The 57,280-nt window shown below is 43.8% G+C and carries 58 protein-coding genes and 1 tRNA gene (2 of these 59 only partly in view); 24 read left to right on the top strand and 35 right to left on the bottom strand.

Annotation, left to right across the window (positions count from 1 at the left end):
• From dxs to cysS, 4 genes are all read right to left on the bottom strand, one after another.
• Positions 1-1,265: the 5' portion of a 1-deoxy-D-xylulose-5-phosphate synthase gene (gene dxs / locus EWU21_RS03225; RefSeq protein ID WP_130895371.1), read on the bottom strand. The gene continues 688 nt to the left of window position 1, outside the view; the window shows 1,265 of its 1,953 coding nt (coding positions 1-1,265); its start codon is at positions 1,263-1,265; the stop codon falls past the left edge of the window.
• A 62-nt stretch (positions 1,266-1,327) separates the two neighbouring features.
• Positions 1,328-2,182: a rhomboid family intramembrane serine protease gene (locus EWU21_RS03220; RefSeq protein ID WP_130895370.1), complete on the bottom strand. Its 855-nt coding sequence runs from the start codon at positions 2,180-2,182 to the stop codon at positions 1,328-1,330.
• Between the two features lies 1 nt (position 2,183).
• A complete protein-coding gene (locus tag EWU21_RS03215) occupies positions 2,184-2,924 on the bottom strand; it encodes a rhomboid family intramembrane serine protease (protein WP_130895369.1) in 741 nt (246 codons plus the stop codon).
• 3 nt (positions 2,925-2,927) lie between these two features.
• A complete protein-coding gene (cysS, locus tag EWU21_RS03210) occupies positions 2,928-4,418 on the bottom strand; it encodes a cysteine--tRNA ligase (RefSeq protein WP_130895368.1) in 1,491 nt (496 codons plus the stop codon).
• A gap of 128 nt (positions 4,419-4,546) precedes the next feature.
• On the opposite strand from cysS, the gene EWU21_RS03205 reads away from it, so the two are divergent.
• On the top strand, positions 4,547-5,722 hold the full coding sequence (locus EWU21_RS03205; RefSeq protein ID WP_130895367.1) for a hypothetical protein: 1,176 nt from the start codon (positions 4,547-4,549) through the stop codon (positions 5,720-5,722).
• 10 nt (positions 5,723-5,732) lie between these two features.
• Positions 5,733-6,641, top strand: a complete 909-nt coding sequence (locus EWU21_RS03200) for a PfkB family carbohydrate kinase (RefSeq protein WP_130895366.1) — start codon at positions 5,733-5,735, stop codon at positions 6,639-6,641.
• Here EWU21_RS03200 and EWU21_RS03195 read toward each other — a convergent pair whose 3' ends face one another.
• From EWU21_RS03195 to EWU21_RS03145, 11 genes are all read right to left on the bottom strand, one after another.
• On the bottom strand, positions 6,642-7,907 hold the full coding sequence (locus EWU21_RS03195; protein WP_130895365.1) for a M16 family metallopeptidase: 1,266 nt from the start codon (positions 7,905-7,907) through the stop codon (positions 6,642-6,644).
• A 2-nt stretch (positions 7,908-7,909) separates the two neighbouring features.
• Positions 7,910-9,061 carry a type IX secretion system outer membrane channel protein PorV gene (gene porV, locus EWU21_RS03190; protein ID WP_130895364.1) on the bottom strand — a complete coding sequence of 384 codons (1,152 nt, stop codon included), beginning with the start codon at positions 9,059-9,061 and terminating at the stop codon, positions 7,910-7,912.
• 3 nt (positions 9,062-9,064) lie between these two features.
• The gene (gene porU, locus EWU21_RS03185) at positions 9,065-12,205 is read right to left on the bottom strand and encodes a type IX secretion system sortase PorU (protein ID WP_130895363.1); all 3,141 of its coding nucleotides are present in this window, start codon (positions 12,203-12,205) and stop codon (positions 9,065-9,067) included.
• A complete protein-coding gene (locus tag EWU21_RS03180) occupies positions 12,174-12,788 on the bottom strand; it encodes a SprT-like domain-containing protein (RefSeq protein WP_161566466.1) in 615 nt (204 codons plus the stop codon). Before EWU21_RS03180 ends, porU begins: the two co-directional genes overlap by 32 nt.
• 66 nt (positions 12,789-12,854) lie before the next feature.
• Positions 12,855-13,031, bottom strand: coding sequence for a hypothetical protein (locus tag EWU21_RS11235; RefSeq protein ID WP_161566409.1), 177 nt, complete (start codon positions 13,029-13,031; stop codon positions 12,855-12,857).
• Between the two features lie 191 nt (positions 13,032-13,222).
• Entirely contained in the window at positions 13,223-13,717 is a 495-nt protein-coding gene (locus EWU21_RS03170) for a GtrA family protein (RefSeq protein ID WP_130895360.1), read from the bottom strand.
• A 9-nt stretch (positions 13,718-13,726) separates the two neighbouring features.
• Complete coding sequence (locus tag EWU21_RS03165) at positions 13,727-15,124, bottom strand: NADH-quinone oxidoreductase subunit N (protein WP_130895359.1); 1,398 nt, start codon at positions 15,122-15,124, stop codon at positions 13,727-13,729.
• 19 nt (positions 15,125-15,143) lie between these two features.
• A complete protein-coding gene (locus tag EWU21_RS03160) occupies positions 15,144-16,589 on the bottom strand; it encodes a complex I subunit 4 family protein (protein ID WP_130895358.1) in 1,446 nt (481 codons plus the stop codon).
• 18 nt (positions 16,590-16,607) lie between these two features.
• Positions 16,608-18,491, bottom strand: coding sequence for an NADH-quinone oxidoreductase subunit L (gene nuoL / locus EWU21_RS03155; RefSeq protein WP_394364230.1), 1,884 nt, complete (start codon positions 18,489-18,491; stop codon positions 16,608-16,610).
• Between the two features lie 26 nt (positions 18,492-18,517).
• The gene (gene nuoK, locus EWU21_RS03150) at positions 18,518-18,847 is read right to left on the bottom strand and encodes an NADH-quinone oxidoreductase subunit NuoK (protein WP_130895356.1); all 330 of its coding nucleotides are present in this window, start codon (positions 18,845-18,847) and stop codon (positions 18,518-18,520) included.
• 105 nt (positions 18,848-18,952) lie between these two features.
• Positions 18,953-19,762, bottom strand: coding sequence for a 3'-5' exonuclease (locus EWU21_RS03145; protein ID WP_130895355.1), 810 nt, complete (start codon positions 19,760-19,762; stop codon positions 18,953-18,955).
• Positions 19,763-19,815: 53 nt separating this feature from the next.
• Between EWU21_RS03145 and EWU21_RS03140 the strand changes: the two genes are divergently transcribed.
• Entirely contained in the window at positions 19,816-20,499 is a 684-nt protein-coding gene (locus EWU21_RS03140) for a YjjG family noncanonical pyrimidine nucleotidase (protein ID WP_130895354.1), read from the top strand.
• On the opposite strand, the gene EWU21_RS03135 is transcribed toward EWU21_RS03140, so the two are convergent.
• The 4 genes from EWU21_RS03135 to EWU21_RS03120 are packed head-to-tail and all read right to left on the bottom strand — an operon-like array spanning position 20,482 to position 22,537.
• Entirely contained in the window at positions 20,482-21,105 is a 624-nt protein-coding gene (locus EWU21_RS03135; RefSeq protein WP_130895353.1) for a hypothetical protein, read from the bottom strand. The two genes, EWU21_RS03140 and EWU21_RS03135, sit on opposite strands and share 18 nt — an antisense overlap.
• An 8-nt stretch (positions 21,106-21,113) precedes the next feature.
• On the bottom strand, positions 21,114-21,416 hold the full coding sequence (locus EWU21_RS03130; protein ID WP_130895352.1) for a (2Fe-2S) ferredoxin domain-containing protein: 303 nt from the start codon (positions 21,414-21,416) through the stop codon (positions 21,114-21,116).
• Positions 21,417-21,420: 4 nt separating this feature from the next.
• Positions 21,421-22,185, bottom strand: a complete 765-nt coding sequence (locus tag EWU21_RS03125; RefSeq protein WP_130895351.1) for an exodeoxyribonuclease III — start codon at positions 22,183-22,185, stop codon at positions 21,421-21,423.
• A complete protein-coding gene (locus EWU21_RS03120) occupies positions 22,172-22,537 on the bottom strand; it encodes a hypothetical protein (RefSeq protein ID WP_130895350.1) in 366 nt (121 codons plus the stop codon). Before EWU21_RS03120 ends, EWU21_RS03125 begins: the two co-directional genes overlap by 14 nt.
• A 103-nt stretch (positions 22,538-22,640) precedes the next feature.
• Between EWU21_RS03120 and EWU21_RS03115 the strand changes: the two genes are divergently transcribed.
• The gene (locus tag EWU21_RS03115) at positions 22,641-23,942 is read left to right on the top strand and encodes a 4-hydroxy-3-methylbut-2-enyl diphosphate reductase (RefSeq protein ID WP_130895349.1); all 1,302 of its coding nucleotides are present in this window, start codon (positions 22,641-22,643) and stop codon (positions 23,940-23,942) included.
• On the opposite strand, the gene EWU21_RS03110 is transcribed toward EWU21_RS03115, so the two are convergent.
• The 8 genes from EWU21_RS03110 to EWU21_RS03075 form a co-directional block, all read right to left on the bottom strand.
• Positions 23,917-24,804 (bottom strand): fructosamine kinase family protein, encoded by an 888-nt coding sequence (locus tag EWU21_RS03110; RefSeq protein WP_130895348.1) that lies wholly within the window; start codon positions 24,802-24,804, stop codon positions 23,917-23,919. The two genes, EWU21_RS03115 and EWU21_RS03110, sit on opposite strands and share 26 nt — an antisense overlap.
• A 14-nt stretch (positions 24,805-24,818) precedes the next feature.
• Positions 24,819-25,325, bottom strand: coding sequence for a DUF2480 family protein (locus tag EWU21_RS03105; protein WP_130895347.1), 507 nt, complete (start codon positions 25,323-25,325; stop codon positions 24,819-24,821).
• Between the two features lies 1 nt (position 25,326).
• Positions 25,327-26,001, bottom strand: coding sequence for a tRNA (adenosine(37)-N6)-threonylcarbamoyltransferase complex dimerization subunit type 1 TsaB (gene tsaB, locus EWU21_RS03100; RefSeq protein WP_130895346.1), 675 nt, complete (start codon positions 25,999-26,001; stop codon positions 25,327-25,329).
• The gene (locus tag EWU21_RS03095; RefSeq protein ID WP_130895345.1) at positions 25,998-27,575 is read right to left on the bottom strand and encodes a S41 family peptidase; all 1,578 of its coding nucleotides are present in this window, start codon (positions 27,573-27,575) and stop codon (positions 25,998-26,000) included. Before EWU21_RS03095 ends, tsaB begins: the two co-directional genes overlap by 4 nt.
• Positions 27,559-27,963, bottom strand: a complete 405-nt coding sequence (locus EWU21_RS03090; RefSeq protein ID WP_161566410.1) for a ribonuclease P protein component — start codon at positions 27,961-27,963, stop codon at positions 27,559-27,561. The genes EWU21_RS03095 and EWU21_RS03090 overlap by 17 nt, the downstream gene beginning before the upstream one ends.
• Before the next feature lie 62 nt (positions 27,964-28,025).
• Positions 28,026-28,181 (bottom strand): 50S ribosomal protein L34, encoded by a 156-nt coding sequence (gene rpmH / locus EWU21_RS03085; RefSeq protein ID WP_130895343.1) that lies wholly within the window; start codon positions 28,179-28,181, stop codon positions 28,026-28,028.
• Positions 28,182-28,289: 108 nt separating this feature from the next.
• Positions 28,290-28,595 (bottom strand): 30S ribosomal protein S10, encoded by a 306-nt coding sequence (gene rpsJ / locus EWU21_RS03080; protein WP_130895342.1) that lies wholly within the window; start codon positions 28,593-28,595, stop codon positions 28,290-28,292.
• 105 nt (positions 28,596-28,700) lie between these two features.
• Positions 28,701-30,803 carry a tetratricopeptide repeat protein gene (locus tag EWU21_RS03075; protein WP_130895341.1) on the bottom strand — a complete coding sequence of 701 codons (2,103 nt, stop codon included), beginning with the start codon at positions 30,801-30,803 and terminating at the stop codon, positions 28,701-28,703.
• Between the two features lie 207 nt (positions 30,804-31,010).
• Between EWU21_RS03075 and atpD the strand changes: the two genes are divergently transcribed.
• From atpD to EWU21_RS03050, 5 genes are all read left to right on the top strand, one after another.
• Positions 31,011-32,528 (top strand): F0F1 ATP synthase subunit beta, encoded by a 1,518-nt coding sequence (gene atpD, locus EWU21_RS03070; protein ID WP_130895340.1) that lies wholly within the window; start codon positions 31,011-31,013, stop codon positions 32,526-32,528.
• 8 nt (positions 32,529-32,536) lie between these two features.
• The gene (locus EWU21_RS03065; protein WP_130895339.1) at positions 32,537-32,767 is read left to right on the top strand and encodes a F0F1 ATP synthase subunit epsilon; all 231 of its coding nucleotides are present in this window, start codon (positions 32,537-32,539) and stop codon (positions 32,765-32,767) included.
• Between the two features lie 7 nt (positions 32,768-32,774).
• On the top strand, positions 32,775-33,347 hold the full coding sequence (locus tag EWU21_RS03060; protein ID WP_130895338.1) for a hypothetical protein: 573 nt from the start codon (positions 32,775-32,777) through the stop codon (positions 33,345-33,347).
• A gap of 116 nt (positions 33,348-33,463) precedes the next feature.
• On the top strand, positions 33,464-33,910 hold the full coding sequence (locus tag EWU21_RS03055) for a MarR family winged helix-turn-helix transcriptional regulator (protein ID WP_130895337.1): 447 nt from the start codon (positions 33,464-33,466) through the stop codon (positions 33,908-33,910).
• A gap of 75 nt (positions 33,911-33,985) precedes the next feature.
• Complete coding sequence (locus tag EWU21_RS03050; protein ID WP_130895336.1) at positions 33,986-34,885, top strand: OmpA family protein; 900 nt, start codon at positions 33,986-33,988, stop codon at positions 34,883-34,885.
• 62 nt (positions 34,886-34,947) lie between these two features.
• On the opposite strand, the gene EWU21_RS03045 is transcribed toward EWU21_RS03050, so the two are convergent.
• Together EWU21_RS03045 and EWU21_RS03040 are read right to left on the bottom strand one after the other, a co-directional pair.
• On the bottom strand, positions 34,948-35,262 hold the full coding sequence (locus EWU21_RS03045; RefSeq protein WP_130895335.1) for a LytR/AlgR family response regulator transcription factor: 315 nt from the start codon (positions 35,260-35,262) through the stop codon (positions 34,948-34,950).
• A gap of 151 nt (positions 35,263-35,413) precedes the next feature.
• A tRNA-Met gene (locus EWU21_RS03040) sits at positions 35,414-35,486 on the bottom strand.
• A gap of 107 nt (positions 35,487-35,593) precedes the next feature.
• On the opposite strand from EWU21_RS03040, the gene era reads away from it, so the two are divergent.
• Together era and der are read left to right on the top strand one after the other, a co-directional pair.
• Positions 35,594-36,496 (top strand): GTPase Era, encoded by a 903-nt coding sequence (gene era / locus EWU21_RS03035; protein ID WP_130895334.1) that lies wholly within the window; start codon positions 35,594-35,596, stop codon positions 36,494-36,496.
• 11 nt (positions 36,497-36,507) lie between these two features.
• Positions 36,508-37,830 carry a ribosome biogenesis GTPase Der gene (gene der / locus EWU21_RS03030; RefSeq protein WP_130895333.1) on the top strand — a complete coding sequence of 441 codons (1,323 nt, stop codon included), beginning with the start codon at positions 36,508-36,510 and terminating at the stop codon, positions 37,828-37,830.
• On the opposite strand, the gene EWU21_RS03025 is transcribed toward der, so the two are convergent.
• On the bottom strand, positions 37,810-38,847 hold the full coding sequence (locus EWU21_RS03025; protein WP_130895332.1) for a WD40/YVTN/BNR-like repeat-containing protein: 1,038 nt from the start codon (positions 38,845-38,847) through the stop codon (positions 37,810-37,812). The two genes, der and EWU21_RS03025, sit on opposite strands and share 21 nt — an antisense overlap.
• Positions 38,848-38,941: 94 nt before the next feature.
• On the opposite strand from EWU21_RS03025, the gene EWU21_RS03020 reads away from it, so the two are divergent.
• A complete protein-coding gene (locus EWU21_RS03020; protein ID WP_130895331.1) occupies positions 38,942-40,612 on the top strand; it encodes a glutamine--tRNA ligase/YqeY domain fusion protein in 1,671 nt (556 codons plus the stop codon).
• Here EWU21_RS03020 and ftsY read toward each other — a convergent pair whose 3' ends face one another.
• From ftsY to rpmG, 3 genes are all read right to left on the bottom strand, one after another.
• Positions 40,613-41,590 carry a signal recognition particle-docking protein FtsY gene (ftsY, locus tag EWU21_RS03015; RefSeq protein WP_130895330.1) on the bottom strand — a complete coding sequence of 326 codons (978 nt, stop codon included), beginning with the start codon at positions 41,588-41,590 and terminating at the stop codon, positions 40,613-40,615. It abuts the gene before it with no gap.
• 99 nt (positions 41,591-41,689) lie between these two features.
• Complete coding sequence (locus tag EWU21_RS03010) at positions 41,690-41,842, bottom strand: DUF4295 domain-containing protein (RefSeq protein WP_109324168.1); 153 nt, start codon at positions 41,840-41,842, stop codon at positions 41,690-41,692.
• Positions 41,843-41,850: 8 nt separating this feature from the next.
• On the bottom strand, positions 41,851-42,033 hold the full coding sequence (rpmG, locus tag EWU21_RS03005; RefSeq protein WP_130895329.1) for a 50S ribosomal protein L33: 183 nt from the start codon (positions 42,031-42,033) through the stop codon (positions 41,851-41,853).
• 134 nt (positions 42,034-42,167) lie between these two features.
• Here rpmG and EWU21_RS03000 point away from each other — a divergent pair, with 134 nt between their 5' ends.
• The 7 genes from EWU21_RS03000 (at position 42,168) to lon (ending at position 50,604) form a co-directional block, all read left to right on the top strand.
• A complete protein-coding gene (locus EWU21_RS03000; protein ID WP_130895328.1) occupies positions 42,168-43,382 on the top strand; it encodes an NADH-quinone oxidoreductase subunit D in 1,215 nt (404 codons plus the stop codon).
• Between the two features lies 1 nt (position 43,383).
• Positions 43,384-44,361, top strand: coding sequence for a polyprenyl synthetase family protein (locus EWU21_RS02995; protein WP_130895327.1), 978 nt, complete (start codon positions 43,384-43,386; stop codon positions 44,359-44,361).
• A 17-nt stretch (positions 44,362-44,378) separates the two neighbouring features.
• On the top strand, positions 44,379-44,993 hold the full coding sequence (locus EWU21_RS02990) for a rhomboid family intramembrane serine protease (RefSeq protein ID WP_130895326.1): 615 nt from the start codon (positions 44,379-44,381) through the stop codon (positions 44,991-44,993).
• Positions 44,990-46,150, top strand: a complete 1,161-nt coding sequence (locus EWU21_RS02985) for a 1-deoxy-D-xylulose-5-phosphate reductoisomerase (RefSeq protein WP_130895325.1) — start codon at positions 44,990-44,992, stop codon at positions 46,148-46,150. The genes EWU21_RS02990 and EWU21_RS02985 overlap by 4 nt, the downstream gene beginning before the upstream one ends.
• A 6-nt stretch (positions 46,151-46,156) precedes the next feature.
• On the top strand, positions 46,157-47,548 hold the full coding sequence (gene rseP, locus EWU21_RS02980; protein WP_130895324.1) for an RIP metalloprotease RseP: 1,392 nt from the start codon (positions 46,157-46,159) through the stop codon (positions 47,546-47,548).
• The gene (locus EWU21_RS02975; RefSeq protein ID WP_317127214.1) at positions 47,549-48,028 is read left to right on the top strand and encodes a DUF6702 family protein; all 480 of its coding nucleotides are present in this window, start codon (positions 47,549-47,551) and stop codon (positions 48,026-48,028) included. It begins immediately after the preceding gene.
• 80 nt (positions 48,029-48,108) lie between these two features.
• Positions 48,109-50,604 carry an endopeptidase La gene (gene lon, locus EWU21_RS02970; RefSeq protein ID WP_130895322.1) on the top strand — a complete coding sequence of 832 codons (2,496 nt, stop codon included), beginning with the start codon at positions 48,109-48,111 and terminating at the stop codon, positions 50,602-50,604.
• Here lon and EWU21_RS02965 read toward each other — a convergent pair.
• The gene (locus tag EWU21_RS02965; protein WP_130895321.1) at positions 50,565-52,487 is read right to left on the bottom strand and encodes a RecQ family ATP-dependent DNA helicase; all 1,923 of its coding nucleotides are present in this window, start codon (positions 52,485-52,487) and stop codon (positions 50,565-50,567) included. The genes lon and EWU21_RS02965 overlap by 40 nt on opposite strands.
• Before the next feature lie 99 nt (positions 52,488-52,586).
• On the opposite strand from EWU21_RS02965, the gene EWU21_RS02960 reads away from it, so the two are divergent.
• From EWU21_RS02960 to EWU21_RS02940, 5 genes are all read left to right on the top strand, one after another.
• The gene (locus tag EWU21_RS02960) at positions 52,587-54,050 is read left to right on the top strand and encodes a DUF4301 family protein (protein ID WP_130895320.1); all 1,464 of its coding nucleotides are present in this window, start codon (positions 52,587-52,589) and stop codon (positions 54,048-54,050) included.
• Between the two features lie 184 nt (positions 54,051-54,234).
• Entirely contained in the window at positions 54,235-55,425 is a 1,191-nt protein-coding gene (gene uxuA, locus EWU21_RS02955) for a mannonate dehydratase (protein ID WP_130895319.1), read from the top strand.
• A 139-nt stretch (positions 55,426-55,564) separates the two neighbouring features.
• On the top strand, positions 55,565-55,969 hold the full coding sequence (gene rpsL / locus EWU21_RS02950; protein ID WP_127805424.1) for a 30S ribosomal protein S12: 405 nt from the start codon (positions 55,565-55,567) through the stop codon (positions 55,967-55,969).
• Positions 55,970-56,039: 70 nt separating this feature from the next.
• On the top strand, positions 56,040-56,507 hold the full coding sequence (gene rpsG, locus EWU21_RS02945) for a 30S ribosomal protein S7 (protein ID WP_130895318.1): 468 nt from the start codon (positions 56,040-56,042) through the stop codon (positions 56,505-56,507).
• 144 nt (positions 56,508-56,651) lie between these two features.
• Positions 56,652-57,059, top strand: a complete 408-nt coding sequence (locus EWU21_RS02940) for an RrF2 family transcriptional regulator (RefSeq protein WP_130895317.1) — start codon at positions 56,652-56,654, stop codon at positions 57,057-57,059.
• 10 nt (positions 57,060-57,069) lie between these two features.
• On the opposite strand, the gene EWU21_RS02935 is transcribed toward EWU21_RS02940, so the two are convergent.
• Positions 57,070-57,280, bottom strand: partial view of an RluA family pseudouridine synthase gene (locus EWU21_RS02935; RefSeq protein ID WP_130895316.1) — the 3' portion only. The gene runs 515 nt beyond the window's last position; only the last 211 of its 726 coding nucleotides appear in the window; its start codon lies off the right edge, out of view; the stop codon is at positions 57,070-57,072.

Genomic DNA, 57,280 nt, shown 5'->3' with positions numbered 1-57,280 from the left:
ATAACGGGTAATTTTTGCAAGCAAACATCGTGCACGACTTGGTCATAACCACGTTGCATGAACGAGCTATAGATATTACAGAAAACGGTTAATCCCTGTGTCGCTAATCCCGCAGAGAAAGTGACCGCATGTTGTTCTGCGATTCCTACGTCAAAAGCGCGATCTGGCATCGCACGCATCATGATATTCAAGGAAGATCCTGATGGCATCGCTGGGGTGATACCCATGATTTTGCGATTCTTCTCCGCTAATTCTAAAAGGGTATGGCCAAAAACCTCCTGGTATTTAGGAGGCTGAGGGTCATCGTAGGTCTTTTTGTGGATTTCTCCGGTCGTCTTATCGAATTTACCGGGAGCATGCCACAAGGTTTGATCCTTTTCTGCCAGTGAGTATCCTTTGCCTTTAGTCGTAATGCAATGCAATATCTTAGGGCCAGGAATATCTTTTAAGTCGTTTAGAACCGTCGTTAAATTATCGATATCGTGTCCGTCGATAGGGCCAAAATACCGCAAATTCAAGGATTCAAACAGGTTGCTTTGGTTTAATAAGGTCGCTTTCAGCCCATTCTCGATCTTGGAAACGATTTCTTGAGCCGTTTTGCCGAATTTGGACATCTTGCCTAATAGGTTCCACACGTCGTCTTTTACCTTGTTGTAGGTGTGCGATGTCGTGATGTCCGTTAAGTATTCTTTTAAGGCACCCACATTCGGGTCGATCGCCATGCAGTTATCGTTCAGGATAATCAACATGTTATTCGGGATATCACCTGCGTGGTTCATGGCTTCGAAAGCCATTCCCGCCGTCATCGATCCATCGCCGATCACCGCGATGTGTTGTCTGTCTGTTTCTTTTTTGTAACCAGAAGCTACGGCCATCCCCAGCGCTGCTGAGATGGAAGTAGAGGAGTGCCCTACGCCAAACGTGTCAAAAGGACTTTCGGAACGTTTCGGAAAGCCCGAAATACCTCCCATTAAGCGATTCGTATGGAAATTTTCTCTGCGTCCGGTTAGGATTTTATGCCCGTATGCTTGGTGTCCTACATCCCAGACTAACTGGTCATCAGGTGTATTAAACACATAATGCAAGGCCACGGTTAACTCGGTTACGCCTAAGGAAGCCCCAAAGTGACCCCCATTCACCGATACATTATCTATGATAAATTGACGCAATTCGTCACAAACTTGAGGTAAGTCTGATTTCGGCAACTTGCGCAAATCCTCCGGTGTGGTGATTTGGCTAAGTAAAGGACCGGCTTCAAATTGCATAGACGCTTGTGATGATGGATAGTGAGAGATTAACCTTACAAAGGTAAAAATGTTTTTAAGCCTTAGTCATTTTTTTGACTCGCTTTGAATAATCTTTTTTGTTCGAAGTCCGTTAGACTGTCGTAACCGGATTGGGATATTTTATCTAAAATCGCATTCAGCTCCTCCTCAGGTACGGTTTCGAGTTCTTTTCGAGGTTGCACTTTTTGATGTACGGCCTGTGCAAACTCTTTAATTTTTATTTCAAAAATCGCTTGTGGTCGAGAGGCAGCTAAGAAATTTTTAGCAAATACGAAACCTAAAATAGCTCCCCCTAAATGGGCGATGTTGCCTCCCGCGTTCGCCCCAGTTGTTTCGATGAAGGACCAAAGCACGTAAAAAGCGGAAATGTATTTGATTCGAACTTGACCTAATAATAGCAGATGCACCTGGTAATTCGGTCGAATCGTCGCCGCCGCCACCACTACCGCAAAGACACCAGCGGAGGCGCCATTAAGGAAAGTAGGCCCTTTGGCCATGAAAAAACTCACCGTGTTCATCGCTAAAAGAAAGGCTGTCGCACCCGCCAAGCCACCATAAAAATAGAGTTGAACGAGCCGCTTATTCCCGATGAAATCCTGAATAATGATGCCAAACCAGTACAAGAATAGCATATTAAACACCAGGTGGAAAACCTCAATGTGTAAGAAAAAGTAGCTAATTAAGCTCCAGGGTCTTTGAATCAGTAAATCGAGTGAGGAAGGCAGGGAAACTTGCGTAAAAAAGGCATCGAATAATTCCGATTTTCCAGCGATCAGCAGCGTGACACGAGCTAGCATTAAAGCCACAAAAATGGCACCATTAGCTATAATAATCTTCAACAATCCTTGTCCAGGTTGTTGAATGATGTTTTTTATATCGGTCCAAATGCTGCGCATCCTAATAAAAGCTATCGCGTTTTTGTCTCCAAATCAATAATAAAATCACCGCAAAAAGCATTCCCCCTAAATGGGCAAAGTGTGCCACATTATCCCCTTCGGCTGCTGCTTTACCTGCCCATAATTCATAAAAGGCAAAACCCATCACGAGGTATTTCGCTTTCACGGGAATGGGAATAGGGAAGACGAACATCTCTGAGTTCGGGAACAAATACCCATAGGCCATCAAGATGCCGAAAACGCCACCAGAAGCTCCCACAACTGGGTTTTGTGTCGTGTATTCTTTGAAATGATCAATGGCACCTAAGGCATTTAAACGGCCCTCGTTAATCGAGGTGCTACCGTCAAAACGGTTAAAATAATCCATCAGAAAGTCTGAATTTGGATTAGAAAGGGCTAATTCTAAGGCCTTGCGAATGCTCGCGTAGTCATGGAAATACTGAATGGCTTCGTGCAGCAAACCAGCTCCTATGCCACAGAATAAATAGAAAAACAAGAAACGCTGTCCGCCCCATATTTTTTCCAAAATGGATCCGAACATGTAAAGGCCAAACATATTCATCAACAAGTGCATAAAATTCGCGTGCACGAACATATAGCTGATGATTTGGAAATAGTGGAATTTGCTCGATTGGAAAAAGTACAAAGCAAATAACTCATCCGGAATGAAGGCTGATCCTAAGAAGATAGCGACATTCACGAAAATTAAATTCCGTACGGTAGGTGTTAAATTTCTTAGCATATCTTATTCTTCGTAACCCCAGTCAATGGCGTTTTTCATATCTTTAATCAATAATCCGGCAGATTTGAAGGCGCCACGAATTTCATCTACTTTGTCGTATTGTCTACTTTCCTTGAAACCCTTGTAGAGCTGAAGAAGTTCATCCGTCAAGCCATTCATTTCAGCAGGGACCTCTTCTTTGATCCCTAAAACATCTTCTAAAATGCTAGTATAAGAACGCTGTAAATTCGAAAATGTTTCAGCAGAAATGGATTCGAAAGCTAATCCACCCGTGTAGAGTGAATTGATTTTTTTTAACAAGGTAAACAAGTGGGCAATCGCCACCGCCGTGTTTAAATCATCGTTCATCCCGTCATAACAGCCTTGAATGGCGTCACTGATTTCCTTTTCCTGGGCTGCATCTGGATTTGCGATGATATCCGTAGGGTAAACAAGTTTCTTTATGATGCGTAAACCGTTTGCGATCTTCTTGTACCCTTTTTGGGCCGCTTTCAGGGCGTCGTTCGAAAAGTCCAAAGTGCTGCGGTATTGTGACTGCAACATAAAGAAACGCACGGTCATGGGGCTGTAAGCTTGCTCTAAAAGGGCATGGCTGCCTGCGAACAATTCGGATGGAAGGAACGAGTTTCCGAGGGATTTACTCATCTTTTGGCCATTCACCGTTAACATATTCGTGTGCATCCAATAACGGACTGGAGCGCGGTCATAGGCTGCTTTTGCCTGCGCGATTTCACATTCGTGATGCGGGAATTTCAAGTCCATTCCACCGCCGTGAATATCAAAAGTGTTCCCTAAGTATTTGTGACTCATGCAGGTACACTCTAAGTGCCAGCCTGGAAAACCCTCTCCCCAAGGAGATGGCCAGCGCATGATATGTTCTGGAGCGGCTTTTTTCCAAAGGGCAAAATCTAAGGGATTCCGCTTCTCGCCCACCCCGTCTAAGTCCCGGGTTTCAGTTAATAAGTCTTCAATCACGCGGCCGGACAGATGTCCATAATTGCCGCCATTTTTATTGTAAGTCTCGATGTCAAAATACACCGAGCCATTCGATTCGTACGCTAAGCCTTTTTCAATCAATGACTTAGTTGTTTCTATTTGCTCCACGATATGCCCGGTCGCCGTAGGCTCGATGCTTGGTGGTAAGACATTGAATTTTTCTAATACTTGGTGGAAATCTTGGGTAAAGCGATGAACGATCTCCATGGGCTCTAATTTTTCCAATTTGGCCATCTTCCCAATCTTGTCTTCCCCCTCATCGCCGTCGCCTACTAAGTGTCCTACGTCCGTAATGTTACGCACATAACGCACCTTGTAACCGATGTGCAGTAAATAGCGGTTCAAGATGTCAAAAGACGTAAACGTACGTAGATTCCCTAGGTGAACATAATTGTATACCGTGGGTCCGCAGACATAAAGTCCCACGTGATTTTCGTGTATGGGGGTGAAAAGTTCTTTTTCACGACTCAGGGTATTGTATATTTTTAAGGGCTGCATGGTAAGCGGATCGTTTCTGATCGAATGGGGATAATAAGGAATTAAAATTAATTGGATTCTTTTAATTCACCAAACCCAAACGCAATTCATTACCTTTGTATGTTTTTTCGCATTCTAACGTTATTCGCATGTTTTTGAGAGAAGTAGGAGACGACGCTCGACTAAAAAAGACTTTTTTGGAATTCCCGGTTCAGCTCTATGCCAGCGATCCTAATTGGATTCGTCCCTTAGATAACGATATTTCATCGGTGTTCGATCCGCGCAAGAACCCCCATTTTAAACAAGGGGAGGCGATCCGTTGGATTTTATTTTCGGAATCAGGGGAAGCCATCGGTCGCGTGGCCGCTTTCTATGAGCGAAATACAAAAGAGGGCGAAGTTCCCGTAGGTGGAATGGGTTTCTTTGAGTGTATCGAAGACGAAAATGCAGCCTTTATGCTGTTTGATGCCTGCAAAAATTGGCTAGCGGAGCGAGGAATGGAGGGGATGGATGGCCCGATTAATTTTGGAGAGCGTGATAGTTTCTGGGGGTTGATGGTCAAAGGTTGGGAGTTTGAGCCTACCTATAAGATGCCTTGGACAAAGCCCTATTACATTCCGTTCTTCGAAAACTATGGTTTTCAAGACTATTTCCAACAATACGTATTCGTATCACCCATTGCAGGCGCGAATGTGACGCAGGGAATCGAAGAAAAAGCACAACGCATTTTTGAGAATCCTGATTACGTTTTCCAACACATTGAGAAGAGTAATCTCTCGAAATATGCAGAAGATTTTCGCTTTATTTTTAATGCCGCTTGGGCGAAATTCCCTGGTGTTAAGGAGATGAGTAGTGAGTCCGCTCAAAAACTGGTGAAAACCATGAAGCCCATCATCGATGAGCAATTGCTGTGGTTTGCCTATACAACGGATGGAACGCCGGTTGCTTTCTTCATTGTGATCCCCGATTTGAACCAAATCGTGAAACACCTGAATGGTAAATTGAACTGGTGGGGCATGATTAAATTCCTTTTATTGAAATTAAAAGGAACCTTGACTCGTACCTGCGGGGTGATTTTTGGGGTAACTCCAGATCACCAAGGCAAAGGAGTCGAATCTGCGATCGCCCTTCGTTTCCGCGAAGTCGCTCGCACAAATCCATTTTATCCGTATTCCACCATGGACATGAACTGGGTGGGGGACTTTAATCCTAAAATGCTTCGCTTTGTCTCCCAGCTAGGAGCCACGAACGATAAAACTTTTATTACATACCGTATATTTTTCAATCCAAACCAACCCTTTAGTCGCTGTCCTAAAGTAGGTTAAATTATTAATTATGAGCTTATTAACAATTGGAAGCGTTGCGTTCGACGCTTTAGAGACCCCTTACGGAAAGACCGATAAAATCATCGGTGGATCTTGTACGTACATCGCCTTATCTGCTGGCTTCTTTCTACCAAAAGTAAACGTAGTGGCTGTAGTAGGGGATGATTTTCCACAAGAATACATGGACACCTTGAAGTCTCGTGGCATTAATTTGGATGGTTTACAAATCAAGAAAGGGGAGAAATCGTTCTTTTGGGCTGGTAAATACCACAACAACATGAATTCACGTGACACGTTAGTGACGGAATTGAACGTGTTAGCTGATTTCAAGCCGGTGATCCCAGCATCTTACCAAGATTGTGATTATTTGATGTTAGGTAATCTAACACCACAAGTACAAATCGAAGCGATTCAAGGCTTGAACAAACGCCCTAAATTAGTCGTAATGGACACCATGAATTTCTGGATGGATGTGGCGATGGACGATTTGAAGCGTGTGTTGACGATGGTGGATGTGCTTTGCATTAATGATGAGGAGGCTCGTCAATTATCGGATCAATACTCACTTCGCACAGCTGCTAAGCTGATTATGGCGATGGGACCTAAGACCTTGATTATTAAGAAAGGGGAGCACGGTGCCTTGCTATTCCAAGGAGATCGCATGTTCTATTGCCCTGCACTTCCTTTAGAAGACGTTTTCGATCCAACCGGTGCGGGTGATACCTTCGTAGGAGGATTCATCGGTTACCTAGCGAAGACGGATGATATCTCTTTTGAAAACATGCGTCGCGCAATCGTTCATGGATCTGCGATGGCTTCTTTCTGCGTAGAGAAATTCGGTACAGAGCGTTTATTCGAAATCACGGAAGCTGATTTAGCAGGCCGTGTGAATGAATTTAGAGAGCTAGCTTCGTTCTAGTTATCCCACGATTACCTCGTGCATCAAATCCAGGTTCAGGTATTTAGCAGCCATGTCTCTAATATCCTGGGCCTGGATTTCTAGTATTTGGTCCTGGAATTGATCGTAAAAATCAGGCGCTAATCCGTTTAATTGAATTACGCGTACCTTTTCTGCGATATCAAAAGCCTGCGTCAATTCTCCAGTGAAGCTGCCCATCAAGTAGTTTTGGACGATTTCGAGTTCGTCTTGAGGGATTAGCTCCGTTTGAAGGATCGTAATTTCCTTCTTAATTTCTGCCAAAGTCGCGTCCACATTCTCTCCATTCACATCCGTACCCACCACCCAATAGCCACCGCGTGGATAGGGCGCTAAGCTGGACGAAATGCCATAGGTGAAACCTTTATCTTCTCGAATGTTTTTCTGTAATCTCGAGCCGAAATAACCGCCCAAGACGGTATTCATCAGGCTAAATTTAAAATAATCAGGATGCGTTCTGGAAATGGCAGGCAATCCAAATCGGATGGAACACTGCACGGAACCTTCTTTTTCTTCCCGAATTTTTACCGGATTCGAAGCGAATGAAACCGGAGGAATAGATAGTTCTGAGCTAGTATACTTGATTTGACCGAGTGTTTGGTCTAAATAAGCAATCTGCTCTTCGGAGATCTTTCCAGAAAGGAAAATGACTGGTTTTTGGGAAGCCCACGTAGTCGAATACTGTTGCACAAGCGCTGCGCGGTCTAATTTGTCAAAATCCTCTGCCACCGTAAAACGACCATAGGGGTCGTTCGGGAAAACTTGAGCACGGAATTTTTGGCTGGCTGCGTAGGACGTTTTTTCCCAATTCAGTTTCGTTTTTTGGCGCTCAATCTCGATCTCTTTTTCTACTTCCTCTGCCGGGAAGGTAGCTTCTTGTAGTATTTCACAAACAAGCGGAATCAACGAATGAAAGTGCTTTGTTAATCCGTACACCGTAAAGGTGCCGTGATCTAAACTGGCTTGGATATCCCAGAAGGCCCCAAAAAAATCAAATGCCTGATGAATTTCTTGAGCTGATCGTACCGCAGTACCACGCTTCATTAGCGATGCCGTCATGCCAGCTAATCCAGCCACGGGACTATGGATTGCTCCCGCCTTCGTACTTAACTCAAATTTAAAAACCTCTTGTTCTCCTGCTGAAACGACCCACACTTCGATGCCATTAGCTAAAGTGTATTGGGCAGGCGTAGGGAATAAAACTTTTTCCACCGGAAAGGCGGTAGGTGCGACGCGGCGATCTAACATAATTATCTTTCAGACTGATTAATGCCCGCGATGAGCGTTAAACGTAAGGTGTTAGCTAAGGGACTTCCTTGTCCACTCGGAACGAGGTAGGCGAAGTCCAAGCCGTATTTTTGGTCCATCTTAAAGCCTAAACCAAAGGTAAAGTACTTCCGATTTCCCTTCATTTCACTCTCGTGAAAATAACCCGTTCTTAATGCAAAGGCATTGTTGAATAGGTATTCTGCACCCACAGACGTGGTCACCTCTTTGATCTCTTCACTAATGCCATCTGGGGCATCCCCCAAAGAACCGAAAATTCCACCGATCGCCGAAACCGTCGCAGGATCTGTCCCAATCATCTTCCCATTCTCGTAGGCCGGCGGCGTAGGAACCATCAGTTTATTGAAATCAACCGTAAAGGTCAATTTGTTCAGGTCATCGATTTCATGCGTCGCTGCCATTCCGATACGTAAATTCGTAGGAATGAAGTTTTTCTCCGTTCCACCGTAGGTCACTTTACCCGAAATGTTTGAAAGAGTCAAGCCATAGCTGTATTTCCAAGGACCCACCGTTGGTTTAGCATAAAAAACAGAGATGTCTGCGGCTACCGTTTCGGCAGGTTTTAAGGAATTACTCAATCCCCCGCTCCCCTGGTAGCTTCCTAATAAGTTCGAGTTAATGTATTTCAAATTCATGCCTAATGACAAGGCAGGCGATAATTTTCTCGCGTGTGAGATGCCTATGGCAAATTCTTTCGAGTTAAAATTACCTGCGCTAGTTCCATTATCCAAAGTGGCTTGGAACATGCCTTGATCGAAATAATCAACAGAGAACCCGAAAACCAAGTTCTTCTTCGTCACCGTATAGCCCGCCACATTGTAAAGCGCCATATCATTCACCAGGTTGCGTAACCAAGGGGTATACGAAAGGGAAAAACCCATTTTCTTTTCCGTAGTGGCTAATTTCGCTGTATTCCAGTGAATCGCATTCGCGTCCACCGATAACGCTACACCCGCATCGCCCATCGCAGCAGAACGAGCATCTGGCGCAACGTTCAGAAATAAGAGGGTAGGGGTAGGAATACGCCCGGCATTGATTTGGCCTGAAACTAAGGTTGTTTGTGCATAGGATGTGATTCCGATGGTCACTAATAGTAGGGTTAGGACTCTTTTCATGGGTTATTTAATATGTCCAATACGGCCGCTGAAGCTTCTAAACGGAGTTTCGTTGTCGTAGGTTATGTCTAATTGGTAATAGTTGATGAAATCTAATTGGCTTTTCTCTGCTGCACTCCAATCGATCGAGAAAGTCTGATTCACCGAATCGCTTCCCGGAATCACTCCCGTCCTTTCGAGCAATCGTATCCCTAAGTTACTATAAATTTTTAGCTTGTAACGATAGCTCGTCCAGCGTTTCTCTTGTAAAAACGAAAAGCTGGTTCGCTCGGTCATTGGATTCGGATAAATTCGGAGCGAACCTGACTCTTTTGTGTTTTCTGAAACTCGGAATTCAAACGAACAAAATCCTTGATTCGTATGTACGTCGAACACATTTGCCTTGATTTTATAGAGTCCCGGAGCGAGTGATTCAAAAGGGAAGGTAATGCTGCCTTTTCTACTGTTTCCTGGCTCGGGGGTAAATACATCAGAGAAGGGAATTTCCAAGGTGTCGTTGATGGAAATTTGGGCTTTTTCGCCCTTAGGTCCCACAAGTCGTAAAGAACTCGCGTCGCTGATTTTAATTTGTAAGATCGGATTAGCGGAGCTAGCTAGCGGGTCAGACTCATTTAATAGGCTCGCTGTTAGTATAGGGGCGTTCACTTCTTTTTCCTCTGAGGTAGATTTCACCACGCTCTTCATTCCTCCGCCATACGTTTCCGTCGTTGTTCGCGCGGTCCATTTTAATCTCGCGGCTGGTAAGTTCGCCAAAGTGAATTTGCCTTTTTCGACCTTAGCGCTGTTGATGGCCTCTAAATCACCGGATTTTACATAGCTGAATTTATCTGTTTTTGTCCCCAAAGTCTGCATAGGCTTGTCTTCTCCAAAATAATACAAACGAATTTCTCCATCAATACTGGGAGTCGTTTGTCCTTGAATGATTCCGGAAGTCAAGGTATCTAGTCGGATTGTAAGAGCCTGTTGATTCCAAAGTAACGCTAAGGTGGGATCGCCTAGCAGGGTGATGTTGCGATTAATCACTCCAGATTGGCTATCATTCTTCGCGTCTTTAAACAAATCACCAAGTCGGTAATTTTTATCTGTTAGATGATTAGCTAACTGTCTATAAAATGCTTGGCCAAACAAGTAATTACTACTCTGGAACACGGGTCGCGTCGTCGAGATGAGACCCATGGCACCGCCCTGGTTGGATAAAAGGCTTATTTCTGCTCCAGATAGCTGATTCGGGTCGTCAAAACGACCAAACTGGCATGTCGCCGTTAACAAGAGGGGTAAATTTCGACTATTTTTCAGTGTTTGTAGCTCGTTAGTCGTGATTACCTTCTCATCCGTCCAGGCGGATTCAGATCCGTGACCTAGAAAATGGATAAAATCGGCTTCCCGGTTAAATAGGGCTAAACTGGCTTTTTGGGCGGCGGCTGAGGTATAAAATCCATTCGCCACTTCTTGAGGAAATTGGTCGAGGTAGGTTTTTTGGACTTGATACGCCTCCGGAACCAAGCGCGCGAAATCTTCTGCATCTTGCACGTGGATATTTGCATCGCCGTCATCCGCAAACCAAGCGAAGCGGTAGGGTTGCTGCTGAGTGCGCGTCTCGTAACTGATTAGTTTATTAACCACCGTATTTGCCTCTTCGATTGACTTTGCTGGGATACGTCCGATGCCTACCGCCAGCGGTTCATTCACCGCCTCATTTCCCTCTAGCCATTCGCCTTGGTTATCTGCGATTAGCCCAAAATAATCATCAGACACATAGGTCTGCAAAGGTTGCAAGGACTCGCGACTTTCATAACTCGGGACATAATTCTGTCTTTCGACGGCCGAAGCCACCTTGTTGATTCCTTTGTAATCCACTGTCGCATCGCCTAAAAATAATACATAGCGAGGTTTTTTTAGGCGGATGAAATCGCGTATCGCCGTCACATCTTGTTTCCCGGCTGAGAATTCGTGGTAGATTTCTTTTGTGGAATAGGCTTTTGCAGCAATTCCCTTCGCACCTTTATAGGACGCTAGCAGTTTTGCAGCAGGAAGGATCGAAGGGCTAGAAAGGATGAGTAAATCGGCGGGAGTGTCTGCTCGAATGTTTTGGTTTGCTATGACTTCTCCCGTTTTCGGATCCGCCGCTTTTGCCGAATCAAAAATCAACAGCTCAGCCCCTGGAGTGACCTTGTTAAATACGAGGGAATTTACATTTTGCCAGCTCTTGCCTGTGAACTTGACCCAAACGAGGTGATTGGCTTGGCGGTTTTGAATGCTGATGCTGAAAGTAGAATCGGTTTTGTTGGGTAAAAAATAATGCGGATTCTCGTTCGTCGCATTGAATTTTCGAGGATAATGAAGGTCAATGTAATCGATGTAGCCAGAGCCGGTAGTATTGCTATAGGCTAGATTCCAGGTCCAGCTTTGGTCCTTAATCTCTGGTTTTACAGAAGCGGAGAAGGTCTGTAAAAAGGCTTTTTGGTCATAACGTCCGCCGGTGGTCGCTGGAAAGGTAAGGGGAGGAAGGCTATTTCCCGGAATGCTGAAGGTGAAAGTCCCTGGAGCAATGGAGGAGGAGGCTAACCTGCCAGATAGTAAGCTTGGAATCCCTATTTTGTAATCTGCTAAAGGATATTGAATCGTTCGGTTTACATTGCCAAAAAATCCATCACCCAGCCATTCTCGACCTGATTGTAATAGATTGTACGTTTCTGGCTCATAGTGAAAACGACTATAGCCATAATCTAAAGCCGTTGTATTAGCGGTAGCTGACGGAAGGTCTGTTATGGCTTTAGGCGCTGGATCATTTAAACGGATGAAATAGAAAGTAGTATCGCTGTAGTGATGGGTAAATTTCTCTCCATAAAACAAGATTTTATCTCCTTGTTTCAGGAAGGAAATCGGCTGTAAATCGATGGGTCTAGTTGCGGAGTTGGCTTGGGGCAATTCACCTATTTCGTGTCCGTAGACTCCGATCGAACTTGCTTTTAACCCGAGGGAGGAAAGCCAGGCTGGGGTGATTTGGTAGATACCAGATTGGGTGATGCCTACTTTGAGCCATTGGCCACTGGATAGGATAGAATTTTGGGCAAGTGCCGCTGATGCTACCGTCAGTAAGCCTACTACAATGCTAAGAATTCTCAAACGGTAAGACGTACGCATGTTTTGCCACCAGGTAGTTTCTGCCTGAATTTATTTCTTTGCAAATGTAACGGGTTCGGCGAAGTTTCCCTTTGATGAAGCGTAGGTTTTTTAAGGCAAAGTGTGCGCCTTCGGCTAATTCAATTAAGGGTGTTCCAGCAGGCGGTTCAGCATCGAAGCTTTTGAGAATGTCGACGAGAGGTTGGTAGCCGTTAGAGGAAGCCGCTGGATTTTGAAGATAGGCTTTCAGAACCTTGACTAACTCAGCGGGGAGTAAGTCTTCGTCTAAAATGGGCTCGAATAATTGATAGAATTCCGTCTTCCATTCTTGCCCGTGTGGAAGAACTTTGTTTTTGTGAGCCAGATAAGTGGTTAAGTGAGCAACTTCGTGAATGTAGGTCACGAGGAATGCGTAGGGATTCAAATTATGGTTAACCGTCACTTGGTGTCCTTTCGCTGGGCTGAAACGGTAATCGCCTAATTTAGAATCGCGCGATTTGCTGACAATAAAGTCAAAAGAATAATCATGCCAAAGTTGAAAGCAATATTCCGCTACTTTGGGGGGGAAGTGATCAAAAAAGGAATCAATCTTTTTATTCTTCATCCGGTTTTTAGCCATAAAAAAAGTCCTTCGCATGCGAAGGACTTTTTTCTGATCGTTGTGCTAAAATTATTTAGCAGCAGCAGTGTCAGCAGCAGCAGTGTCAGCAGCAGCAGAATCAGCTGGAGCAGCAGCAGCAGCAGAATCAACAGCAACAGTGTCAGCAGAAGCTTCTGCTTTCTTCTCACCACAAGATGCTAAAGTTACCATTGCAGCAACGAAAGCTAGAGCGAATACTTTTTTCATTTCTTATTTTGTTTAAGGTTTGAGCTACAAATCTACGGCATTATTTTATAAGTACAAATAAATGCAAATAAATTTTTAAGATTTTTTTAAGGAATGGTCTCGTTTTTTTCAAAATAGGCCCCTATGAGCTTTAATCGGCTTAGGAATTCTTAAGAATTGCGACCTTAGAAAAGGTCTAAATTAGATAAGTCCTATTTTAATAGGTCCTTGAAGCGATCGTAAAAGCCGCTTGATTTGAAGGTAAAGGTCTTGTGCAAGATGTAATTCGACACAAAACTATAGCCCATTCCGTGAAGGGTCGTCGCTATCTGGGTGATATTTAACTTTTTCACCGAATAAGGAATGGCAAAAAAGATATCCGGGTGATGCGCGTGAATGAAATCGTAAGGAATGGTACTGAACAGCCAAGTAATGATGCCTGAAAAGCTGGCAACCAAGACATACTTGAACATCTCGCGTCTGGTTTGCTGGCTTTGGCGCGCATTGAAGGCAAATAATTTCGTTAGGAAAAAACCTACCACTAAGGCGATGAAATAAGCAGGAAGAATGGAATCCTCGTAGGAAACGCGGAACCAATCCTTAATTAATCCACCAGCGAGTAATTGAACACAAGCCCCTAATCCAGCCACTACGAAGTAGGCGAATAAGTCTTTCTGATTAAAGAGGGGGGCTTTCTTGTCGCTCAAAGGCCTGAATTAAAAGAGGTTTTTAACGATGCTTGGATATACGCCTAATAACAAGGTACCTAGCGTACAAGCCCACATCGCAAACTTCACTAAACCAGGTAACTCGATACGCTCGATATCTCCTTCTTTAAAGTAGATCGCAATGATTCCTTTGAAATAATAATAAACCCCTACTGCAGACATCACAATCGCTAAGATCACAGGATAGTATACGTGGCGATTAAAGATGTCAGAGAAGACGAAGAATTTACCCCAAAAACCTGCCGTCAACGGAATCCCCGCTAAAGACAATAAGGCGATGGTAAAGCAGAAGGCTAAACCTGGATTTTGTTTGGCTAAACCTTCAAACGAACTGAAGTTCTCTGGTTTCTCGGTGCGCCCTGTTTGGTATTCCGCGACTAACATTACCACACCGAAGGCCACGATGGTCGCTAAGGTATAGGATAATGAATAATACAAGATGGTAGATGGCGTACTCGCTTGATTCGCGCTCACCGTTAACAACATATACCCCGCGTGTGAAATACTCGAATAAGCTAACATACGCTTCGCTGATTGTTGGTACACCGCTGTGATGTTTCCGACTAAAAGCGTCAACATGCTGATGTAGTATATAGGGTATACCCACGTTCCGTACATGGTGCCAAACGGCCCCGAAAGTAATTGGTACAAGGCCGCAAAACTGGCTGCTTTTACTACCGTCGACATAAACATCGTAAAGATAGTAGGCGCTCCTTCGTACACATCTGGAGTCCAGAAGTGGAATGGTGCTGCTGAAATCTTAAATAAGAAACCGACTAAAATCAATAATACCCCAATTGATAAAAACACTGGGGTTGATTCTGGTGGTGTATTCGCGATGGCTTGAGCGATATTAACCAGGTAGAATGAGCGCGTTGCACCGTATACTAAGGTAATTCCGAACAGTAAAATACCTGTTGCGAAAGAACCCATTAAGAAGTATTTCAAGGCCGCCTCGTTCGAACGCAAATTACGCTTGTCTGAACCTGTTAACACATACATCGCAACGGAAAGGATTTCTAAACCCACAAAGAACATAATCAAGTGGTCGAATGAAACCATTAAAATAGCTCCCACAACCGAGAACAATAGAATCGCGTAGTATTCTGCTGGATGCGTGTGCTCTTCGTCGATGCCAAAGCCTTTGGAAAAACTAACCACCATAAAGGCTGCTAATTGAATGATTAAGCTGAAGCTGATGGAAGTATTCGTGGTGTGGAACATATGTCCATACCATAACATTTCGTGGTTCCAATCCATAGCCGTCAAAGCCATACTGCCCGCTAAGAACAAAAGCGTTGCCGCTTGGATGGTTTTTCTCGAAAGCCAAAAGCCCAAAAATAAATTTAAAATACCTAGAAGTGATAATGCAATGATAGCCGTCATAATGCTTTTTAATACTATTTTATTTGAACCATTGGATTAATTGCTGAACCGCTGGCTCACTAAAACCTAAAACTGTCGATGGGAAAATTCCGCCTAGAATAACCAAGGCGCTCAACGGAATTAACACCGCTTTCTCTGCAAACGTTAAGTCTGCAAAATCAGCCGTGATGCGTGACACATTTCCGAACATCGATTTCTGAATCAAACGCAACGTATACACCGCACCTAAGATGATGGTGATCCCAGCGATGATGCCTAGGGTCAAGTTTTGGTCAAATACACTCTTTAATAACAAGAATTCCCCGATGAAACCATTCGTTAATGGTAACGCCACCGAACCTAAACTCAAGATCACAAAAGTGACCGTCAAAGGATACGAGAATTGCGTGATACCGCCTAACTGAGCGATTTCTCTGGATTTTGTTCTGCGCTCAATAATCTCAATCACGAAGAATAAACCGATGATGTTGATACCGTGCGATAACATTTGGTACAAGGCGCCTTGAATACCTTCAATGCTTCCCGATAAAATACCGGCAGACATCAAGCCCACGTGCGCAAAGGAAGAATAGGCTAATAAGCGTTTCGCGTCTTTTTGTTGGATAGCGATAATCGAACCGTAAATCACGCCGATTACTGATAAGATGGATGCCGTTAAGCCCCATGTCGCTACTCCTAATGGGAACATTGGTAAGACCAAACGAATTACTCCGTACGTACCCATCTTCAACATGATACCCGATAATAACATTGTTCCTTGTGCAGGAGCCACGGTATAGGTATCCGGTTGCCACGTGTGGAACGGGAAAACAGGCATCTTGATGGCAAATGCCAAGAAGAAGGCCGCAAATAAATACCCTTGTTGGTCAGCGCTTAAGCCTTTTGCTGTTTGATACAATACCTCCATATCCGCTGAGTGAAACTCGCCAGGTGTTTGTAAATACACATATACTAAAGCGATTAAGAAGAATAAAGACCCAAACAAGGTATATACAAAGAACTTAAACGTAATCGCATTCTTGTTCTCGCCGCCATAAATCGCTGCTAAGAAATAGATCGGTAATAACGACGCTTCGAAGAAGAAGTAAAACAAGAACGCATCTTTCGCTAAGAACGCTCCCATTAAAGCCGTTTGCATCGCTAACATCAAACCCTGGAATTGGGAGTTGTTTGCACGATCCGTATTCGCTGTTGTTGCTACGATGAACGGAACTAACAAGGCACAAAGTCCGATTAAAACGCCGCTGATTCCATCCACATACAGGGAAAAGGATAAACCCGCTTCCGCTACCCAAGGAGCAGAAAAGGAAACAGGGTTAAGGCTAGCTTCTTGTAGAACAAAGGCGGTGGCCGCTAATTCAATAATGGAGGCCGCTAGAGAAATAGCGAACGCGTTCTTTGGCTTGAAGATCAACAAAGCTGACCCAATCAAAAGCGGAAATAAAAGTATAAATAGTAGATACATAGCTATGTTGCGATCGGATTATGGAAGGATCGTACTTTTTAAACTAACAAATAAGATGACAACGATGGCCGCGACCATGCAGAATAGGTAGATGCCTACGTTTCCTGTTTGGGCTCTGCGGAACTCGCTCGAAGCGTATTTTACAAAACGTCCTAAGCCCTCCACAAACAAGTCGATCACTAAGAAGTCGATCACTTGGAAGAAGAAGTTCGATAAGAAAGCGATAGGCTTAACAAACAGCATATCGTATAATTCGTCGATGTAGAATTTGTGGTAGATGACCTTTTGGATACCTGAAATCTCCGTGTCTTCTGATGGTACTGATTTCTGCATCCCAAAAACGTAGATCGCTAAGAAGGCTGGCAAGAAGGCTGCTAATAATGGGGCACCACCTTCTAAACTCAAGAAGTTGACTTCTCCCGCTTCTCCAGCTTCTGGCAATAAGGGCGCTAACCAATGCGCTAAGAATTCATTTCCTCCCGCGAAGTGAGGTAAGTTGATTAAACCGCCACCCACAGAAAATACCGCTAAAATAATCAACGGTAAGGTCATCGTGATAGGCGATTCATGTAAATGATGCGCTTGTTTTTCCGTTCCTCTGAACTCTCCGTAGAAAGTCAAAATGAATACACGGAACATATAGAAAGAGGTCAAAGCAGCCCCCACAATCGCTAAACCCCACATCACTGGATCGTGGTGGTATAGGCTCGCTAAGATTTCATCTTTCGAGAAGAAACCCGCGAAAGGAGGAATACCCGCAATCGCAATCGTTCCTAACATAAACGTAATGAACGTGATAGGCATCTTCGATTTCAATCCACCCATACGGCGAATATCTTGTTCGTCTGACATCGCGTGAATCACAGAACCAGCGCCTAAGAAAAGAAGGGCCTTAAAGAACGCGTGTGTCATCACGTGGAAGAACGACGCCGTATACGCTGAAGCGCCTAAGCCCATAAACATGTAGCCTAACTGGGATACCGTAGAATAAGCAAGGACTTTTTTGATATCGTTTTGGAAAAGACCAATCGCAGCGCCTAATAAGGCCGTTGCTAAACCAATCCAACCCACAAAATGCAATACTTCTGGGCTTAATTCAAACAAGGCATTCGCACGAATCACCATGTAAATACCCGCCGTCACCATCGTCGCCGCGTGAATCAAAGCCGAAACTGGCGTAGGACCCGCCATCGCATCTGGAAGCCAAGTAAACAAAGGAATTTGTGCTGATTTACCCATCGCACCGATGAATAAACAGAAAGCGATGATGCTTAAATCTGTCGTATAATCGCCACTTTGGATGGCAGTGAAAATCGTCTGGTAATCGGTTGTTCCGAAATCCTGGATCAATAAAAAGATCCCTACTAAGAACCCTAAATCACCAATACGGTTCATAATAAAGGCCTTACGCGCTGCATCTCCGTAAGAATTCTTCTGGTTCCAAAACCCGATCAGTAGATAAGAGCATAAACCTACGCCCTCCCAACCGATGAACAAGACTGTGAAGTTGGCCCCTAAAACGAGGATTAACATAAAGAACACGAACAGGTTCAAGAAGGCAAAAAACTTACCAAAACCCGCATCGTGGGACATATACCCAATCGAATACACGTGAATCAAGGTGCCCACTCCCGTGATGACGAGGAGCATTAAGATCGATAATTGATCGATTTGGAAGGCAAAAGGAATCTCGAGAGAACCTACCTTAATCCAATCCGCGATGGGAAGAATTTGTGCCTGACCGTCAAAATTCAAGAATAACTGAAGTGATAAAGCGAAGGCAACCAAGGGAGGAATGGTTCCAATGATTCCCGCGATTTGCTTCGGTAATTTCGGGTACGCTAACCCATTAATAGCAAAGCCTACTAAGGGTAATAGTGGAATGAGGAATAGTAAAGACATATTAATTGGGCGGAATTTGCGCTTAATTAGTTTTTCAATTTGTTAAGAACACCGATATCGATGCTTTGGATATTTCGGTAAATCATCACGATAATCGCTAAACCAACAGCCACTTCTGCTGCGGCCACGGCCATAATGAAGAAAACGAAAATTTGACCGGCTGGGTCAGAATAGTAGGAAGAAAAGGCAGCTAACAATAAGTTAACGGCATTTAACATTAATTCGATCGCCATAAATACGATGATCGCATTTCTACGTGTTAATACGCCCAAAATACCAATGCAAAACAAAGCTGAGCTCAGCATAATGTAATGGGTTAATGGAATCGTACGGATAATTTCTGGTATTGATTGCATAGTCTTAAATAATAACAAAGGCTTCAGGCAAAAGCCTGTCCAAAAAATGCATTTATGCGAGGCAAAAATACGAAAATATCTGATAGCCTCGACATCAAAAATGCCTTAACGCTGAAAACCTTGCAATTTTATTTCGGTCAGTTTGCGCTTGGTGTCCATCGGGAAATCACCCTTCATCATCCAGTCGTAATAAGACGGATCAGACTTCAATACATCGAGTACAGGTCTACCGATGTGTTTGCCAAAATTAAAGCAAGCCACTCGCTCTTTATTGTAGGCCATTCGGTTTGCGTAGTCAATTGAATTCGAGGCACTTAGTTCGTGCAACTTATCCATGTCGTTTTGGATCGGGAATACTTCTTTTCCCTCCGCATCCTTGATGGCCTTGTTCGCATAGTGTTTCACCTGCGCGTTCAGTACTTCTAAAGTCGCTAACACATCCGCCTCAGCTCCGTGTGCTCCGATTAATTCTTTGCCACAGTAAAATTGGTAGGCAGCGGTTAAATTACGCGGCTCCATTAAATGGAAAATGCGTTGCGCATCCACTAATTTTCTGTTTTTCATATCGAAATCTACCTCAGCACGTAGCATTTCCTCTACCAGCATAGGCACATCGAAACGATTGGAGTTAAAGCCAGCGAGGTCACAGCCGTCTAAAAAAGTAGATAGGGAGCGAGCCACCATTCGAAAAGTTGGTTCGTCTTTCACATCTTCATCGTAGATCCCGTGTACTAAAGAAGCTTCTAAAGGAATCGGAATACCTGGATTCACGCGGCGCGTTTTAACCTCCACGGTTCCGTCTAGATTCGCTTTGGCAATGGAAATTTCCACAATGCGATCGCGGTTAATCTGTATCCCCGTCGTCTCTAAATCGAAAAATGCGAGAGGTCTCTTTAGCTGTAATTGATGTTCCATAGGATATTTTAAAATGGGCTAAAGCAAAGGTAAGTTATTATTACCTTTGTTACATGAATTTTAGCCCGAAAGCACTTTTTTTTGACTGGGATCACACGCTGTGGGATCACGACTTAAATGCCAAAGAAGTTTTACTTGATTTAGCCGTTGAATACGAGCTGGCCATTGAGCCCTTAAGCTACTGGGCGACCTTTGAAAAAATCAATAATGGTTTGTGGGACCAATACGCAGCAGGCGAAATCTCGCAGGCGGAACTAAGGGAAACGCGCTTTGTGCGTTTTTTTCAAGAACTGCGTGTTGAAGGTCCTGCGGGAGAATTCGGAGATAAATACCTCGAACGTGCACCGCGAAAGACGAATTTGATGCCTGGCGCCTTTGAAGTCATACAAGATTTAGCAGCCCATTTTCCCTTATATATTTTGACGAATGGCTTCGATGACATTCAATACGTGAAGATTGAAGGCGCGGGGATGCGCTCCTTTTTTCAGGAGATTATCACATCGCAGCAAGTTGGCACGAAGAAACCGAATCCGTTATTTTATGAATATGCTTTAGAACGCGCAGGTATTCAGCCTGGAGAGGCGTTAATGATCGGCGATCACATTGAGGCTGATGTCAGGGGAGCGTTGAACGCGGGAATTCCAGCGATTCATTATAATCCGTTTTCGATAGAAACGGATTTACCTCACGAAATCCAGCATTTAGACGAATTGAGGAGTTTACTCAAAAATCGATAATTGATTATCGCTCGATTTACGGTCAAAAATCTTCTTGTCTCGAATGAATTTCTTGTTCTCTTCTAAGAACAAGATGAACTTTTCGATCTGGTCGTATTGGAAACTGAAATCGATATTTTTTACATCGTAAGATTCCACATACACCTGTTTGAAGTCCGTAATAACGTAGTCTAGGCGCTCAATACCGTATTTCTGTAGACCTAATAAATACAGGTTTTGGTGGTTAGTCAAAAAGCGATTCGGCTCGTAATAGGCCGTACTTTTTAAGTCAAAAGCCACCGAATCACCTACGCCATCAATGTAGCCGTAGATTTGCGCGTTCTTATAGCGCGATTCTACGTAAAACTGGGTTTTGTATTTGGCGGGTAATAATTCGCGCGCTTGATCGATGATTCCCTCCGCAAATGCTTCTTCGTTTTCACCCAAAGTCACCGCTCGCTCAAAATCAATCCCTTTTTGCTGTGCATTCGTCGTAGGTTTACGCACGCGGTTGATGCGATCGATTAGTTCGATTTCATCCACGATGATTTTGCCATTTCCATCCCGGGATTGGCTCACATAGAGGTTAAAGGAATTTAAAAGCGTGGGATATAAGCGGTAAATCATGCTGCAATTTATTGAATTTGGAGGCGAGTCACAATTTCGTCTTCGATTAAATGCGATTTTGTGATCTCTGCTACATCTGCTACTTGCACATTGCCGTAGAATACGCCTTCTGGATACACGACCATCGTAGGTCCTTTGCCACAGAAATCAAGGCATCCTGATTTCTGGACGCGGATTTTAGCCGTTCCACCTTGGGCTGCATAGCTCGCGCGGAAAGCGTCTACTAATTCCATTCCGTGGCCTGAACCGCAACATTTTTTAGGGGCATCTTTGTCGTTAGCGCAGATAAATACGTGTTTTTCGAAGTGCATATAATTAGCAATTAAGAATTAAAACGATGGGGCAATGGTCGGAATGTTTGACATCCGGTAGGATAGAGGCGTGTTGGATTTTTTCTGCCAAAGCCTCAGATACCATCTGGTAATCAATTCGCCAGCCCAAGTTTTTGCCACGAGCTCCCGCGCGGTAGGACCACCAGCTGTAGTGGTGAGGTTCTGTGTTAATAGCTCTAAAGGAGTCCACAAATCCGCGGCTCACGAATCCGTCCATCCATTCGCGTTCTTCCGGCAAGAAACCAGAGCTGTTCGCGTTGCCTTTCGGGTTATGAATGTCAATCGCTTTGTGGCAAATATTGTAATCGCCGGCAATGACTAAATTCGGAAATTCAATCTTGAGGGCGTTAATGTAGTTTTGAAAATCGCCTAACCAGTTCATTTTGAAGGCTTGTCTTTCATCGCCGCTGGAGCCGGAGGGCATGTAGACGCTCATCACCGAAAATCCGTCGTAATCAGCACGCAAAACGCGACCTTCGGAGTCGTACTTATCGATACCGCAACCCACTGACACGTTATTTGGCCTAATTTTACTAAAAATCGCTACACCAGAATAGCCTTTTTTCTGAGCCGAATGCCAATAAACCTCATAGCCCAAAGCGAAAATTTCGCTCAAGTCCACTTGTTCTACTTCCGCCTTCAATTCTTGAATACAGACGATATCTGGATTTTCTTCTTGAAGCCAAGAAACGAAACCTTTTGTTATCGCGGCACGAATGCCGTTCACGTTATAGCTAATTATTTTCATTCGGGAATACCTCGGTTTTGAAATAATGAATGATGTGTGCTTTTAATAGGATTTCTTGCTCTTTCAGCGGCAGTGAAGGAATTCCTTGGACATTTTCCCAATGCGGCCAACCTTCCTCATCCAAGCCCTCTAAACGGTAAAAATCGCTATAGCTCAGCACCTTACAAGTGGCGATGTGGAGGAGATCTTGCTTTTGTTCTTTCGTAAAGTGTGCGTGACCCTGACCTAATTCTTGGACACCGATCAATAACAAGATCGGTTCCATTTCAGTGGGGCGTTTGCCAAACGAGTTTTCGAAAAAATCGAGAATCATCTCCCAATCTTCTATCACTATTGCTGGCTCGAATTCCATACAGATTGCTGATTAAATAAGGTGCAAATTAGCCACAAAAAATGATTAATTGCCGTAGATGTCGTAATTTTGAAAACCAATAACCAAAAAATCAGTTTATAAAATGCATTCAATTGCACAAAAGCGTACATTCTCCACTCATACCCCTCTTAAACGGACCTTTAAAAAAATGAAATCCTTCTCTATCCCCTCTTTGTTCAAGAGTAATTTGATTGGTCGGATTAAAGAGGCTCGTCGAGTACAAGATAAATTAAAAAAAGATTTCACGCCTACACACTTGGATTTCGGTCCGGTGGAGGTGTTGCTTTCTCGACATTTTGGTTTCTGCTACGGAGTAGAAAATGCGGTGGAAACAGCCTATCAGATTATCGATGAAAATCCGGATAAACGTATTTTCTTATTGTCAGAAATGATTCATAACCCTGCTGTGAATGCGGATTTGGCTGATCGCGGAGTGCGTTTTATTCAAGATACGCATGGGAATCAATTAGTAGAGTGGTCGGAGTTAAGCTCGAATGATGTGGTGATTGTACCTGCATTTGGAACGACTTTAGAGACCCAAGCCATCTTACAATCCCGCGGAATTGACCCCTATGCCTACGATACGACTTGCCCTTTTGTGGAGAAGGTATGGAATCGGGCGGACGCAATAGGTAAAAAAGACTATACCGTGATTGTGCACGGGAAACCGAGTCATGAGGAGACGAAGGCTACTTTCTCGCATTCACAATCTGTGACACCCACCTTGATTATCAAGGATATCAAGCAGGCGATTGCTCTAGCGGCCTATATCAAGGAAGAAAAATCAGCAGAGGAGTTTTTTGCAGAGTTTGATGGACAATATTCTGAGGGTTTTAATCCGGTGAAAGATTTAAAACGCATTGGTGTGGTCAATCAAACGACGATGTTAGCGACGGACACACAGGAAATCGTGGATTATTTACGTCAAATCATTCGTCTGCATTTTCAATTAGCCCCTGAAAATATCAAAGATTATTTCGCAGATACACGTGATACGCTTTGTTACGCCACAAATGATAACCAGAGTGCTACCTATGGCTTATTAGCTGAAGAGGCTGATTTTGCCATTGTTGCCGGTGGTTATAATTCCTCGAATACGGCGCACTTGGTGGATCTATGTGTGGAGAAATTGCCCACTTATTTTATCAAGAACGCGGAGAAATTGATTTCTGGGGACCAGGTTCTGCATTTTGATAATAGGGCCAAAGAGGAGCGGCTGACCACTTTCTTCATTCCTACGAAAGAGAAAACACGCATTTTGTTGACCTGTGGAGCTTCTTGCCCAGATGCGGTGATGGAAGAAATCTTACGTAAACTCGTATCCTTTTTCCCAGGAGCCAAGGACGTAGACGAAGTGGTTAATACGAATCTACAATCTTCTTAACGGCAGGCAAATAACCCTCTCCGAATAGATTGACGTGCACTAAAAGTGGGTATAGATTATACAAAGGTATGCGTTCATGGAATCCTTTTTCAATCGGAAAATTCGCATGGTATGCCTCATAAAACGACTCGTCAAATCCTCCAAACATGGTCGTAAAGGCTAATTCTGCTTCCCTGAAACCATAATAGCAGGCCGGATCCACGAGCGTAATTAATCCTTGCGGATTTGTCATGGCATTTCCAGACCAAAGGTCCCCGTGAATTAAAGCAGATTTTTCGTTTGGTAGGAGGGAAGGCAATTTTTCGAATAGGGTTTCAAATTTAGCCTCTAATTCAGCATCGATTTTACGATCATAGATCGCTCTCGCTAATTGGTTGCGCAAGCGATGTTCGATGAAAAAGGCGATACCATCCTGATTCCACGTATTGATTTGCGGAGCAGCTCCGATGAAGTTCGTGTAATCGAGTCCGTGCCCGCTTTCAGACGTATTTTTATGCAATAAAGCTAGCTTCTCCCCAAAATCCACCCAGTAATTAGCGGCCTTTTCTCCCGATGGAATACATTCCATCATCAAGTATTCTTTTTCCTCCATCGTTCCCGTGCCCATAACGCTGGGCACTGAAATAGAAGAAGTTTTTCCGATTAAATCTAGGTTTTTCGCCTCCGCATCAAACAAACCTTGGTGATCTCCTTGGTTCCATTTGATGAAGTATTCGTCCGCATTTTTCAATTGTACACGCACCGCCAAGTTGAAATTTCCCCCGTAGAAAAATTCTAAGTCCTTCACCTCGGTATTTTCACCTACATGATGCTGGATAATTTTATCAATAAACTGGTATTGTGCTTGCGTTTCAGTGGACATAGGACAAAATTACCTTATTTTCTTTTAAAAAGCGGAACCGTGCTGCAGGGTTCTCCAAAAAACAGGCTCTTCGCCACCGGTTGCAGTAATTGCGTGATTTTCAAATAGGCCTCGGTAGGAACGGATTCTTTTGAGCAACCTTTGATGACGATTTTGGCATCCTGAAAATCTGTAGGTTTTATCTTCGCCAAAGCCTGCTCAAACAAAGTCTTTTCTAAATCTGCCAGATTCCCGAATACGAGTGTCTTTGCAAAAGGAGTCAATTGAACCCCCAATAACATATAGGCCCAGGTGGGGATAATCGCATCTTCACTACAACCTACCGCCACGTGTTTGCCGGTATAGGTCGACCAATCTTGGCCAGCGATGAACTCTCTAAAATCTTTCTCGCGTAAGGCGATGCCTTGGAATAATTGCTCCTTGATGTCGATGAAAACACGCTCACCCGGAACGCGCAGATCTTCTAGGTCGATTTGCGTCAGTCCACTTTGGTTAACTCGGTTAATGATTTCCTCTGCCATCTTACAAGGATTTAAGTTTCGGTTTAGTGCCCATATACTCTTTTAAATAATCGGGCTCTTTGGTAACGAGGTTTTCGAATTTTTGGTTCAAAAAAGCCTCGTGGGCTAAGTTTCCCATATATTGAGCCTCAGGTAATAAAGGCCCATCGAGAAATGTGATAGAGGAATGCGTACAGCTTTCTTGCCATTTCGCGGACCCATTCCCAAAAGCCACAACAGGCGCAAAAGTTTGAAATGACTCCTGGTTTAGAATATGCGCTTCTTGTGGAGACACTTCTTCTAGTGCTGCTGTATAAACGGCTGCATACACTTCCATTCTGCGCGCATCTAACATGGGTAAAAGTAGCGATCCGGCGGGTGCATCGACTGCGGAGGCCAAGACTCGTAGAGTGGGCAAACAGATCAAAGGCTTGTCCAAAGCGAAGCAAATTCCTTTCGCCGTCGCTAAACCGATGCGTAAGCCAGTATAAGATCCGGGTCCGTTTGAAACGGCCACGGCGGATAGTTCAGCTAGCGTGCGACCCGCTGTCTTCATTACTTTTTCAATCAAAAGAGTCAGCGATTTGGAATGAGAACCCTCCTCATCCACTAATTCCTGCGTAATCAATTGCCCATTTTCGTGGAGGGCAACGGAACAGTTTTGGGTTGATGTATCTAGACTTAGGATAAAACTCATTTCAAAGCGCTAATTAATTCCACACCTTTCAAAAGGCTAGGATCGTGTTCAAAAGACCATTCATTAATTCCTTTTTTCAGGTAATAATGGTGCACTATTTCTTGTTCTAATAACGCCGAAATCACTTTTTTGTTTGCCTGTAGCTCTTTCGAGATCGAAGAATCCCATTCCGGCTTGATTTTCTCGAGCGTCGCCGTCAAGTTCGCGTACAAAGGATCTTTTTGTGTTTCTTTCAGCACATCGCGCATCTGTTTCTCTAACGGACTCTCGAATTTGAATTGGCTCGCTTTTACCCATTGCACGAATTCCTCGAATTCAGCTTCCGTTAAATGGAAGTTAGCTGCCGCCGCTATAGAAGCGTGCTTTATTCTGTATAGGCGGGCATATTGGAAGAAGATTTTCTCTTTTAATAATTGCTGTGTAATGCTGTTCGCCTGAGGTCTGCCCACTAAAACATCGGGTTCGATTCCACCACCCGCATTGACTTTCCGTCCGTTACGCGTTTTAAATTCACGCTTCGTCGTGTCCTTCTTTTCAGAGTAATCGATGGCTTGAATGCAGCGGCCGCTTGGAATGTAGTATTTCGCGGTGGTGATTTTGATTTTCGCTCGATAAGGTAACTCGCGCGTTACCTGAACCAGACCTTTCCCAAAACTCCGCTGCCCCACAATCGTCGCCCGATCATAATCCTGTAAAACGCCCGCCACAATTTCGGCAGCTGATGCAGAGTTTTGATTGATTAAAACGACGATGGGCATCGACGTATCCCAGCTCGGATTCAAGGCCTTGTAAGTTGCATTCCACTCTTGTAATTTGCCCTTCGTACTCACGATGGGCGTTTCTTTGTCTAAGAAGAGATTGCAAATATCTACTGCTTGGGTCAATAAACCACCTGGATTATTGCGTAAATCCAATATCAACTTCTTCATCCCCTCTTTCTTCAATTGAAAGAGTGCCGCCTTCATTTCTTTGGTAGCTGATTGATTAAATTCTTCTAATTCGATGTACCCGATGCCCGGACGAATGATGCCTGCATAGCCCACATTCTTGATTTGAACAGTTGAGCGGTTGATGGTTAAAGAGATGGAAGCATCCCCCCGTTTTATTTCTGCGACTAATTTACTGTCTTTAGGGCCTTTGATTAATAGACCCGGGTCTGATTCTTCAGTGATCTGATTTCCATTGATGGAAAGGAGTTGATCACCTATTTGCAATCCCGCTTGCAAGGCAGGACTAGCTTCGTCTACATACGTAATGTAATAGCCTTTGTTCACCCACGAGGCGCGAATACCGATGCCTTCGTACTTTCCCGTGGTAAGGTTGGTGAATTCGTCCAAATCTTCTTCTGGATAATAGACCGTGTAAGGGTCTAATTCACCCAGCATTCCGTCGATGGAGTTCTGTACGACCTTGTTAGGGTCGATGGGATCCACGTAGAATTGATTGAGTTCTTTGATGACGCTGGCGTAGATATCCAGGTTTTTAGCCAAGTCAAATAATTGGTCCGCTCGACTAAAGGCCCATAAGCCCATACCCAAAAACACGAAAAGGCTTATTTTAACTAGCTGCTTCATTCGCTTGGGTGAATTTGTCTAAAATGGCGGCCATTTTCTTGTGAATTTTGTCTGAGGGTTCAATCGTAGAACCAATATAGACAAAAGCCAATACATCTGGAAGTTTTGCTTTTCCTTCTACTTGAAAATGAGGTTTATTCAGGCGGTATGCCTCGCGGATGCGACGCTTGAGGGTATTTCGATCCACGGCTTTATTAAATCGACGCTTGGGAACCGAAATCAAAATCTGAGGTTGCTCGAGTCCGGGCTCGAATGTATTCTCTCTAATGTATAAAACACGAAAAGGATAGACAAACCGTTCTTCAACGACTCGACTATCCTTCTCGAATAAGGAATCAATAATCTTAATGTGCGTTAGACGCTCCGATTTAGAAAATGTAAATTTCAAAGCAGGAATACTAAGTGAACAACAATAGCAAACCAGAAATCTTCTTTTCTAAGATCTATGGCTTATTTGCCTCTTTTTTCGTCTGAAACAGTCAACTTGTGACGTCCTTTAGCACGACGGTTTGTCAATACGCGACGACCGTTTGCCGTAGACATACGCTCACGGAATCCGTGTTTGTTTTTTCTCTTACGTACAGAGGGTTGAAAAGTTCTTTTCATTTCTTTATTTGTTAAAGCAGCCCATCATTTCGATTGGGGCTTGCAAAGGTAAAACAAAATATTTATTCATCAAGGTTCATAGCTTGTGGGCCTTCACCTGACAGGTCCTTAAACCTTGATTTCTACGTCTACTCCTGAAGGCAATTCTAATTTCATCAAAGCATCTACTGTTTTAGCAGAAGAAGAGAAGATGTCGATTAGACGCTTGTAAGTACATAATTGAAATTGCTCACGTGCTTTCTTGTTAACGTGTGGTGAACGTAAAACAGTGAATTTCTCAATTTTTGTTGGAAGAGGGATAGGTCCAGAAACAACTGCTCCTGTAGCTTTTACCGCTTTAACGATTTTCTCTGCTGATTTGTCTACCAATGAGTGGTCAAATGACTTCAGCTTAATGCGAATTTTTTGATTCATATAAGATGGTTCTTTAAATGATTAAGCAGCGAAAGAACCATTTACTCCGCTACTTAAATTAATTAGGACTGCAAAAGTACAGAATGTCACTTAATTATACAAGCCCTAAAATCTAGTTTTTTCTAGAGCACCTTGTTTTTCAGCTAAATAGCCCGCCTGCGTGGCTTGGTAAAGGGCGGGATTTAATTTCCGTAGTTTTTCCCTCGCCTCATCTGCATAGCTTATTTCGCCCATTTTGAGTGCCTGCAAAGCATAGATAGGATAAAAAGCCGGGTTCTGTTCGTTCCATTGTAAGGCGGCCAGCGCTGCCTCATACCCTTTTTTCGCAGGTACTAGCGGAAGCGCCTGTTGTAAAACCGGAATTTGAAAAGGAAATTTTTCTAACATCGCAAGTGCATTCGCTCGTGAAATCACAGGCGTCTTCGATGGAAAAGCCGTCGCATATTTCCAAAAAGCCAAAATGCCCGTCATTCCCGAACCCTGCGTTGTGTCCGCCGCGATGGAAAGATTCAGTTGGTTTAAGGCGACTAAAGGTTTGGCATGATAAAAGGACTGCCAAGATTTCAATAGTTCTAGTTCTGGGAACATTTCACCTAGCGTTCGTTGCCAGCCTGTCAGGTCATACATAGGGGCTTTCCCCTTCCAAAATACCAGGCCATTATATAAGTAGACCAAATCACGCAAATCCGCGGTTGGAATAAAAGCAGGATTCATCGGTGCGGTAGGAACTCCAGCTGCTAGTAAGTTCGCTTGGATGGCTAGGTCCTCAGCTGGATCGAATTCCGGTTTTTGTTTGCGGTATACGACGTCAGAATATAATTTATTGGCTTTATAAAGAGGATTCTCAGGCTCTAAAAAAAAAGCGCGATCGTAAAAATAGACCGCCGAATCTGGCAGAGCCAGTCTTTCGTATTGCAAGGCCAGCTGCGTAGCAATGCGCGGATTAGCAAGATCACTTTTTTGCAAAGTAAATAAAGCATCAAAAGGACGGTTTTCTGTGGCGAATACATTCGCAAGCGCTACCGATAGAGCGGGATCGCGATTGATACTTTGGCTCGCTGCTACATAATAAGCGAAGGCCTCCGTGTCACCCGCTTGCTGCGCGAGGGCGGCTAGACTGAGGTTGCTTTTACTATTTAGTCGGCTATGCAACGTGGCATTCTTGTAATGGATTTCAGCCATTTGTGTGTCGCCCACGAAAACAGACACATCACCCGCATAATTTTCTTTCGCCGCCATTCCTTGATGGTAGGCGCCTGAATTAAACGCAAATACGGCGCCCACACTTAAAATAAGCACTCCGATTTGAATCAAGTGCAGTGGAAGTAAAGCGGCTTTGTGAATGACTTTGTGAATGGGAAGGTTTTTAGTCAGAAGTGGGCCAAAATTCCGGTAAATAAACAACGGAAAAAGAAGCCCCATCACTACCTGGTTAATTAAACTCCAACTTTCAATCGCCTGAATGCCTGGCGTGTTTGCGTGCCATAAAAGTGGAATGAGTGAAGAAAGTCCCAGAAGACTTATTCCCAATAGAGCTTTGTTGTCCTTGTTTTGGTATACATAGAGACCTACTGCCAAAATCACCCAAATAAAAGCGGGAATCGCCGTTCGTATTCCTACGTCAAAGCGCTGATTGCTAAAGGTTAAAAGCAAATTGATTCCCCAGACCAAGCCTAAAATGCTGCGATTTTTTTTCGAACTGGCCACATTCGAACCGTGCGATAAACCGATTAAAAAGGAAGGAATAGCCGCGGCACTTAACACGGATAATCCAGCTAAAGCCATCAAGCTCAAGTTGAAAATTTGTCCACTGATGATCTGCGATAAAGCTGGAAAAGAGGCGTCAGACAACGTAAAGGCTACGATTCCAAGCCAGAGGGCGGCCCCTAAAATAGTTTGCCAGACGGGTAAAAACGAAAAAAGTGCCACCCCTAAACCGAGCAAAGCAAGGACGAATCCAATCATTTCTGCTGTTGCGCTAAGTGATGCCGCGTGTATTTGGAAGTTTTGACGAATGAAATAGACGTTCGTATGCAAATCCTGGCCGGCTTGCATGTCCACGACCTTGTTTAAAGGAATCATTTCAGAGACTTCGACCCATGTAAAAGTCGCCATACCTCCTGCTAACCACAGCACGCCAATCGCCACGAACACCACAGCAATCGCGTAAAAAAGGCTTTTTGAAAAAGAGGGGCGAGTCAAGCGCATATTTTGGTCCAAAAATTGAATTCCTAAATTTCACACAAACTACGATTCATTCAAAGAAATTGCCTGATTTTGGCAAAAAATAGTTGAAAAATACTAATTTGTGTTTTGGTAAATTCGAATTATCAGGCTAATTTTGCAGTCCGAATGTATTAGCATTCGTGAACTAATACAAAATCGTAGTTTTTTAGCTAACAAATTAAAATTCAAATGGCAAACGCAGTTAACAAAGGAAAGGTTGCGCAAGTAATTGGACCCGTTGTCGATGTGAGCTTCGAAGGTGAAGGATCACATTTACCAGCGATCTTGAATGCTCTTTCAGTAACGAAATCAAATGGTCAAACGCTTGTTCTTGAGGTGCAACAGCACTTAGGAGAAGATCGCGTGAGAACAATTGCGATGGAAGGAACGGAAGGACTTCAACGTGGACAAGAGGTAATCGATAAAGGTACGCCTATGACGATGCCTACAGGTGAGGGAATTAAAGGTCGTTTGTTTAACGTAGTAGGAGATGCCATCGATGGTATTGCTCAACCTAAGTCTGACAAAGGATTGCCTATCCACCGTTCTGCGCCTAAATTTGATGAATTAGCGACAACAACTGAGGTTTTATTCACAGGAATTAAGGTTATCGACTTGTTAGCACCTTATGTAAAGGGTGGTAAAATTGGTTTATTCGGTGGTGCCGGTGTAGGTAAAACTGTATTGATCATGGAGTTGATTAATAATATTGCCAAAGCATACGAAGGTCTTTCGGTATTCGCCGGTGTAGGTGAGCGTACTCGTGAGGGTAACGACTTATTACGTGAGATGATCGAGTCAGGCGTTATTAAGTATGGTGAGGAATTTAAGCACGCGATGGAAGCAGGCGAGTGGGATCTATCTAAAGTAGATCAAACAGAACTAGCGAAATCTCAAGCCACTTTAGTGTTCGGTCAAATGAACGAGCCTCCAGGAGCACGTGCACGTGTAGCTTTATCAGGATTAACCGTGGCGGAACACTTCCGTGATGGCGATGGCGAAGGTCAAGGCCGTGATATCCTATTCTTTATCGATAACATCTTCCGTTTTACACAAGCGGGTTCTGAGGTATCTGCCCTGTTAGGTCGTATGCCATCTGCGGTAGGTTACCAACCAACCTTAGCAACAGAAATGGGTGCGATGCAAGAGCGTATTACTTCTACGAAGCGTGGTTCAATTACATCGGTACAAGCAGTTTACGTACCTGCCGATGACTTAACGGATCCAGCTCCGGCAACAACGTTTGCCCACTTAGATGCGACTACGGTATTATCTCGTAAGATTGCTGAATTAGGTATCTACCCAGCGGTGGATCCATTAGATTCTTCTTCACGTATTTTATCTGCGGAAGTATTAGGTGATTCTCACTACAATACGGCGCAACGTGTGAAGGAAATCTTACAACGTTACAAGGAATTACAAGATATCATCGCGATCTTAGGTCTAGATGAATTATCTGAAGAAGATAAATTAGTCGTTTCTCGCGCTCGCCGTGTACAACGTTTCTTGTCACAACCTTTCTTCGTGGCTGAACAATTTACAGGCTTAAAAGGCGTTCTTGTAGACATCAACGATACGATCAAAGGTTTCAATGCGATCATCGATGGTGGATACGATCACCTTCCAGAAGCTGCTTTCAACTTAGTAGGTACTATTGAGGATGCAGTGGTAAAAGGAGAGAAATTATTAGCTGAGGCTGCTAAATAAAGAAAATTATGTTTGTAGAAATTATTACACCGGATCGTAAAGTTTTCTCTGCAGAAGCATCTGTAGTGACTTTGCCTGGCGTTAATGGTTCCTTCCAAATTTTAAATGACCACGCAGCGATCGTTTCTACTTTAGCAAAAGGAGAATTAACGGCTGATAAAGAGGTCTTCCAAATCGAAGGAGGAGTTGTTGAAGTTTTGAATAATCGAGTACTTGTTTTAGCCGAAGGCGTTAACTAACATTCTCATGAAAAAACTTGCCATTTTAGTATTTGCTACGGTCTTATTTAGTTCTTGTTCAGAGAAGGCCTTTTTAACAGGATCTATTCTAGCAACTGTAAAGGAAAGTAATATTCCTTTGAATAAGATTCAGTTCTATAATGATAATGGCTTGATTTTAGAAAGAGAGATGAGTTCAACGGACGCGAACGTGAAGGCGGGAGCCTTGGTCTTCAAAAACGGCAAGTCGATTAATCGCGTGAGTTTAGAGAAACAAACTCCGGGTGCTTTATTGAAGGAAGAAGGAGATAAATTGTATGTTTCTTTTGACAATCCTGCGAAGGAGTCGAATAGCTTAATCTTTGCGCCTGTTTTAGGGGAACGCGGAGAGTATTTCTACCAGTTAGTGGATGAAACAGGAAATTCTACTATTTCTCGTTTGAACTTCGAAGGTAGCAAGTATTTGGTCTACAATGAGAAATACGAAGGTTTGACGAAGTCAGTGACCAAAACGCCTCGCGTTCGTCTAATGATCATGAAGTCTTCCTTGAATGGCTTGAAAGTGAATTCGAAAAGAATGAAGGGTAATCGGGTTCAATAATCGATTGCTTTTATTGGAATTTGAAAATAGGATGCTTGCATCCTATTTTTTTTTAGTTCATTTTTGTCCAAAGGTAGGGTAGCATACCTTATTTCGCATACAAATGTAGGGTTCCAATGAAAGCAGAAGAAACAATAGATTTTCATATTAAGACCGGTTGGTACGCCATCAGCCGGATGTACAACACCTATTCTGCTCAGTTTGATATGACGATGGCCATCGGCTATGTATTGTTGCATATTGATAAAGATGGAACACCTGCAACGAAGATTGCACCGGCGCTGGGCTTAGAGGCGAGGTCTTTGACCCGTATGTTAAGGACCCTAGAGGATAAGAAGTGGATTCAGCGTTCTGCGAATTATGAAGATAAGCGGGTGGTGAAGATTTTTTTGACGGAAATTGGGAAAAAGAAACGTGATCAGGCTCGAAAGGGAGTGATTGCCTTTAATAAGTTAATCTACGACCGCGTGGAGCCGGAAAAATTAGCCGTATTTTTTGAAGTGATGTCTACCGTTAATCAAGTAATGGAGGAGGATGCAGGAGAAATTTTAAAAACAATCTAGAAAAAAACGTATTTCGGGATACGGATATTAAAGGAGATCCTTATTTTTGCTCGATAATTAAACAAAAACTGCGTTATGAAAAAACTACTCTTGGTATTCGCAATGATGCCCTTCTTATTTACCTCTTGTGTAGGAAAGAAGAAATTAGCGGATTTGGAATCACAATTAACTCAATTACAAGCATCTAGTAGTTCAGCTTTATCTAAATCAAAAGCGGACTTGTCTGATTGCCAATCTCTAACAGCTAGCCTTCAAGGTGAATTAAAAAAGAGAGATACGGATTTAGAAGCGAAAAATGGTCAATTGAAAGCTTTGCAAGAGCAATTAGATTACTTCAAAAAGACGAATACGAACTTATTAGATCGTTTATCTGATCTTTCAGTGATTAACAAATCAGGTGCTGAAAGTATCCGCAAGTCATTAGATGCCTTGAACGAACAAGGAAAATACATCAAAGACTTGAACTCTTCAATCCAACGTAAAGATTCAATGAATTTGTCATTAGTGATGAACTTGAAGCGTTCATTAGCTGACGTGAATGATGAAGATGTAACTGTAGAAGTGAAGAAAGGGGTGGTTTATATCTCGATCTCTGATAACTTAATGTTTGCTTCGGGTAGTGCAGTAGTAAACGCGAAAGCGGTAGCTGTGTTAGCGAAAGTAGCGAAAGTGTTAAACGATCACAAAGAGCTTGATGTATTAGTAGAAGGTCACACAGATACGGTGCCTATCTCTACGGATTGTATTCAAGATAACTGGGATTTATCTGCTAAGCGTGCTACTTCTGTGGTTCGTGTATTGCAAACTAAATTTGATGTGGATCCTGAGCGCTTAACAGCAGGTGGACGTGGCGAGTACGAGCCAGCATCAGCTAACAAAACATCTAAGGGACGTAAGCAAAATCGCCGTACGGAGATTATTGTAACGCCTAAATTAGATCAGTTCTTCAGCTTAATGACGCCACAAGCGAAATAAGCTTTTATAGATAAAAGAAAAGGGCCTCGATGAAAATCGAGGCCCTTTTTTTATGGGATTCATTAGGCTAATTGCCCACGGACTAGATCTAGTTTTCTTCTGGAAACAGGGAGGGATTGGTTGAGTATTGTTTTGACCGTCTTAGTCTCATTTAAATCGTGGCTTAGCACATTCACCTTGTTGACAAGATAGGACTTGTGGATACGAAGGAAGGTGCCTAGGCGCAATTGTGACTCGAACTTCTTGAGTGTCTTCGCCATCAAGATGGTTTGACCGTTCTTCAAAAAAATCGTGGTGTAATTCCCTTTGCCTTCAATGCTCACGATGTCGTCTACGGGGCATTGGTCTATTCCAGGAATTTTCAGGTGTTTTCTCATTAGCACGTATTTACTAAATGTAAACCTAGTGTATTTGAACTGAACCTATAAGAAAGAATTATTTAGCGGTTAGTGTATTTATTTAGCGGTCAGCATGTGCTTGAACTAAGGGCATAAAAAAAGAGGTCTTTTGCAAGACCTCTTTTCGATGTAGCGGGGGCCAGACTCGAACTGACGACCTTTGGGTTATGAGCCCAACGAGCTACCAACTGCTCCACCCCGCGATATAATTGGGAGTGCAAAGATGCACGTTTCTTTCAGAAAAAACAAGTATCTTTGTAGAAATTATTCTTGCCGATCCTTTTTTAGGCAGATTTTACGTTACATTTCTATGACCCCAGAACACAAAGCAGGATTTATCAGTATTATTGGAAAACCCAACGTGGGTAAGAGTACGCTGATGAATGCATTAGTGGGGGAGCGACTTTCGATTGTGAGCTCGAAGGCGCAGACGACGCGTCACCGGATTTTGGGGATGCTGAACGGAGAGCATAAGGGTACTGAATACCAGATTGTTTACTCAGACACACCTGGGGTTTTGTTGCCTAAATATGAACTGCATAAGTCCATGATGCAGTTTGTGAAAAGTTCTTTAGAGGATGCGGATGTGGTGTTGTATGTGACGGATGTGTTTGATGAATTTGAAGATTTGGACTTTTTGACCAATTGGAAAGATTTCACAGACACGCCTATTCTTGTTTTATTAAACAAGATCGATTTAGTCTCTATGGAAAAGTTAGAGGAGAAGGTCGCGTATTGGCAGGGGATTTTTCCTGGCAAGCCGATTATCCCTATTTCGGCGTTGGAATCGGTTCATTTGGACCAAATTTTTAGCCACCTCATGGAGCATTTACCCGTTCATCCGCCCTTTTTTGATAAGGAGGAGCTGACGGATAAGCCAGAAAAGTTCTTTGCCTCCGAGATTGTTCGGGAGAAGATTTTCTTGAATTATAAAAAAGAGATCCCCTATTCCTGCGAAGTAGTGGTGACTTCTTTTAAAGAGGAGCCTACCATTTTGCGTATCGCTACAGAGATTTATGTCGAAAGGGTATCGCAGCGTGCGATTATCATTGGGCATAAGGGGGAAAATATCAAGAAAGTGGGAATTCAGGCAAGAGAGGATTTAGAGAAGTTTTTTGGTAAAAAAGTATTTTTAGAGCAGTTTGTCAAAGTGGAGCCAGATTGGCGTGCGAAGACGGACAAGCTGCGTTCATTCGGGTATTCACTCGATTAATTTAACAACGAATGTCAAATATTATTGCAATTGTGGGGCGTCCCAATGTAGGGAAATCTACTTTGTTCAATCGCTTGATCGAACAAAAGAAAGCTATCATGGACAATTTGTCCGGGGTGACGCGCGACCGCCATTATGGTTACGGTCAATGGACAGGACGTTTCTTCACCGTGATTGATACGGGAGGATACGTGCATGGATCCGAAGATAAATTTGAAGGAGCAATACGCGAGCAGGTAGAATTAGCCATTGAAGAATCGGCGGTATTATTGTTCGTGGTAGATTGTTCTACGGGTTTAACGGATTTAGATAAGGATTTTGCGAACGTTTTACGTCGTTCTAAGAAACCCGTTATTTTGATCGCGAACAAAGCCGATACACACGAGAAGGCTTATGCTGCAGCGGAATTTTATGAATTAGGTTTAGGCGATCCCTATGCGATTGCGGCTGAAAGTGGAAGTGGTACAGGTGATATGCTCGATGCGATGGTTTCTCATTTTAAGGATGAAGGAATCGAAAATCCAGAATTAGGCATTCCACGCGTGGCGATCTTAGGTCGTCCTAACGTAGGGAAATCCTCTTTCTTAAATGCGATTTTAGGAAAGGATCGTTCCATCGTGACTGATGAGGCGGGAACTACGCGTGATGCGATTCAAAATCACTATACGATGTTTGGGAAGGATTTCATCATCACGGACACGGCCGGTATTCGCCGAAAAGCGCGTATCGACGATAACATCGAGTATTACTCTGTTTTGCGTTCGATGAAGGCTTTAGAGGAATGCGATGTGGCGATTATCATTATCGATGCGACGACAATCGATCCATTAACCGGATTAGAGGCGCAGGATATGAATATTGTCAGCATGGCGGACAAGGCGAAGAAAGGAATTGTATTGATGATTAATAAGTGGGATTTAGTGGCGAAAGACACGAATACCGCCATTCAATTAGAGAAAGCGATTAAAGAACGTATGGCACCGTTGAATTACATGCCAGTGATCTTTACTTCGGTCATGGAGAAGAAGCGTATCTTCCAAGCTTTGGAGTTAATGCTAAAGGTATACGAAAACCGTACACAGAAGATTTCTACCTCGAAATTAAACGATGTGATGTTAGATGTGATTGCGAGTTATCCGCCTCCCGCTTGGAAAGGTAAATATATCAAGATTAAATACTGTACGCAGGTTTCGACACCGTATCCTACGTTCATTTTCTTCTGCAATTTACCGCAGTACATCAAGGAAAGTTACGAGCGTTACTTAGAGAATCAGATGCGTAAAGCGTTTAATTTAGAAGGAACGCCTATTTCTCTATTCTTTAGAAAGAAATAGTTGCTGTATTTGGGAGAGGCTGATGAAACCGATTTGGCCTCTTCCACCTACACCATAAATCCGATCTCCCACCTGACAGATGTTGTGGTAGGGACTTTTGCCTAAGCTAATCCAACGCTTCGTTTTCGGGTCAAAAGCTGAGCTCTCCGCCGGCCCGGATAAAATCCAATACGGCGCTGCCCACAGTATTTTTTCGACATAATACCCCGGTGCACCAGCGACTGGAGCCCAAGTCGTGCCCCCATCCTTGCTTTCTAAAACCGGTACGGGCCCCTCTTTGATGCGGGAATAATTTCCTCCGGCAATCCATAGATTTTTCGCATCGCGAACGCCTAGACTAAAAAATCCGGTTCCTTCGCCGCCGGGAATTTCGGCAAAAATGCTTTCCCAATGTAGCGCATCTTTACCGTGCAAAACCCGCGCCTTTTCGCCACCTCCGGTCACGATGTAATAGCCCTTTTTTGTCTTCTGTAAACTAGAGCCACTGGCTGCGAATGCAGCTTCTCCTTTTTGTAAGTCCGGATGATTTATCGGGTTCAATAATTCGTAGGAACGTCCTTTATCGCTGATGCGAATCAAGCCATAGAATGGGCCCGCAGGGTCGGATAAAACCAATCCTTGTTTGCCCTCCCAAAGAATGGCATCAAAGAAATAGCCCTTATCCTTGATTTGGAAGGCTAATTCCCAGCTTTTTCCGCCATTCTCTGTGCGAAAAATCTTGGCTGCCCCCTGCTCTGCCGGGCCTGCACTCATGAGTAAAACGGTTTTATCGTCGAGTATCGCTAGGTCTCGGAAGTCCAAAGAATCTGCTCCCGGAACCTGCGAAACCATAAAGTGCTCGCCTCCATCGCTCGAGTGAATCACGGTTCCGCGCGTTCCACCTATCCAGATGTGAGAACCAAAGGATCGAATCGCTCTGAACGAGGCTTGGGTATCTAGGGAGAGGGAATTCCATTGGCTGAAGCTTTGGAAAGCGCCTAAAAATAGGAGGGCGAAGAGTAGGATGTGTTTTCTCATAGGTATATCGGTCTGCAAATTACGGATTTTGGCAAATAATGTTTATTTTTGAACCTTACAGCTCAAATTTATTCGTCGGCACGAAAAAGTATACATGGAAGAATTAAAACCCAAATCCCTTAATTTCTTAGAAGAAATCGTTCAGGAAGGCATCGCGTCTGGAAAATACCCACAAGGTATTTTGACACGTTTTCCACCTGAGCCGAATGGCTACTTGCACATCGGTCACGCGAAGAGTATTTGCTTGAATTTTGGGTTGGCTCAGCGTTTTGGCGGAGGAACGAATCTGCGTTTTGACGATACGAATCCGGTGACGGAGGAGACAGAGTACGTGGAGTCGATTAAGAAGGATGTTTCGTGGTTAGGATTTACCTGGGCAAATGAATTGTATACTTCCGATTATTTCGAAGATTTATACCAATTCGCGGAGAAGTTAATCACACTTTCTTTCGCTTATGTAGACGATTCGACGGCAGCAGAAATCGCAGCCCAAAAAGGAACGCCTACCACACCGGGTACGCACAGTCCTTTCAGAAACCGCAGTGTAGAGGAAAATTTGGCCTTATTCCGTGACATGCGCGCGGGAAAATATGCGGACGGCGAGAAGGTGCTAAGAGCAAAAATTGACATGGCGCACCCGAACATGCACATGCGCGATCCTTTGATGTACCGCATCCGCCATGTGAAACACCACCGTTCAGGCGATAAATGGTGCATCTACCCGATGTATGATTTTGCACACGGCCAAAGTGATTCCATCGAAGAAATCACCCACTCCATCTGTACCTTAGAATTCGACGTTCACCGTCCTTTATACGATTGGTTCTTAGATAAATTAGGGATTTTCCCGTCTCATCAATATGAATTTGCTCGTTTGAACTTATCCCACACGGTGATGAGTAAGCGGAAACTATTGCAATTAGTGAATGAAAAAGTGGTGAATGGCTGGGATGATCCGCGCATGCCTACGATTTCAGGTTTACGTAGACGAGGTTTCACACCTGCATCGATTCGCAACTTCTGCGAGCGTATCGGGGTAGCGAAGCGTGATAATTTGATCGATTTAAGCTTGTTGGAATTTTGTATTCGCGAGGATTTGAATAAGTCCGCGGACCGCGTGATGGCAGTTTTGGATCCCATTAAATTAGTGATCACGAACTATCCAGCCGATAAAACGGAAGATTTGCAGATTGAAAATAATCCAGAAGCGGAGCTAATCACGAAGCGTTCGGTTCCTTTCTCTAACGAGTTATATATTGAGCGCGATGATTTCATGATCGATCCACCTAAGAAGTTCTTCCGCTTAGGCGTAGGACTACAGGTGCGTTTAAAAGGGGCGTACATTGTAACGTGTACAGATTTCAAAACGGATGCGGAAGGTAATGTGACGGAAGTGCACGCGGAATATATCCCAGAAAGCAAGTCAGGTCAAGATACGAGTGGTGTTTCTGTAAAAGGAACGATTCATTGGGTGTCCGTGGCTCATGCAGTGGCAGCCGAGGTGCGTAACTTCGATCGCTTATTGATCGTGGAGGATGCGTCTGAATTAGGCGATGATTTCTTGAAATTTATCAATCCAGAATCGCTTCAAATTGTGCCCAAAGTCTATGTGGAACCAGGTTTGAAAGAGGCGGAAGTAGGTCAAGCGCTACAGTTTATACGTAAAGGTTACTACAGTTTAGATTCAGATTCGACACCAGATAAGCTCGTATTTAACCGCACGGTTACCTTGAAAGATACCTGGGCCAAAGAAAAGGCTAAATAATTATTTCTTCGCGAAAAGCGAATCCACGAATGTGGTCTTGTTGAATACTTGGAGATCGGAGATTTTTTCTCCCACTCCAATGTATTTGACCGGAATCTTGAATTGATCCGAAATACCGATTACCACCCCACCTTTGGCAGTACCATCTAGCTTTGTAATCGCTAAAGAGGTGATCTCTGTCACTTTCGTAAACTCTTGGGCTTGAATGAAGGCGTTTTGGCCGGTTGAGCCGTCTAACACGAGCATTACTTCGTGTGGCGCTTCTGGGATGAACTTTTGAATCACGCGCTTGATTTTACCAAGCTCGGTCATCAGGTTGACTTTCGTATGTAAACGTCCTGCGGTATCGATAATCACGATGTCCGCATTCATCTCCACCGCCTGTTTTACGGCATCAAAAGCCACGGCTGCAGGATCCGTGTTCATTCCGTGATCAATCACCGGAATGCCTACGCGTTCTCCCCATAGCTTCAATTGGTCTACCGCCGCCGCACGAAACGTATCCGCCGCGCCTAATACGACCTTCAAGCCATTTTGATGAAACTGAGAGGCTAACTTTCCGATAGTCGTAGTTTTACCCACGCCATTCACACCTACGACCATGATGACATAGGGCTTTTGCTTCGGTTCAGCGAAAGCATTCACTAAAGATGACGATTGGTTTTCCTCTAAAAGGGCCGCCACTTCCTCGCGTAGAACGATGTCTAGCTCTTCTGTGGAAACGTATTTATCACGTTCGATGCGTTGCTCGATGCGTTGAATAATCTTCAACGTAGTCGCTACGCCCACGTCCGAAGTCAATAAAATTTCCTCTAATTCATCTAAAACCTCCTCATCTACCTTCGATTTACCCACGACCGCACGGCCAATTTTAGAGAAAAAACCCGTGGATGTTTTCTCTAAACCTTGCTCTAAGGCTTGAATTTCTTCTTGCTGTTGCGGTTCTGGTTTCTTTTTTAAAAAATCGAATAATCCCATGGGAGTGTTAAAATACGATACGAAGGTAGTGAAAATAAAAAAAGTCCCTTCAAGAAGGGACTTCAATTTTTTTAAGATAGGTAAACGGGTATTGAAAAATTAGTTTTTCAATGCAGCGTTAACTTCATCTTGAAGGATGATTTCTTCTTTGAAGGTATAAGCTCCTGTGGTAGGATTCTTAACCGCCTTAATGATCTTAGCGTACTTAACGCCGCCTTCTTTCTTCAGAGTTGCAACTACTTTCTTAGCCATGGGTCAACCTATTTAATTTCTTTATGTAAAGTAACTTTTTTCAAAACAGGGTTGTATTTTCTTAACTCAATACGTGCTGTTGTGTTTTTACGATTTTTCGTAGTGATGTAACGAGACATGCCTGGTAAACCAGTTTCTTTGTGCTCAGTGCATTCTAAGATTACTTGAATGCGATTTCCTTTCTTTGCCATAATAGATAAATCTTTTATCCGCCTCTGCTCGAAACGGAATGCAAAGGTAGAAGAATTTCTTTTTTTCCCAAAGCCTTTGCTAAAAATAGATAGAAAAATTTATTTTTACCCGTTAGATTTAGCATTTTTGCTTAATGAATCCCATCCAGTACCAATTTCTTCCGGAAAATTTCGAGAACTCGGACCCCAATAAATTTCGGGTAGAGGATCTGAAATCGGAGGAAATGATCATTTCCTTGGGACCTCAACACCCTTCGACCCACGGGGTTCTTCGTTTAGAAGTGATTTCGGATGGCGAATGGATCAAGGAAGTCGTTCCGCATCTAGGGTATTTACACCGTTGTTTTGAGAAGCATGCGGAGGCGCTACCATTTAATCAAATCATCCCTTATGTGGACCGTTTGGACTATATGGCGGCGATGAACTCGGAGCATGCCTATGTGATGGCGGTGGAAAAGATGCTGGATTTGACAGGAAAATTGCCCAAACGTATCGAGTACATACGGGTCCTAGTGGCCGAATTAAACCGAATTGCCTCGCACTTTGTGGCGATCGGGACCTATGGTTTGGATATCGGTGCATATACCCCTTTTTTATGGTTAATGCGGGATCGCGAAGAAATTCAACGGATGTTAGAATGGCTTTCGGGTGCCCGGATGTTGTACAATTATGTATGGGTGGGGGGATTGTTCTACGATTTGCCTTTGGGCTTTGAAGAAAAGGTGCAGGAATTAGTGCCGGTCATTAAGAACACGATTAAAGAAGTAAAACAATTAGTAGAAGATAATAGTATATTCATTAAAAGGACCGCGAATGTGGGTGTTTTGCCCCTGAATGCGGCAATTAATTATGGATGTACGGGTCCTGTGTTGCGGGGTTCTGGCTTGCCTTTTGACCTACGCCGCATCGATGCTTATTCGGTGTATCCGGAATTAGAATTTGACATTCCGATAGGAGAGGGTGCGATGGGTGCGGTAGGCGATTGTTGGGATCGAAATCACGTTAGGATTCGCGAATGCGAGGAATCGCTACGGATTATTGAACAATGTATCGTGGCCTTGCTAGGTGATGAGAAAAGGACCAGGGAGTTTGATCCTCAGGCTTTGGTCCCTAAAAAAATCCGTCCTAAAGCGATGGATGCCTATGTGAGAGCCGAAAATCCAAAAGGGGAACTCGGTTTCTATATTCGCACGGATGGCCGCTCGGATATTCCACAACGCTTGAAAGTGCGTGCTTGCTCTTTCCACCACCTTTCCGTGTTGCCTTATTTGGCCAAAGGAACGTATTTAGCAGATTTAGTAGCCATTATCGGATCCTTGGATTTAGTGATGGGCGAAGTAGATAGATAAGATGAACAAAGCATTTTTAGCAGCCCTCGAAGAGGAAATCAGTCGTTTAGATATAGGCCAAAACCCTAACGAACTTTACGACCCCATCCATTACCTCCTGAGTTTAGGAGGTAAGCGGATTCGCCCTGTCCTTTGTTTATTAACCTATTCCTTGTTCAAATCCGACTGGGAAAAACAAGTTCCTGCCGCTTTATCGGTGGAAATTTTTCACAATTTCACGCTGATGCACGACGATATTATGGACAAAGCGCCCTTACGTCGTGGCAAGCAAACGGTCCACGAAAAATGGAATGACAACATCGCCATTTTATCCGGCGACGTGATGCTGGTGAATGCTTACCAATACTTGAATAAGGTCAAAGGATTAAGCCTGGAGGCTTTTCAACATTTGTTGGGGCGTCTTTCCCGAATCGCCGCAGAAGTGTGTGAGGGACAGCAATTTGATATGAATTTTGAAAGCCGTGACGATGTGGCGGTGGAAGAATATATCGAAATGATTCGCTTGAAAACGTCGGTCTTGATTGGATTTTCGATGGAAATGGGTGGTTTACTCGCTTCTGCACCTGCTGAGGTTTCTGATTCCTTATACCGTATTGGAGAAACCATCGGTCTAGGATTTCAATTAAAAGATGATTTATTGGACGTTTATGGCGACCCTGAGAAATTTGGGAAGCAACCGGGCGGAGATATTTTAGCGAATAAAAAAACCTATTTACTGATAAAAGCGTTCGAAAAAGCAACGGGTGCTACGCTCGCTTCGCTGGAAAAATGGGTGGCAGCCACGGAGTACGATGCTTCTGAAAAAGTACAAGCGGTAACCGCGATCTATGATTCCCTGGGTCTAAAAGCAGAAACGGAAGCGGTCATCGCCTCTTATTTCGATACGGCCTTTCTAGAAATTCAATCTCTGGCCATTTCCGAAGAGCAAAAATCAGCCTTGGTAAAGTTTATGAGTGGGTTGGTTGATCGAGAAGTTTAACGTAGTTTTGTTCTTATATGGTCTCGATTGTACTTATCGCTGTAACGATTATTATTTCCCTGGTGGCTTGGCAAAAGCCAGACTTGATGGGGAAAATGCTCATGAACCCGTACCGGATTCAACACAGAAACGAATATTGGCGTTTTGTTAGCTCGGGATTTATCCACGCGGACTTCACGCACCTGTTTTTTAACTTGTTTTCCTTTTTCTTTTTTGGGGTTCAATTAGAACAGATTTTTAATCAATTATTTCCATCGATCGCGTCGGAATTATACATTCTCTTTTATGTGTTGGCGATTGTGGTGGCAGATTTGCCTACTTTTTTCAAACAGAAAAATAATCCCAATTACAACTCTTTAGGCGCATCAGGAGCTGTTTCTGCCGTGATTTTTGCAGGAATTTTATTCTTCCCTACGGAAAAAATTTACCTGTTTGGCTTCTTCGGAATTCCTGGATTTATCTATGCCGGATTGTTTACCTGGTACTCAGTAGAAATGGATAAACGCAGTCGTGATTTCGTGAATCATAGTGCGCATTTGTACGGAGCCTTGTTTGGAATCGTGGCCATGACCTTGTTGTATCCACAAGTGTGGATCAGTTTTGTGGAACAAATAACGGCGATGCTGCGATGAAGAGAATAGCGATTTTAGGTAGCACGGGTTCCATTGGGACACAGGCCTTGGAGGTGATTGCGGAGCATCCTTCCGAGTTTTCTGTTGAGGTCTTAACCGCCCAAAATCAAGCCGATCTGCTCATTACCCAAGCCTTAGCCTGGAAACCGGCTCACGTGGTGATCGGGAATGAGGCGAAATATGCGGAGGTGAAAGTGGCTTTAGCTGGAACACAAATTCAAGTGCATGCAGGGGTAAAAGCCTTAGAAGAAGTGGTTACCCTCGATTCTGTCGACATTGTGTTAACGGCCTTAGTGGGTTATGCTGGTTTATTGCCTACGGTGAAAGCGATAAAGGCAGGCAAGCCAATCGCCTTAGCGAACAAAGAAACCTTAGTAGTGGCGGGAGCCCTGATTATGCCCTTAGCGCGGGAGATGGGTGTGCCTATTTTGCCGGTTGATTCAGAGCATTCAGCGATTTTTCAATGCTTGATGGGCGAGTCACACAACCCCATTGAAAAGGTGATTTTAACGGCTTCAGGTGGACCCTTTAGAGGTTTTAGCCGAGAGCAATTAGCCCAAGTAACGCGGGCACAAGCCTTGAAACACCCGAATTGGTCGATGGGTGCGAAGATTACGATCGACTCGGCTAGTTTGATGAACAAAGGTTTAGAGGTGATCGAGGCAGCTTGGTTATTTGATGTGAAACCTTCAGAAATCGAGGTGGTTGTACATCCTCAGTCGATCGTTCACTCTTTAGTGCAGTTCGAGGATGGATCCATCAAGGCGCAACTCGGTTTGCCAGATATGAAATTACCGATTCAGTTTGCCTTAGGGTATCCGAATCGGATGAAGGCGAGTTTCCCTCGTTTTGATTTTAGACAGTATCCGTCCTTGACTTTTGAGCAGGCAGATACGCAGACTTTCCGTAATTTAGGGCTTGCTTTTCAGGCCTTGGAAAAAGGAGGAAATCAGGCGTGTTTATTGAATGCGGCGAATGAGGTGGCGGTAGCGGCCTTTTTGGAAGATCAAATTGGATTTTTAGCGATGTCTGATTTGAACGAATATTGTATGAACCAGGGAACTTTTACCGCGAATCCGACATTAGAAGATTATATCGAAAGCGATAAATTAAGTAGAATTATGGCCCAAGAATGGGTTGATAAAAATAGAAAATAGCGAATTATGGAAGGTTTAGTGATGGTAGGGCAATTGATTTTAGGATTGTCAATTTTAGTAACATTGCACGAGTTTGGGCACTTTATTACCGCCAAATGGTTCAAGATGCGCGTCGAAAAGTTCTACCTTTTCTTCGACTTTATGTTCCCTATTCCGACGCTTTTAAACTTCGCTTTGTTTAAAAAGAAAGTAGGGGATACCGAATACGGTTTAGGCTGGTTCCCCTTAGGAGGCTACGTTTCCATCGCGGGAATGATTGATGAAACACAAGATGCGGCGACCTTAGCGAAAGAGCCTGAGCCTTGGGAATTCCGCGCAAAACCCGCATGGCAGCGTCTAATCGTCATGCTAGGTGGCGTGATTGTCAACATCATTACCGGCGTGGTGATTTTCGTTTGCTTGACTTATTCGAATGGAAACAACTTCATTTCGAAAGAAGAATTAAATAAGAACGGTATTGTAGCCTTGGATTTAGGTAAGCAAATCGGCCTGAGGACGGGTGATAAAATCATTCGTGTGAACGGCGCTGATTACAAGCAATTATCTGATTTACGTGCTTCAGATGTTCTATTGGGTGAGAATTCGAGTTACACGGTGCAACGTGGCGACCAGACTTTGGAGATCAAAATCCCATCGAATTTCATTGAAAAATTAAGTGATAAGAAAGCGGGATTCATAGAGCCCATTGCTCCATTTAAAGTAGCAGAAGTGGCCGCTCCGGAAGAGCCAGGTTTCTTTGATAAGTTCTCGGCTTCTAAGCCAGCGGAATTATTGCCAGCCTATGCGGCGGGATTGAAAAAGGGCGATGTGATCACCTCGGTGAATGCAAGCCCGGTTCATTTCTACCACGAAGTGAAAGAATTAATCACGAAGGAAGCGGGTAAGTCTATTCGCTTAGGTATTTTACGCGGAGGCGTGGCGGATACCTTGTCTATGGAGGTGACGGCTTCCGGGCAAATCGGATTTATTCCGGAGATGTTGATTCAAGTTTCGCACGAAGATTATTCGTTTGCGGAGGCAGCCAGCATCGGAACGGGTCGTGCCTTCTCGGTGATTTCGGATAATATCAAAGGATTCAAGAAGATTGCTTCGGGTGATGTTTCGGCATCGAAAGCCTTGAGCGGACCTATTGGTATCGCCCAAATGTTCGGAGGAGTATGGGATTGGAATCGTTTCTGGATGCTGACTGGTTTGTTATCGATGGCTTTGGCCTTCATGAATATCTTGCCTATTCCAGCTTTGGATGGGGGACACGCGATTTTCTTACTTTATGAGATGATTACGGGAAAGCCGGCATCGGAGAAGGTGTTGGAAAAAGCGCAGCAGGTAGGTATGCTGATCTTGCTAGCCTTGATGGCCTACACATTTGGGAATGATATTTTCAAAGCCTTTTTCTAGTTGAAAGGGCTGGTTCTGTTTTTGGGTCTATTTTTCCCTGATCTGCACCCATTTCATAGTTCAGTGACGGAAATGACTTATAATCAGAAGGACCAAAGCTGGGAAATCAGCATTCGCCTGTTTCAAGATGATCTAGAGCAAACGATAAGTGCTGCGACTGGTAAGAAATTTCGGATGATTCCGGGGGATGAGGCAGCAGAAAAAACGGTAGAGGCTTACGTGCGTAAACACTTTGGTTTTCGTTCGGGCAAGCAAATGACCACCCCCTATCGCTGGTTAGGAACCGAGCCGCAGCAAGATGCCATTTGGGTGTATCTTGAAATTCCCACCACCGCTGATCTAGCTGGATCTTATCTCGAAAACTCGCTGTTTTTAGACGAATTCGAAGACCAAACGAACCTCGTATCCTGGTCATTTCAAGGCGCTAAAAAATCCTACCTTTTTCGAAAAACCCAAGAGGTACAACAATTATCAAGATAATCACTCTGCCAACTTGTCTTTTGGCATAAAAATTGATTAATATCGTCCGCTCACCGAGGAGCAGAATTTAAAAATGTGGTATGAATAATCCAAATGACCTTTTTAAGCATTTACAGCTTTCAGAGATGTCTGATTTTGAAAATATAGAATTGATCCCGATCGGGTCAGAAGGGATGGACAATGATGACAAAATGGGCGTTTTGTCAGACCAATTGCCTATCCTTCCCATTCGCAATATTGTCTTGTTTCCGGGTATGGTGATTCCGATTACTGTATCCCGCCAAAAATCCGTTCGCCTCGTGAAGAAAGCCTACAAGGGGGATCGCACGATTGGCGTTTTAGTACAAGCGAATAATTCCAAAGACGAGCCTACACCAGATGATTTGTACAAAATCGGAACGGTTGCGCACATCGTGAAGATGTTCGTTCTTCCAGGAGGAAACACAACGATCATCGTCCAAGGCCGCAAGCGTTTTGAAGTAAGCGAATACATCAAAACCGAACCTAATCTGTTAGCGCGTGTTTCCTATATCGAGGACACGTTCCCTAAGAAATTAAATAAGGAAAATAAGGCACTCGTTTCCACGCTGAAAGAGTGCGCCTTGAAAATATTGAACCTGAATCCAGAGATTCCTCGTGAGGCCCAAATCGCCTTAGACAACATCGAGTCCTCTGCTTTTTTAGTCCATTTCCTTTCTTCGAATATCAATGCGGAATTGAAAGAAAAGCAGGCTTTGTTAGAGACCTTGGATGGAATTGAACAGGCCACGCATTTGTTGGAACACATGTTGAAAGACATCCAGCATCTGGAGTTGAAACGCGAGATTCAAAGCAAAGCTTCGAGTGACATCGATCAGCAACAACGCGACTACTACATTCGCCAGCAGATTAAAGTATTGCAGGAAGAATTAGGCGTGGAAAGTCCGGAGCAAGAATTGGACGGCCTGCGTGCGAAAGGAGCGAAGAAGAAGTGGTCGAAAGAAGTGAATGATTTCTTCCAAAAAGAACTTTCGAAATTACAACGTACGAATTCGATGTCTGGAGAATATCCGATGTTGATGAATTATGTGGAATTGATTGCGGATTTGCCGTGGGGTGAATACACAAAAGATAATTTCGATCTGGTGAAGGCGAAAAAGGTGTTGGATGCGGATCATTTTGGCTTAGAAAAAGTAAAAGAACGGATCATCGAATACCTAGCGGTATTGAAGATGAAAGGAGACATGAAAGCGCCTATCTTGTGCCTTTATGGCCCTCCGGGTGTGGGTAAGACGTCTTTGGGTCGTTCGATTGCCAAAGCTTTGGGACGTAAATACGTACGCATGGCCTTAGGAGGTCTGCGGGATGAGGCCGAAATCAGAGGTCATAGAAAAACCTATGTGGGCGCCATGCCGGGCAAGGTGATTCAAAGCATTAAAAAAGCCGGTTCTTCGAACCCGGTATTCATTTTAGATGAGATAGATAAAGTAGGTTCCGACCACCGTGGCGATCCGTCGTCTGCCTTGTTAGAGGTATTAGATCCGGAACAAAACAGCAGCTTTATGGATAATTACCTCGAGTGTGATTACGATCTATCTCGAGTGATGTTCATCGCTACCGCAAATAATTTAGATACGATTCATCCTGCTTTGCGCGATCGGATGGAGATTATCGAGGTGAGTGGCTACACGATGGAGGAGAAGGTCCAAATCGCGAAAAAGCACTTGCTGCCTAAGCAAAAGAAAGAACACGGTTTAGAGAAAGCGGAATTTGCAATGAATGATGGAGCCATCCAAAAGGTCATCGAAGGCTATACCCGCGAATCAGGTGTTCGTAAATTAGAACAAGAAATTGGTCGCGTGGTGCGCAAGATCACAAAATCCATTGCGATGGATCAAGACTATCCACACAAAATCACGGCGACAGATGTCGTGAAATTATTGGGTCAAGAGCACTTCGATAAGGATACCTACGAGAACAACGAATATGCTGGAGTCGTAACAGGTTTAGCGTGGACACCAGTTGGAGGAGACATCTTATTCATTGAAACCTTATTGAACCGCGGAAAAGGTGTCTTGACACTTTCAGGCCAATTAGGGGATGTGATGAAGGAGTCAGCGATGGCGGCATTAAGTTTCTTAAAGGCACATTCAGATGAATACGGTATTGATTACCGCATTTTTGACCAATACAATTTGCACATCCACGTTCCAGCTGGAGCGGTACCTAAAGATGGTCCATCCGCAGGTATTACGATGTTAACGGCGATTGCTTCGGCTTTAACCCAGCGCAAGGTGAAATCGAAACTAGCGATGACCGGCGAGATTACGTTACGTGGTAAAGTATTGCCGGTGGGTGGAATCAAGGAGAAAATTTTGGCTGCGAAAAGAGCGGGGATAAGAGAGATCATTATGTGCTCGAAGAACCGCAAAGATGTGGAAGAAATCGAGGCGCATTATATTTCGGATTTGAGCTTCCACTATGTAGATGACGCGAAAGAAGTATTAGCTTTAGCGCTATTAAAAGAGCAGGTGAAGAATCCGGTGAAATTTGTTTTTCAGGCAGAACCGATAGCAAGCTCGTCCGCAGCATTATAATGAATTTCGCCTAATTCAAGACTGAATTGAATGATGCGAAGCGCCTCAGTAGAAGCCAATGGGCGGAGGCATTCCACTAGATCTTGCACGGATAAAGGTCCGTTTTTCAAATACGTCAGAATTAATTTACGTTCTGCTTCGAGGCCTTCGGGGATATTTTTCCCGGAGGCCTCTTTTTTTCGTTGCAAACAATGGTCGCATACCCCGCATGACGTCTTTAAAGACTCCCCAAAATACGAGGTAATCAATAGCGTTCTACATGCCTCCGGATGTTTCACATAGTGAATCATCGCATCAATCTTTTTCTTCGACCGCTCCTTCTTCTTCAAGTATTCAGCCCAGATGATGGGTAGGTTTTCGATGTTCGCCCGAGGCGTCAAAAAGACCAATTTAGGTAGGCCATTTTGTTTGTCGTATTCGATTAATTCGAACTTCTCTAACAAAGCTAAATTACGTTCCACCTCTGCGGGAGGAATCTTTATCTGGTGAGCGAAGTCCGCCTCAGAGATGCTGACGAATTGAGTATATAAATTACCTCCATAGATACGAAGCAGCCCTTTTAGGAAGGATTCGAATTTCTCGTTTCGAATTTGAAAGTCGTATAGTTCGGTGGAGCTGACGATGAAGCGGATTTTGGAGGGATTTTGAAAGGCCTCGTTTAGCAAAATTAAGCCTTCTGCTTCTAATGTCTTTAAGGCAAAATAGGTCTGAGAGCTAGGCAAGTTGAAACGCTTGCACAAATCCATCCAGTCAAAATCGTAACTCTGTAATTCGCCACTTCCCTCGGCAACCTGTAAATAATTAGAAACGGCTTGATAGGTGCGTTTGATTGTTTCCGCCGTCGGAAATGACTTTTCCCATTGAGCTGTTAAATCCAATATGTCTTTTTCTTCATATAAAATGGCCGCGTAGGCCTTTTTCTCGTCTCGACCCGCTCGGCCTGCTTCTTGGTAATAGGCCTCGATGGTATCGGGTAAATCCAGGTGAACCACGAGTCTAACATCAGGTTTATCAATACCCATCCCGAAAGCATTGGTCGCCACGATGCAATCAATTTTGCCTTCGATCCAGTCTTTTTGGCGCGTGCTTCTTACCTCAACTGGAAGACCGGCGTGGTAAAAAGTGCTGGAAATGCCGGCTTTAGAAAGCATATCGGAGATTTCCTGCGTCCGTCTTCTATTTCGTACATACACGATCGAAGAACCCGGAACGCGTTGCAGCATCGAGCATAGTTTCTTTTCTTTGTCCGCCTCATAGAGGACGGAGTAGGAGAGGTTAGCGCGGCTGAAACTTTTTTGGAATACGGATGCGTTCTTGAATTGTAGCTTTTCTTGAATTTCCTGTTTTACTTCCTCGTTCGCGGAGGCCGTCAAAGCGATGCAGGGAACACTCGGAATCAAGGCGCGAAAGTCTGCAATCTCGAGATAAGGCGGTCTGAAATCGTGACCCCATTGCGAGATACAGTGCGCCTCGTCGATGACCAACAAGCTGATGTTCATCTGCTTCGCTCGCTCGATGAACAAATCTGTTTTTAAGCGTTCGGGCGAAACATAGAGGAACTTTGTATTGCCGTAAATACAGTTGTCTAATAAGATGTCGATTTGGCGTTTGCGGAGGCCGGAAAAAAGGGCGGTCGCTGGAATACCTCGGCGGTTTAATTGTGCCACCTGGTCTTGCATCAAGGCAATTAGGGGCGTAATGACGATGCAAATCCCCGGCAAAGCGAGGGCCGGTACCTGAAAACAAATGGACTTTCCTCCACCAGTGGGCAATAAGGCCAGGGTATCCTTGCCATCCAGCACCGAGTGAATAATTTCCTCCTGCAGGGGCCTAAAGGCAGAATGCCCCCAGTATTTTTGCAATATGTCCTGAATTTCCGCCATCGTCTAAACAAATCTACCAAAAAAGAATGAACTCCTCGAACGGATTTTTGGGAATTCCTGAGAAGAAATGCTTATTTTTAGAAGCAAAAGAAAGCGCATATGTTATCAGACAAGGATTTAGCCCAATTATCGAAACGCGGAATCACTCCTGCGGAAATGAATCAACAAGTTGATTTTTTTAAATCCGGATTCCCCTGGATGAATTTGGAGAAATCGGCTTCGATCGGAAATGGAATTTTTCAATTTTCTACCGAACAACTGCAAGAATTCATCGCTCGCTTTGATCAGCAAAAATCAGCGCTTTCTATTTTGAAGATGGTACCAGCCTCCGGAGCGGCTACTCGAATGTTTAAATCACTATTCGAATTCTTGTCAACCGGCGAGGAAAACAAAGAATGCACGAAGTTTTTTGATGAGCTGGATCACTTTGCTTTTTATCCAGAGCTGAAAGAGTTGCTAGAATCAAATGATGACTCAGCGGAAATACTTAAAAAACTACTTGGTTCCGCAGGAATGAATTATGGCCAAAAACCCAAAGGCTTGCTTTCTTTCCATTCCTATCCAGATGGAGCACGAACTCCGCTAGAGGAACACATCGTGGAGGCAGCGGCTTATGCATCTAACGGTCAAAAAGCCCGCCTGCATTTCACCGTCTCTCCAGAACACCGCAGCGGTTTCGAGGATTTAGTGAAGAATCTCGTTCCCAAGTGGGAGGCGAAAACCGGTATCCAATTCGAGATCACTTTCTCGGAACAAAAGCCTGCCACAGATACCATTGCCGTGAACCCGGACAATACCTTGTTCCGTGAGGCCGATGGATCACTCCTTTTTAGACCCGCTGGCCATGGAGCGCTATTGGAGAATTTGAATGACCTGAAAGCTGATGTGATCTTCATTAAAAATATTGATAATGTGGTGCCTGATGCCTTAAAGCAGCCGACCATAGAATATAAAAAGGCGCTTGGCGGGTTGCTGTTGTGGATTTTGGAAGGAATAGAACACCTCAACCAACAGCTGCAAGAAAATCCATCAGAGGCAACAATCAACGAGGCCCTGCAAGAGATGGCCACCTATTTAGGTTTTGTGCCAGCGGCAGATTTTGCGCGTAAAAGCGAACAAGATAAAGTGGCAACAATCTGCGAAGTTTTAGCCCGTCCTACACGCGTTTGTGGGGTGGTGAAAAATACGGGAGAACCGGGAGGAGGCCCATTCTGGTGCCAAGATGCGAAAGGAAATTTCACCCTACAGCTCGTAGAGTCAGCTCAGATTGATATGAAGAATGAAGATCAAAAGGCCAAATTCCACCAAGCCTCCCACTTCAATCCAGTGGATTTAGTGTGCGCTACGCGTGGTTTGAACTTATTGAACTATAGAGATATGAATACGGGTTTTATTACAGATAAGACCAAAGACGGGAAGGAATTAAAAGCGATGGAATTGCCGGGACTTTGGAACGGAGCGATGTCAGATTGGAACACGCTTTTTGTGGAAGTTCCTTTGGAAACATTCAATCCGGTGAAAACGGTGACCGATTTAGTGAGGCCTGCCCACCAAAATGGCTAGGACTTTTTTTGTTTGTAAAAAACTCCCTAATTTTGTGGCCCCTGAGAAAGAGATTTTAAAGGAAGTATATAAATGCTTGATTACAAAAACCTTGCCCGGTTTCCAGGCAAGGTTTTTTATTTGGCCTTACAATAGGTAAAATGGAGGGTATAAAGCCTTTAAATAGGTAGTAAACAAAAACGATATGGCTTTAGAACAAACGTGGCGCTGGTTTGGCCCCAATGATCCGGTAAAATTATCCGATGTGCGTCAAGCAGGCGCAACAGGTATTGTGAGTGCTCTACACCAAATTCCGAATGGAAAAGTGTGGGAGCTTCAGGATATTTTAGAACGTAAAGCCATCATTGAGGCGGCTGGATTGAGTTGGTCTGTGATCGAAAGTATACCGGTGCACGAAGATATCAAAACGCGTTCTGGTAACTACAAGCAGTATATCGAAAACTACAAAACGTCTTTGCGTAATGTAGGCGAGGCGGGTTTAGATCTGGTTTGTTATAATTTTATGCCCATATTAGACTGGACAAGAACGGATTTGGATTTTCGTTTTCCAGATGGAAGTACGGGGTTGCGCTTCGATGCGGCCGAATTCTGTGCCTTTGAATTGTTCTTATTAAAACGTCCGGGAGCAGAGCAGCATTACACAGCCGAGCAAATCGCAAGAGCTCAAAAATGGTTCGATGCATCTTCTCAAGCACAACAAGAGAAATTAATTCGCAATATCATCGCCGGCTTACCTGGTTCTGAGGAAAGCTTCACGTTGAAATCCTTCCAAGAAGCCTTGGATACTTACTCCGAAGTAGGGGAGAAGGAATTGCGTGAGAACTTATACGATTTCATTCGGGAGATTACGCCAGCAGCCGAGGAGGCCGGGGTTAATTTATCGATCCACCCGGATGATCCTCCGTATCCGATTTTGGGCTTACCTCGCGTGGTGAGTACGGAAAGCGATGCCGTTCAACTATTGAATGCTTACGAAAGCAACGTAAATGGATTGTGTTTCTGTACCGGAAGTTACGGCGTTAGAGAAGACAACGATTTAGTGGGGATGGTAGAGCGCCTGGGTCATCGCATTAATTTCATTCACCTACGGGCTACGCGCCGCGATCAATACGGGAATTTCCATGAGGCGGATCATTTAGATGGGGATGTGGATATGTTCGGGGTGATGAAAGGCTTAGTGAATGAGCAGGACAAACGCATTATGTCTGGACGCAAAGATTTTCGCTTGCCATTCCGCCCAGATCACGGGCATCGAATGCTGGATGATTTACAAGAAGGAAAGAAGACGAATCCAGGCTACACGGCCATCGGTCGTTTACGCGGTTTAGCGGAGTTACGTGGTTTGGAAATGGGAATCCGCGGGTTTTTGAAATAATTTTCATTTTCCCCTTTTGATTTCTATATCTTATTGCTAACTTTGCACCCCCATTAGTGTGGGATAACTCTATCTTATTGAGTTTAACGCGCTTGCAGGGATTAAAAGAATTTTAAATTTAAACGGTAATTATTCCAAAATGCCAACTATTCAGCAATTAGTGCGCAAGGGACGTGAGCAAATGACTTGGAAATCTAAGTCACCAGCTTTGGATTCTTGTCCACAAAGAAGAGGGGTTTGTACTCGTGTATACACGACTACTCCTAAAAAACCAAACTCAGCGATGCGTAAAGTAGCTCGTGTTCGCTTAACAAACCAAAAAGAGGTGAATGCCTACATTCCAGGTGAAGGTCACAACTTACAAGAGCACTCGATCGTATTGATCCGTGGTGGTCGTGTAAAAGACTTACCAGGTGTACGTTATCACATCATTCGTGGAGCTTTAGATACAGCCGGTGTTTCTGGTCGTTTACAGTCTCGTTCGAAGTATGGTGCTAAACGTCCTAAACCAGGTCAAGCAGCTCCAACAGGTAAGAAGAAATAATTTATTAACAGAAAGATCCAGTATGCTTCGTTAAAGCAGAAGGTTGGGTCGATTTTAAAAAACTAACAACATGAGAAAGGCGAAACCAAAAAAGCGCTACGTATTGCCAGATCCTAAGTTTAAGGATGTATTAGTAACTAAGTTTGTAAACAACTTAATGTACGATGGAAAGAAATCTACTGCATTTACCATCTTTTATGATGCGTTAGATAAAGTAGAGGAGCGTACAAAAGAAAACGGTTTAGAAACTTGGAAAAAAGCATTGAATAATGTGATGCCATCCGTGGAGGTTAAGAGCCGTCGTGTAGGTGGAGCAAACTTCCAAGTACCAACAGAAGTGCGAGCTGAACGTAAAGTTTCATTGGGAATGAAGTGGTTAATTGGTTACGCGCGTAAGCGTGGTGACAAAACAATGATGGATCGCTTAGCGAACGAAATCATTGCAGCATCGAAAGGGGAGGGAGCAGCAGTGAAGAAGAAAGATGATACACACAGAATGGCAGAAGCGAACAAAGCGTTCTCTCACTTCCGTTTCTAATTCATTTGAATTGCATGAAGAGGCTAATCGAAAGGTTAGCCTTTTTTTTTGCCCGAAAACTTGCTCTGGAACTAGTACTTAATCGAGCGGACTAATGGAGTATTCCTGAATTTTGTTTAGCTTTGATTCACAATCAACAACACTATGATTTCGAAGAAGGCAAAATATGCTTTAAAGGCTTTAAAAGTATTGGCTCAATCTTATGAGAAAGGCCCCTTATTGATTTCGCATATCGCGGAATCGGAGAAGATACCGAAGAAATTCCTCGAAGCGATTTTATTAGAGTTACGTAATCACGGAATTTTACAGTCCCAAAAAGGGAAAGGCGGCGGTTACTACCTACGCATTCCTCCTGCGGAAGTTACTTTTGCGAAAATCATTCGGATTGTGGATGGCCCTATTGCCCCAGCTCTTTGTGTCTCACTTCACTTCTACGGCAAATGTGATGACTGCGCTGACGAGGAAACGTGCCAGTTAAGAACGGTCTTGACAAAATGGAGGGACGCGAACTTATCCGTCTTAGAAAATACGACACTAGAGGAGCTTATGTAAGCTCCTTTTTTTATTCGTACAAGTGATTCAAGTTTTTCATCTTGAACTCATCGTTATCTAATTCCAAAAACTCTTCCCAGAATGGATTCTCCGGAACCGACGCTTTGCAGATAATGGGTGTTTTCTTAATGGGATGGATGAAATACAAACGGCGTGCGTGTAAATTGATGCTCGCATCTACGTTTGGTTTATCGTATCCGTATTTGATGTCGCCACGAATC

Source organism: Aquirufa antheringensis, from assembly GCF_004307425.1.
GTDB lineage: Bacteria > Bacteroidota > Bacteroidia > Cytophagales > Spirosomataceae > Aquirufa > Aquirufa antheringensis.
The sequence above is the reverse complement of the archived record's forward strand: the minus strand, read 5'-3'. Positions and strand labels throughout refer to the sequence as shown.

Bases quoted from the DNA above. Each gene is read 5' to 3' on its own strand.
- EWU21_RS03220 (WP_130895370.1), bottom strand. From the start codon at position 2,182: ATGCGCAGCATTTGGACCGATATAAAAAACATCATTCAACAACCTGGA.
- EWU21_RS03215 (WP_130895369.1), bottom strand. From the start codon at position 2,924: ATGCTAAGAAATTTAACACCTACCGTACGGAATTTAATTTTCGTGAAT.
- cysS (WP_130895368.1), bottom strand. From the start codon at position 4,418: ATGCAGCCCTTAAAAATATACAATACCCTGAGTCGTGAAAAAGAACTT.
- EWU21_RS03205 (WP_130895367.1), top strand. From the start codon at position 4,547: ATGTTTTTGAGAGAAGTAGGAGACGACGCTCGACTAAAAAAGACTTTT.
- EWU21_RS03200 (WP_130895366.1), top strand. From the start codon at position 5,733: ATGAGCTTATTAACAATTGGAAGCGTTGCGTTCGACGCTTTAGAGACC.
- EWU21_RS03195 (WP_130895365.1), bottom strand. From the start codon at position 7,907: ATGTTAGATCGCCGCGTCGCACCTACCGCCTTTCCGGTGGAAAAAGTT.
- porV (WP_130895364.1), bottom strand. From the start codon at position 9,061: ATGAAAAGAGTCCTAACCCTACTATTAGTGACCATCGGAATCACATCC.
- porU (WP_130895363.1), bottom strand. From the start codon at position 12,205: ATGCGTACGTCTTACCGTTTGAGAATTCTTAGCATTGTAGTAGGCTTA.
- EWU21_RS03180 (WP_161566466.1), bottom strand. From the start codon at position 12,788: ATGAAGAATAAAAAGATTGATTCCTTTTTTGATCACTTCCCCCCCAAA.
- EWU21_RS11235 (WP_161566409.1), bottom strand. From the start codon at position 13,031: ATGAAAAAAGTATTCGCTCTAGCTTTCGTTGCTGCAATGGTAACTTTA.
- EWU21_RS03165 (WP_130895359.1), bottom strand. From the start codon at position 15,124: ATGACGGCTATCATTGCATTATCACTTCTAGGTATTTTAAATTTATTT.
- EWU21_RS03160 (WP_130895358.1), bottom strand. From the start codon at position 16,589: ATGTATCTACTATTTATACTTTTATTTCCGCTTTTGATTGGGTCAGCT.
- nuoL (WP_394364230.1), bottom strand. From the start codon at position 18,491: ATGTCTTTACTATTCCTCATTCCACTATTACCCTTAGTAGGCTTTGCT.
- nuoK (WP_130895356.1), bottom strand. From the start codon at position 18,847: ATGCAATCAATACCAGAAATTATCCGTACGATTCCATTAACCCATTAC.
- EWU21_RS03145 (WP_130895355.1), bottom strand. From the start codon at position 19,762: ATGGAACATCAATTACAGCTAAAGAGACCTCTCGCATTTTTCGATTTA.
- EWU21_RS03140 (WP_130895354.1), top strand. From the start codon at position 19,816: ATGAATTTTAGCCCGAAAGCACTTTTTTTTGACTGGGATCACACGCTG.
- EWU21_RS03135 (WP_130895353.1), bottom strand. From the start codon at position 21,105: ATGATTTACCGCTTATATCCCACGCTTTTAAATTCCTTTAACCTCTAT.
- EWU21_RS03130 (WP_130895352.1), bottom strand. From the start codon at position 21,416: ATGCACTTCGAAAAACACGTATTTATCTGCGCTAACGACAAAGATGCC.
- EWU21_RS03125 (WP_130895351.1), bottom strand. From the start codon at position 22,185: ATGAAAATAATTAGCTATAACGTGAACGGCATTCGTGCCGCGATAACA.
- EWU21_RS03120 (WP_130895350.1), bottom strand. From the start codon at position 22,537: ATGGAATTCGAGCCAGCAATAGTGATAGAAGATTGGGAGATGATTCTC.
- EWU21_RS03115 (WP_130895349.1), top strand. From the start codon at position 22,641: ATGCATTCAATTGCACAAAAGCGTACATTCTCCACTCATACCCCTCTT.
- EWU21_RS03110 (WP_130895348.1), bottom strand. From the start codon at position 24,804: ATGTCCACTGAAACGCAAGCACAATACCAGTTTATTGATAAAATTATC.
- EWU21_RS03105 (WP_130895347.1), bottom strand. From the start codon at position 25,325: ATGGCAGAGGAAATCATTAACCGAGTTAACCAAAGTGGACTGACGCAA.
- tsaB (WP_130895346.1), bottom strand. From the start codon at position 26,001: ATGAGTTTTATCCTAAGTCTAGATACATCAACCCAAAACTGTTCCGTT.
- EWU21_RS03095 (WP_130895345.1), bottom strand. From the start codon at position 27,575: ATGAAGCAGCTAGTTAAAATAAGCCTTTTCGTGTTTTTGGGTATGGGC.
- rpmH (WP_130895343.1), bottom strand. From the start codon at position 28,181: ATGAAAAGAACTTTTCAACCCTCTGTACGTAAGAGAAAAAACAAACAC.
- rpsJ (WP_130895342.1), bottom strand. From the start codon at position 28,595: ATGAATCAAAAAATTCGCATTAAGCTGAAGTCATTTGACCACTCATTG.
- EWU21_RS03075 (WP_130895341.1), bottom strand. From the start codon at position 30,803: ATGCGCTTGACTCGCCCCTCTTTTTCAAAAAGCCTTTTTTACGCGATT.
- atpD (WP_130895340.1), top strand. From the start codon at position 31,011: ATGGCAAACGCAGTTAACAAAGGAAAGGTTGCGCAAGTAATTGGACCC.
- EWU21_RS03065 (WP_130895339.1), top strand. From the start codon at position 32,537: ATGTTTGTAGAAATTATTACACCGGATCGTAAAGTTTTCTCTGCAGAA.
- EWU21_RS03060 (WP_130895338.1), top strand. From the start codon at position 32,775: ATGAAAAAACTTGCCATTTTAGTATTTGCTACGGTCTTATTTAGTTCT.
- EWU21_RS03055 (WP_130895337.1), top strand. From the start codon at position 33,464: ATGAAAGCAGAAGAAACAATAGATTTTCATATTAAGACCGGTTGGTAC.
- EWU21_RS03050 (WP_130895336.1), top strand. From the start codon at position 33,986: ATGAAAAAACTACTCTTGGTATTCGCAATGATGCCCTTCTTATTTACC.
- EWU21_RS03045 (WP_130895335.1), bottom strand. From the start codon at position 35,262: ATGAGAAAACACCTGAAAATTCCTGGAATAGACCAATGCCCCGTAGAC.
- era (WP_130895334.1), top strand. From the start codon at position 35,594: ATGACCCCAGAACACAAAGCAGGATTTATCAGTATTATTGGAAAACCC.
- der (WP_130895333.1), top strand. From the start codon at position 36,508: ATGTCAAATATTATTGCAATTGTGGGGCGTCCCAATGTAGGGAAATCT.
- EWU21_RS03025 (WP_130895332.1), bottom strand. From the start codon at position 38,847: ATGAGAAAACACATCCTACTCTTCGCCCTCCTATTTTTAGGCGCTTTC.
- EWU21_RS03020 (WP_130895331.1), top strand. From the start codon at position 38,942: ATGGAAGAATTAAAACCCAAATCCCTTAATTTCTTAGAAGAAATCGTT.
- ftsY (WP_130895330.1), bottom strand. From the start codon at position 41,590: ATGGGATTATTCGATTTTTTAAAAAAGAAACCAGAACCGCAACAGCAA.
- EWU21_RS03010 (WP_109324168.1), bottom strand. From the start codon at position 41,842: ATGGCTAAGAAAGTAGTTGCAACTCTGAAGAAAGAAGGCGGCGTTAAG.
- rpmG (WP_130895329.1), bottom strand. From the start codon at position 42,033: ATGGCAAAGAAAGGAAATCGCATTCAAGTAATCTTAGAATGCACTGAG.
- EWU21_RS03000 (WP_130895328.1), top strand. From the start codon at position 42,168: ATGAATCCCATCCAGTACCAATTTCTTCCGGAAAATTTCGAGAACTCG.
- EWU21_RS02995 (WP_130895327.1), top strand. From the start codon at position 43,384: ATGAACAAAGCATTTTTAGCAGCCCTCGAAGAGGAAATCAGTCGTTTA.
- EWU21_RS02990 (WP_130895326.1), top strand. From the start codon at position 44,379: ATGGTCTCGATTGTACTTATCGCTGTAACGATTATTATTTCCCTGGTG.
- EWU21_RS02985 (WP_130895325.1), top strand. From the start codon at position 44,990: ATGAAGAGAATAGCGATTTTAGGTAGCACGGGTTCCATTGGGACACAG.
- rseP (WP_130895324.1), top strand. From the start codon at position 46,157: ATGGAAGGTTTAGTGATGGTAGGGCAATTGATTTTAGGATTGTCAATT.
- lon (WP_130895322.1), top strand. From the start codon at position 48,109: ATGAATAATCCAAATGACCTTTTTAAGCATTTACAGCTTTCAGAGATG.
- EWU21_RS02965 (WP_130895321.1), bottom strand. From the start codon at position 52,487: ATGGCGGAAATTCAGGACATATTGCAAAAATACTGGGGGCATTCTGCC.
- EWU21_RS02960 (WP_130895320.1), top strand. From the start codon at position 52,587: ATGTTATCAGACAAGGATTTAGCCCAATTATCGAAACGCGGAATCACT.
- uxuA (WP_130895319.1), top strand. From the start codon at position 54,235: ATGGCTTTAGAACAAACGTGGCGCTGGTTTGGCCCCAATGATCCGGTA.
- rpsL (WP_127805424.1), top strand. From the start codon at position 55,565: ATGCCAACTATTCAGCAATTAGTGCGCAAGGGACGTGAGCAAATGACT.
- rpsG (WP_130895318.1), top strand. From the start codon at position 56,040: ATGAGAAAGGCGAAACCAAAAAAGCGCTACGTATTGCCAGATCCTAAG.
- EWU21_RS02940 (WP_130895317.1), top strand. From the start codon at position 56,652: ATGATTTCGAAGAAGGCAAAATATGCTTTAAAGGCTTTAAAAGTATTG.